Annotated in this window: 46 protein-coding genes (1 of these 46 running past the window's edge); 9 read left to right on the forward strand and 37 right to left on the reverse strand. The window is 41.7% G+C overall.

From position 1 onward, the window contains the following. Window positions 1-201 precede the first annotated feature (201 nt). Entirely contained in the window at window positions 202-849 is a 648-nt protein-coding gene (locus AC1DQW_RS17055) for a LamG domain-containing protein (RefSeq protein WP_477455189.1), read from the reverse strand. Window positions 850-881: 32 nt separating this feature from the next. Continuing rightward, complete coding sequence (locus tag AC1DQW_RS17060; RefSeq protein WP_477455190.1) at window positions 882-1,523, reverse strand: hypothetical protein; 642 nt, start codon at window positions 1,521-1,523, stop codon at window positions 882-884. Between the two features lie 135 nt (window positions 1,524-1,658). Between AC1DQW_RS17060 and AC1DQW_RS17065 the strand changes: the two genes are divergently transcribed. Beyond that, on the forward strand, window positions 1,659-2,939 hold the full coding sequence (locus tag AC1DQW_RS17065) for a hypothetical protein (protein ID WP_477455191.1): 1,281 nt from the start codon (window positions 1,659-1,661) through the stop codon (window positions 2,937-2,939). A 6-nt stretch (window positions 2,940-2,945) separates the two neighbouring features. Here the strand turns inward: AC1DQW_RS17065 and AC1DQW_RS17070 are convergent, their stop codons facing one another. From AC1DQW_RS17070 to AC1DQW_RS17080, 3 genes are all read right to left on the reverse strand, one after another. Further along, entirely contained in the window at window positions 2,946-3,194 is a 249-nt protein-coding gene (locus AC1DQW_RS17070) for a hypothetical protein (RefSeq protein ID WP_477455192.1), read from the reverse strand. Between the two features lie 466 nt (window positions 3,195-3,660). Further along, on the reverse strand, window positions 3,661-5,619 hold the full coding sequence (locus tag AC1DQW_RS17075; RefSeq protein WP_477455193.1) for a M1 family metallopeptidase: 1,959 nt from the start codon (window positions 5,617-5,619) through the stop codon (window positions 3,661-3,663). Between the two features lie 165 nt (window positions 5,620-5,784). Further along, a complete protein-coding gene (locus AC1DQW_RS17080) occupies window positions 5,785-6,837 on the reverse strand; it encodes a hypothetical protein (RefSeq protein WP_477455194.1) in 1,053 nt (350 codons plus the stop codon). Between the two features lie 428 nt (window positions 6,838-7,265). Between AC1DQW_RS17080 and AC1DQW_RS17085 the strand changes: the two genes are divergently transcribed. The 5 genes from AC1DQW_RS17085 (at window position 7,266) to AC1DQW_RS17105 (ending at window position 17,184) form a co-directional block, all read left to right on the forward strand. Further along, window positions 7,266-9,665: a TonB-dependent receptor domain-containing protein gene (locus AC1DQW_RS17085; protein WP_477455195.1), complete on the forward strand. Its 2,400-nt coding sequence runs from the start codon at window positions 7,266-7,268 to the stop codon at window positions 9,663-9,665. Window positions 9,666-10,098: 433 nt separating this feature from the next. Next, window positions 10,099-10,701: an RNA polymerase sigma-70 factor gene (locus AC1DQW_RS17090; RefSeq protein ID WP_477455196.1), complete on the forward strand. Its 603-nt coding sequence runs from the start codon at window positions 10,099-10,101 to the stop codon at window positions 10,699-10,701. An 89-nt stretch (window positions 10,702-10,790) separates the two neighbouring features. Beyond that, a complete protein-coding gene (locus AC1DQW_RS17095; protein WP_477455197.1) occupies window positions 10,791-11,978 on the forward strand; it encodes a FecR family protein in 1,188 nt (395 codons plus the stop codon). 279 nt (window positions 11,979-12,257) lie between these two features. Further along, on the forward strand, window positions 12,258-15,689 hold the full coding sequence (locus AC1DQW_RS17100; protein WP_477455198.1) for a SusC/RagA family TonB-linked outer membrane protein: 3,432 nt from the start codon (window positions 12,258-12,260) through the stop codon (window positions 15,687-15,689). A gap of 22 nt (window positions 15,690-15,711) precedes the next feature. After that, the gene (locus tag AC1DQW_RS17105; protein WP_477455199.1) at window positions 15,712-17,184 is read left to right on the forward strand and encodes a SusD/RagB family nutrient-binding outer membrane lipoprotein; all 1,473 of its coding nucleotides are present in this window, start codon (window positions 15,712-15,714) and stop codon (window positions 17,182-17,184) included. Between the two features lie 126 nt (window positions 17,185-17,310). Here the strand turns inward: AC1DQW_RS17105 and AC1DQW_RS17110 are convergent, their stop codons facing one another. From AC1DQW_RS17110 to AC1DQW_RS17255, 30 genes are all read right to left on the reverse strand, one after another. Continuing rightward, complete coding sequence (locus AC1DQW_RS17110; protein ID WP_477455200.1) at window positions 17,311-19,518, reverse strand: outer membrane protein assembly factor BamB family protein; 2,208 nt, start codon at window positions 19,516-19,518, stop codon at window positions 17,311-17,313. 90 nt (window positions 19,519-19,608) lie between these two features. Then, the gene (locus tag AC1DQW_RS17115) at window positions 19,609-20,538 is read right to left on the reverse strand and encodes a nucleoside hydrolase (RefSeq protein WP_477455201.1); all 930 of its coding nucleotides are present in this window, start codon (window positions 20,536-20,538) and stop codon (window positions 19,609-19,611) included. Window positions 20,539-20,544: 6 nt separating this feature from the next. Then, window positions 20,545-21,855 carry a hypothetical protein gene (locus AC1DQW_RS17120; protein WP_477455202.1) on the reverse strand — a complete coding sequence of 437 codons (1,311 nt, stop codon included), beginning with the start codon at window positions 21,853-21,855 and terminating at the stop codon, window positions 20,545-20,547. Window positions 21,856-22,018: 163 nt separating this feature from the next. Continuing rightward, complete coding sequence (locus AC1DQW_RS17125) at window positions 22,019-23,689, reverse strand: alpha-amylase family protein (RefSeq protein ID WP_477455203.1); 1,671 nt, start codon at window positions 23,687-23,689, stop codon at window positions 22,019-22,021. Window positions 23,690-23,817: 128 nt separating this feature from the next. Next, entirely contained in the window at window positions 23,818-25,152 is a 1,335-nt protein-coding gene (locus AC1DQW_RS17130; protein ID WP_477455204.1) for a sensor histidine kinase, read from the reverse strand. Further along, window positions 25,136-26,512 (reverse strand): sigma-54-dependent transcriptional regulator, encoded by a 1,377-nt coding sequence (locus AC1DQW_RS17135; RefSeq protein WP_477455205.1) that lies wholly within the window; start codon window positions 26,510-26,512, stop codon window positions 25,136-25,138. Before AC1DQW_RS17135 ends, AC1DQW_RS17130 begins: the two co-directional genes overlap by 17 nt. A 21-nt stretch (window positions 26,513-26,533) precedes the next feature. After that, entirely contained in the window at window positions 26,534-27,721 is a 1,188-nt protein-coding gene (locus AC1DQW_RS17140) for an ABC transporter permease (protein ID WP_477455206.1), read from the reverse strand. A gap of 27 nt (window positions 27,722-27,748) precedes the next feature. Beyond that, window positions 27,749-28,978, reverse strand: a complete 1,230-nt coding sequence (locus AC1DQW_RS17145; RefSeq protein ID WP_477455207.1) for an ABC transporter permease — start codon at window positions 28,976-28,978, stop codon at window positions 27,749-27,751. A 23-nt stretch (window positions 28,979-29,001) separates the two neighbouring features. After that, complete coding sequence (locus tag AC1DQW_RS17150) at window positions 29,002-29,667, reverse strand: ABC transporter ATP-binding protein (protein WP_477416519.1); 666 nt, start codon at window positions 29,665-29,667, stop codon at window positions 29,002-29,004. 61 nt (window positions 29,668-29,728) lie between these two features. Beyond that, entirely contained in the window at window positions 29,729-31,186 is a 1,458-nt protein-coding gene (locus tag AC1DQW_RS17155; protein WP_477455208.1) for a TolC family protein, read from the reverse strand. 119 nt (window positions 31,187-31,305) lie between these two features. After that, complete coding sequence (locus AC1DQW_RS17160) at window positions 31,306-32,553, reverse strand: efflux RND transporter periplasmic adaptor subunit (RefSeq protein WP_477455209.1); 1,248 nt, start codon at window positions 32,551-32,553, stop codon at window positions 31,306-31,308. Window positions 32,554-32,850: 297 nt separating this feature from the next. Then, window positions 32,851-33,633 carry an NIPSNAP family protein gene (locus tag AC1DQW_RS17165; RefSeq protein ID WP_477455210.1) on the reverse strand — a complete coding sequence of 261 codons (783 nt, stop codon included), beginning with the start codon at window positions 33,631-33,633 and terminating at the stop codon, window positions 32,851-32,853. A 204-nt stretch (window positions 33,634-33,837) separates the two neighbouring features. After that, the gene (locus AC1DQW_RS17170; protein ID WP_477455211.1) at window positions 33,838-34,608 is read right to left on the reverse strand and encodes a 3-keto-disaccharide hydrolase; all 771 of its coding nucleotides are present in this window, start codon (window positions 34,606-34,608) and stop codon (window positions 33,838-33,840) included. Window positions 34,609-34,625: 17 nt separating this feature from the next. After that, a complete protein-coding gene (locus tag AC1DQW_RS17175; RefSeq protein WP_477455212.1) occupies window positions 34,626-35,501 on the reverse strand; it encodes a sugar phosphate isomerase/epimerase family protein in 876 nt (291 codons plus the stop codon). Between the two features lie 50 nt (window positions 35,502-35,551). Continuing rightward, window positions 35,552-36,442 carry a hydroxypyruvate isomerase family protein gene (locus AC1DQW_RS17180; protein ID WP_477405158.1) on the reverse strand — a complete coding sequence of 297 codons (891 nt, stop codon included), beginning with the start codon at window positions 36,440-36,442 and terminating at the stop codon, window positions 35,552-35,554. A gap of 15 nt (window positions 36,443-36,457) precedes the next feature. Continuing rightward, complete coding sequence (locus AC1DQW_RS17185) at window positions 36,458-37,708, reverse strand: nucleoside permease (protein WP_477455213.1); 1,251 nt, start codon at window positions 37,706-37,708, stop codon at window positions 36,458-36,460. Between the two features lie 30 nt (window positions 37,709-37,738). Next, complete coding sequence (locus AC1DQW_RS17190) at window positions 37,739-38,179, reverse strand: c-type cytochrome (protein WP_477455214.1); 441 nt, start codon at window positions 38,177-38,179, stop codon at window positions 37,739-37,741. 176 nt (window positions 38,180-38,355) lie between these two features. Continuing rightward, entirely contained in the window at window positions 38,356-39,663 is a 1,308-nt protein-coding gene (locus AC1DQW_RS17195) for an MFS transporter (RefSeq protein WP_477455215.1), read from the reverse strand. Between the two features lie 105 nt (window positions 39,664-39,768). Next, complete coding sequence (locus AC1DQW_RS17200) at window positions 39,769-40,821, reverse strand: sugar phosphate isomerase/epimerase family protein (protein WP_477455216.1); 1,053 nt, start codon at window positions 40,819-40,821, stop codon at window positions 39,769-39,771. Between the two features lie 9 nt (window positions 40,822-40,830). Further along, window positions 40,831-41,982, reverse strand: a complete 1,152-nt coding sequence (locus AC1DQW_RS17205) for a Gfo/Idh/MocA family protein (RefSeq protein ID WP_477455217.1) — start codon at window positions 41,980-41,982, stop codon at window positions 40,831-40,833. 227 nt (window positions 41,983-42,209) lie between these two features. Further along, window positions 42,210-42,776 carry a gluconate 2-dehydrogenase subunit 3 family protein gene (locus AC1DQW_RS17210; RefSeq protein WP_477455218.1) on the reverse strand — a complete coding sequence of 189 codons (567 nt, stop codon included), beginning with the start codon at window positions 42,774-42,776 and terminating at the stop codon, window positions 42,210-42,212. Between the two features lie 147 nt (window positions 42,777-42,923). After that, window positions 42,924-44,351, reverse strand: a complete 1,428-nt coding sequence (locus AC1DQW_RS17215) for a Gfo/Idh/MocA family protein (RefSeq protein ID WP_477455219.1) — start codon at window positions 44,349-44,351, stop codon at window positions 42,924-42,926. A gap of 23 nt (window positions 44,352-44,374) precedes the next feature. After that, the gene (locus AC1DQW_RS17220) at window positions 44,375-46,054 is read right to left on the reverse strand and encodes a GMC oxidoreductase (RefSeq protein ID WP_477405577.1); all 1,680 of its coding nucleotides are present in this window, start codon (window positions 46,052-46,054) and stop codon (window positions 44,375-44,377) included. 211 nt (window positions 46,055-46,265) lie between these two features. Beyond that, on the reverse strand, window positions 46,266-47,981 hold the full coding sequence (locus AC1DQW_RS17225; protein WP_477455220.1) for a GMC oxidoreductase: 1,716 nt from the start codon (window positions 47,979-47,981) through the stop codon (window positions 46,266-46,268). A 3-nt stretch (window positions 47,982-47,984) separates the two neighbouring features. Continuing rightward, window positions 47,985-48,539 (reverse strand): gluconate 2-dehydrogenase subunit 3 family protein, encoded by a 555-nt coding sequence (locus tag AC1DQW_RS17230; RefSeq protein WP_477455221.1) that lies wholly within the window; start codon window positions 48,537-48,539, stop codon window positions 47,985-47,987. A 166-nt stretch (window positions 48,540-48,705) separates the two neighbouring features. Beyond that, window positions 48,706-49,617: a sugar phosphate isomerase/epimerase family protein gene (locus AC1DQW_RS17235; RefSeq protein WP_477455222.1), complete on the reverse strand. Its 912-nt coding sequence runs from the start codon at window positions 49,615-49,617 to the stop codon at window positions 48,706-48,708. A 133-nt stretch (window positions 49,618-49,750) separates the two neighbouring features. Then, on the reverse strand, window positions 49,751-51,235 hold the full coding sequence (locus AC1DQW_RS17240) for a hypothetical protein (protein ID WP_477455223.1): 1,485 nt from the start codon (window positions 51,233-51,235) through the stop codon (window positions 49,751-49,753). Between the two features lie 284 nt (window positions 51,236-51,519). Continuing rightward, complete coding sequence (locus tag AC1DQW_RS17245; RefSeq protein WP_477455224.1) at window positions 51,520-52,599, reverse strand: fatty acid desaturase; 1,080 nt, start codon at window positions 52,597-52,599, stop codon at window positions 51,520-51,522. Window positions 52,600-52,845: 246 nt separating this feature from the next. After that, window positions 52,846-54,753 (reverse strand): tetratricopeptide repeat-containing sensor histidine kinase, encoded by a 1,908-nt coding sequence (locus tag AC1DQW_RS17250; protein WP_477455225.1) that lies wholly within the window; start codon window positions 54,751-54,753, stop codon window positions 52,846-52,848. Window positions 54,754-54,902: 149 nt separating this feature from the next. Continuing rightward, window positions 54,903-55,469: an acyl-CoA thioesterase gene (locus tag AC1DQW_RS17255; RefSeq protein WP_477408082.1), complete on the reverse strand. Its 567-nt coding sequence runs from the start codon at window positions 55,467-55,469 to the stop codon at window positions 54,903-54,905. 136 nt (window positions 55,470-55,605) lie between these two features. Here AC1DQW_RS17255 and AC1DQW_RS17260 point away from each other — a divergent pair, with 136 nt between their 5' ends. Together AC1DQW_RS17260 and AC1DQW_RS17265 are read left to right on the forward strand one after the other, a co-directional pair. Further along, window positions 55,606-55,776, forward strand: a complete 171-nt coding sequence (locus AC1DQW_RS17260) for a hypothetical protein (protein WP_477455226.1) — start codon at window positions 55,606-55,608, stop codon at window positions 55,774-55,776. A 5-nt stretch (window positions 55,777-55,781) separates the two neighbouring features. Then, on the forward strand, window positions 55,782-56,465 hold the full coding sequence (locus AC1DQW_RS17265; protein ID WP_477455227.1) for a hypothetical protein: 684 nt from the start codon (window positions 55,782-55,784) through the stop codon (window positions 56,463-56,465). Window positions 56,466-56,468: 3 nt separating this feature from the next. Here the strand turns inward: AC1DQW_RS17265 and AC1DQW_RS17270 are convergent, their stop codons facing one another. Both AC1DQW_RS17270 and AC1DQW_RS17275 read right to left on the reverse strand, forming a co-directional pair. Next, entirely contained in the window at window positions 56,469-56,645 is a 177-nt protein-coding gene (locus tag AC1DQW_RS17270; protein WP_477455228.1) for a hypothetical protein, read from the reverse strand. 25 nt (window positions 56,646-56,670) lie between these two features. Further along, window positions 56,671-57,036 carry a SpoIIAA family protein gene (locus AC1DQW_RS17275; protein ID WP_477455229.1) on the reverse strand — a complete coding sequence of 122 codons (366 nt, stop codon included), beginning with the start codon at window positions 57,034-57,036 and terminating at the stop codon, window positions 56,671-56,673. 156 nt (window positions 57,037-57,192) lie between these two features. On the opposite strand from AC1DQW_RS17275, the gene queG reads away from it, so the two are divergent. Continuing rightward, a protein-coding gene (gene queG / locus AC1DQW_RS17280; protein WP_477455230.1) for a tRNA epoxyqueuosine(34) reductase QueG crosses the window boundary here: on the forward strand, window positions 57,193-57,671 show its 5' portion. 451 nt of this gene lie beyond the right edge of the window; only the first 479 of its 930 coding nucleotides appear in the window; its start codon is at window positions 57,193-57,195; its stop codon lies off the right edge, out of view.

Raw genomic sequence — 57,671 nt, forward strand, 5'->3', positions numbered from 1 at the left:
ATACAGTACATAACAATACTGGCAGGATTTTGAATTTCATCAGATGTAAATTTGGCTGGCGCTAAAGTTGCAAATTTTGTTGAGATTTTTAGCACATAATTTAACACCAGCCTAAGAACAAGGTTTACTTTAATTCCCGCTACAATATTTTAGTGCTTCAGAAAACCGGATAATACACGTGGAAACACCATATTTAACGCGCTATTTGAGCGCCTTTACTACCAAATTTTTGTAAGCACCCAAAGATGAGTTACCATGCCAGTAACCTACAGAACCACGTTTTAAAGATGGATCGAGCGAGGCATATGTCATTGATGGTTTAGCTGCATTGTTTACATACACCTCCATTTTGCTGTCCTTAACCACAACTTTTACATGAAACCAGTCATTGTGCGGCAGTATTGCATTGGCCTGGTATTTATTTGCTTCATAATCCCACCAGTTAAACTCGGCCTTCTTTTCGGGCATGTATTGTATAGCGTTGATAGTACCTGATGATAAAGGCCTGAAGTACACTGTTTCGTAATGATGGGCGTCTTTTATTCTGAAGGCAAGGCCAATATAACCATTTCCTTTGCCTGCGAATGCAAGGTCGAATTCGATGATGCCATCCTTGAAGTTTAAGTTTTTAGGATAAGCCAGGCTGGCCGATTTATAGTCACCAATCTTCCGTTTTATTAACAGCGCCTTTTGGCCCAGGTATGCGCCAAATTCATAATCAAGCGTATCATTTTTGGGAATGATCCACTCTTTAGGTTTGATGACAGAAAGATCATGCACCTGGTATTTTTGCTGGGCAGAGACCTTAATATCCACAAAGAGAATGGATATTAACAATAGCTTTTTCATAATGATAAATTTTAATGAGGTTTGTATTGATTTTATTTAATCACAAGATTGGCAAAGTCGCCTGTTAATCCATCTGCCCATAAGCCAATGAGGCCATCCTGCCTGTTATTTAGCTTTTTTACTTTAAGCGATGGGCTGGTAGAATGATCCACATACACAATAATTTCATCAGCCTTTACTACAATTCGCGCATGGAACCAGGCGGTTGCAAGCGGGAATGGGTTTACGGCATTTTCATATACCAGGGGATGCTCTTTTCTCAGCCTGTCCCAGGTATAATCGGGCATACTCATGTATTGAACAGTATGCTTTCGTCTCAATGTATCCGGCGACTGGAAATTAAATGGCCTGAAATAAATGGCATCGTAAGTAGTGGTATCAATACCATGAAAAGCAATACCCAGAAAACTTTGCTGGAAAACATCCTTGCCCCTCAGGTCAATATCAATTGTCCCGGTTTTAAAGCTGGTCCCCTTAAGCCATACAATGCCATTACAGGATAAGCCCTGCTTAGTGCCATCGGCGAGTTCGGTTACACTTTGGCGGGGAGTTATCACCAGTTTATTTTGCTTTAATAAGTTATTAAGATCATAGGTGCCATTTTGCTGTGCATAACCAACATTACAAAAGAGTGTAATGAGTAAAAAGAGCGTGAATAAAATATTGTTCTTCATGAGTTTAGATTTTAACTTTAGCAAAACTTGCAAATTGCGATCATAATAAAGCTTTATAAGCATTTCAAGTTTTGTTCAAGTTTGTTCAAACCTTTTTTGCATTTTTAGATACCGCATCATCCACCTGAAAAACCTATGGAAAAAGAAAAACAATTGCTTTTGTTATGCCGGCAGCTAATTGAACAAACATTGAACTGGGGAGATAGCAATATTTGGAGTAACAGCGATTTTGAACAGCTAAGCAAACAGATATTTGAAAAAACCAAAGTTCAATTAAGCATATCAACCCTTAAACGCATCTGGGGGAAAGTGCGCTACGAAAGCTTCCCTACGGCAGCTACACTCAACGCGCTGGCCCGTTTTCTTGATTATACCAGCTGGCGCGATTTCAGGCAACATCACCAGGTTAACGGTGTTATAGAACAACCTGCAGCCCCCATCGTAACCGGCCAGGAAATCATAATAACTTCTCCAAAAAAACCATATAAATATGTCTGGCTTATAGGGAGTTTCTTGCTTGTAATTGGCAGCCTTTATTTTATCAGCATGAAAAGGAAAAAACCTATCGACTTATCAGGCGTAAAATTCAGCAGTAAAAAGGTATCCGATGGGCTGCCAAACTCTGTAGTATTTCAGTACGATGCGTCTGCTTTTAATTCGGACAATGTTTTTATCCAGCAATCCTGGGATCCCAGCCGGCGCGAACGGGTACCTGGAAATGGTAAACAGTATACATCCATCTATTATCATCCCGGTTATTTTTTAGCAAAGCTGATAGTGGATAATCAGATTAAAAAAGAAAGCACCGTATTCATCAAAACCAAGGGCTGGATAGGCATTGTTGACCATTTTCCCGTACCGGTATACCTATCGCCAGGCGAAATAAAAGGACAAGGTTATATGGGTATTTCGGGTGAGGTTATGCAGCAAAAGCTTGGCGTACCTGTGTTTAATAATACCTGGGTAAAGTTTTCGAACGTGCGCGAATTCCCCGGCATCAGGGCAGATGATTTTGTGCTCGAATGTACTTTGCGCAACACCTCAACCACAGGGCAATCTGTTTGCGGTAAAGCCGACCTGACAATTTTAGGAGCCGGAGCAGCTATTATAATACCCATAGTAAACAAAGGCTGCATTGCCGATATAGGTATTTTAACCGGCTATAACTGGATAGACGGCAAAGATCATGACCTGAGCGCCTTCGGTTGTGATTTTACCCGGTTCCAAAACTTAAAATGCAGTGTAAAAAACCATCGCTTAAAAATTTTCCTCAATAATAAACAGATCATGGATGTAGAGCAAAAACACAGCATTGGCCGTGTTGTAGGCATCAGGTTTGAGTTTGAAGGCCCCGGCCAGGTAAAACATTATAAGCTGGAAACACCCGGGGCACAAGCTTATGAGGAGAAATTTTGAGAGGGTTCAGCATATTAATTCTACCTTTTGGATAAAATCATCATAGCTTAATTTGCCTTTTCTTAATTGGCTGATATATTTAAATACACTCAGCTTATCCAATTCTTTTTGGTAGTGTTCGCGGTCGTTATCATTTTTAGGATTATTCTGTAATTTTAACCGGATAGATGTCCGGGATATACCCTCCTCCAATTTATCAATAGGACAAATGCGAAGGTCATCAAAATTACTTCGGGGAAACGCGATACGGGTCATCAGTTTTTTGCTTCCTTAAATTTAACAGGCAAGCATAAACATTCATTTAACTGTATATTATTTTATTGTTATTGATTTGAGCCAGGCGTTTAAGAAATACCCGTTTCAACCCCAATTATTACCAAAAAACCTGGTTTAAAAACATCAACTTTCCACATACCGTTCATATACCTTTGCAACACCTTTTGACGCCTCTTTTCAAATACCTGCCGATTACCTCTCGTACACCTGCCATCTCCTCGGAAATAGCAACCAAGTAATTTACAATCAAATAGTTAAATAGTACTTAAATTTAATAACCACCTCTTTTTATTAAATCAGGCAGGTTTATTATCCCGAAGAATAACCAACCTGCCCGCAGCTAAACAAATATACAAAAAAAGTAAAAAACATCCAAGATAAACCAGGGAGCTGTGCAGATTAAAGATGTGCAAATATGTAGATGAATAATTGGTTCATTGTTCCGCTACTTTTTTAACTCATAAACATTGTTGGTCCTATCTACATCAGGATAAAGTTTTGAAGGGTCGATAACTATTTTGACTATGGCTGCTTTTTTGTTGCCCGTAAAAATATACGTATCGCTATACTCCCATATTTCTACCGGGAACTCACGATGTTCCGTTGAGCCATCCGTATAGGTTAGTTCAACTCCCAGCGGCATGGCAGCTTTTTCCAGGTTTTCAATGGTGATTTGCGGTTGGGTATTTGCCGCCCCCGCCACCTTAGTTATCTTTTGATCGAGCCTGTAATTCTCTAAAAACATCGACTTCCAAAACCAGGTAAGGTCTTCTCCGGCAGAACTATCCATACTCCTGAAAAAATCCCAGGGTGTTGGATGCTTATAGGCCCAATCGCGGATGTATTTTCTGAAAGCCCGGTCAAACCTATCCGGTCCCAATACCTGGTTACGTAATAATGTTAACAGGTAGGCCACTTTTTGATATTGAAGCGGATAAACCTGGTTACCGGGTATAGCATCCGGGCGGCTTACAATGGGCAATAATTTCTCTGAAAATAGCGAATCAAGCGGACTATCAATTTCGGCATAGCCTATAAACTCCCCTTTATTAAATGCTTTGGTAGCCATGTTATCAATAAACAGGTTAAAGCCCTCGTCCATCCAGGCGTATTTACGTTCGTTGCTGCCTACCACCATCGGGAACCAGGTATGGCCCAATTCGTGGTTCACCACCGCCCAGTACATATTACCGGTATCTTTTGCCGAACAAAATACCATGCCGGGATATTCCATGCCATCTAAATTAGATGCTACGTTAACTGCTTTGTTATAGGGATAGGAATACCACTTATCTGAGAAATACTGTAGTGTAAATTTGATATACTCCGATGACCGCTTCCAGCTGTTTTGCTTTTCCGATTCAACAGGGTATAATGAGCTGCCCATAACGTGCTTACCATCGGCTAACCGAAAACTTAAGGCTTCCCAAACAAATGATTTGGATGCTGTCCAGGCGAAATCCCTTGTATTATCCATCTTAAACTTCCAGGTGCAGGTTGGCTTTGCAGGCCTCGAAGATGATTCTGTAACCTCTTTGGCCGACCTGATCTGCACGGGTTGCGAACTTTCTTTGGCCAATTGCCAACGTTTTAACTGTACGGGAGTTAAAACTTCTTCAGGATTTATCAGGTCGCCCGAGCCTTCTACTATGTACGATGAGGGCACTGTAATGTTCACCTCAAAATTGCCATACTCCAGGTAAAACTCCCCATTGCCAAGATATGGCAGCGTGTTCCAGCCCTCTACCTCATCTACCACACACATCCTGGGGTACCACTGCGCCATAGCATAAATATTACCGTTTTTTGTGGGCAGGATATCCGTTCTGTTAACCAGGAAATCGGCATTTTTATAATTAACCGGGAAATTATAACGATACCGGATACTGAAGGTTAGTTTTTCACCGGTTTTTAATGGTTGCGGCAACTCCAGCTGCATCCGGGTATCATACACATGATATTTAATATCACCGGCATTATTGCCCGTAAGTTTTATCCCCTCAATTTCGTAACCACCATCGGCCACCTGCTCAGCAGGATTTTTGTAAAGGAATAGTTTGGACTGGATTCCTTTTGAATCTTTCTTAAATACGTTCTGCTCCAACTGCATCCATAAATACGAAAGTGCTTTAGGGCTATTATTGGTGTAGGTAATGGTAGCTGTTCCGCTTATTACATTTGTTTGGTCGTTTAACGCCACATCCAGTATATAATCTGCCTGGTTTTGCCAGTACGCAGGTCCAGGCTCGCCGGTGGCGGTGCGATATCCGGTTCCAGGAGGTAAAAGCGGCAAAGAGGGAAATAATTCAGCAGGATGATATTTGGACTGGGCAAAGGATAAATGACCGATAAGAAACAATATACAAGTGACTATAAACTTTAGGTTGTGTAATGGTTTTTGCATGCCGTTAATTGACTAAGATTAGTTTTGTTGCTGTTATCGCTAAGATAAAAGGAAACAGGACAATTTAACATAGGTAAAAAGGATTTTATATACTTTATGCTCTTAACAGCGAAATGTCTTTGTAAATTTGAAAAAACTGCTTTAATATAATTATGAGGAGTAAACTCAGATCTTTTTAAACTTTATTATATTCTCCTGCTCCCAAACGCATAGTATTTTATTGCCCGGCAGAATAACAGATTTCAGGAACCCGCCTTTACCCACAGTTATTTGATTTTTGTTTTTTATCGACATTAACTTAAGCGTATCGCTGTTTTGAAAGGTGATAACCGTATTAGCACCGGCTTCTGAAATAGCGCAGGTTCTTCCCTTCCCGATATACGTTTCGGGCTCACCCACCTTTGCATAATATATATTTCCTTTACGCTGCCATATGGTGTGAATGCTGTTTGAGCCATCAATAACGATGCCGCCGCCATCCATCGGGCAGCCATTGAGTATCCATGTATCCATTCCCATTTTTTGAGCCGCCTGAAACACCTTACCCCCATCCAAAGATTTAACTACATACAGATCTCTTGAGCCGTTAAGCCAGTTTCTGAACATGATAGCCACTTCCGTGCCCTTTACGGCGATACTTGGTTTACAGCACTCGCATACATGGCCATCAGGTGAGCGGTATGCCAAAATATTTTTCGACCAGGCGCCCTTTTTTCCAGGCAGGGAGGCTAAATAAACCTGGTTATTGCCTACCGTACGCGTATCAAGCCAAACCGCGTAAAAATTATCTTTTTTATCGGCTGCCAAACCCATTAACCCTTCGGGTGCCGAACCTTTAATATCATTTATAACGCCCATATTTTTCCATTTTTGGGATAAATGATTTAGTTGAAACCAATGAATATTGCCGGATTTATCAATTGCAGTTATCACACTATAATTAGCCGAACTGGCTAACTGAGGTCCTCTCGACATTCCTAAGTGCATAGCTGGTACATGACCTACCAGCACCGGTTTTGAGAATGTTACACCCTGGTTATCTGAGGTAGCGCAAAATATATTATCCTTATCCCCATATACCACCCTGATAATACCCTTGTTATCTGCACTAATTTGCGGCTGAGTCCCTGCTGATATGGTATCCTTATCAGGAAATGCCCAGGATAGGATAGTCAGAAATATAATGGCAGAAAAGATAGATAACAGGACCTTCTTCATTGTTTTATAATTTGATAAATGGCAAACAGGAGTCAATTTGACAGCGTCGTGATTTTACTGGCTGCATGTCAAATATACCCAGATATTGTTGATTAGCCCGTATGTGAGCAATATTATGGAAATAACAGGCTGCCGGGAATTCAAATTCAACATAAAGTAATCGGATAGGTATCTGCGATAAATTGCTTTTACGCGATCCCTACGGTACTTGAAATTCATTCACGGTTGGCCTCATAACATCCAACAGGAGTTGAATTTGATGTAACATATGGGCCAATAAAGCATTGAAAACAAGCAACTTTTGAAGTACACATTTGAATGTGTATTTGTTTATTGAACATAGTATGTCATTATTTAGAATCATTTTAAATAAAATTGTTTAGAATAATTCTAAATAATACATTTGCGGTTATTAAATCACATATACTATGACGAAAAAAATAGCTTATTTCTCCATTCTGTTTTTATTTTTTGCAAGTTTATCATTCGCCCAAAACGGCAATATTACGGGTACGTTAAAAACATCCGACGGGAGCCCGGCCGAGTCTGTGAGCTTAGCCATTAAAGGCACGGGCAAAGGATCTTTGTCGGGTAAGGACGGAAAATACCAGATCAAAAGCGTAAAGCCCGGTTCCTTTGTTTTGACGGCCTCCCTTATAGGGCTTGAAAAGCAAGAGCAAACTGTGGAAGTAAGATCGGGCGAAACGGCGACAGTGAATTTCGTCCTGAAAGAAAGTTCGGCACAGCTTCAGGAAGTTACCATATCCGCCAGAAATGCCAACAAGGTAAACACAATAGTTGCCAAAATGCCACTTAAGAAACTCGAAAACCCACAGGTTTACAGCACCGTATCTTCAGAAATAATCAAGCAGCAAGGCATTACTAATTTTGACGACGCTCTTCGTAACGTTCCCGGAATTTCAAGGACATGGGAATCAACAGGCAGAGCCGGCGATGGTGCTTCTTATTTCGCTTTACGGGGCTTTGAGGCGCAGCCTTCACTTTATAACGGCTTACCAGGCTTTACAAGCGGAGATCTTGACCCGGCTGATATAGAAGAAATACAGGTTATTAAAGGTCCATCCGGTACGCTTTTTGGCGCCTCCTTTTATGGTTATGGCGGCATTATCAATACCATTACAAAAAAACCTTATTTTACTACCGGTGGCGAAGTAACCTACAACACCGGCAGCTTTGGGCTAAACCGAATCTCGGCAGATATCAATACACCATTAAGCAAAACAGAAAAAATAGCTTTAAGGTTAAATACAGCTTATCATTCAGAGAATAGTTTCCAGGATGCGGGCTTCAAAAAATCTTTTTTTGTTGCGCCATCACTGGTGTATGAGGTAAACGACAGGCTTACATTCAATGTTTTGGTAGAAATACTGGAAGAAGAAAGGGCGCTTGCCCCCGTTTTTTTCAACACAGACCGGGCAACCCCGCTTACTTTTAAAACCATAAAAGAACTAAACCTTAATAACAATCTGTCATTTACCAGCAATGAGCTTTCTATCAAAAACCCAAGGTATAATATGCAGGCGCAAATGCTATATAAGTTATCCGATCAATGGACCTCGCAAACGGTGCTTTCGCGCGGAACCGTAAAATCCAACGGTTATTATGGCTATATATACGGCAACGCCCCGGGAAATAATAATGAATTTGCCCAGTACATCCATAAAGAAAACCAGGTAAGCACCACTATTGATATCCAGCAAAATTTTAATGGCGATTTTAAGATAGGTAAACTAAGGAATCGTTTACTGATAGGTTTGGATTGCTATAACCGCAATGTTGTTGATAATGGCACCGGCTATGGATTAATGAGGTATGTTACCCCACAGGGAGCTGTTAGCTACGCCGATCCGGCCCATCCTGTTTACACCACACAAGCTTCGGTTGATAGCCTGCTGGCTGGCACCGGTGCAAATAATGCTAAACTAAGCAATAGCTCATATAGTGGCTATGCTTCTGATGTAATCAATTTCACCCCAGCCCTATCGGCTATGGTGAGCCTAAGGGCCGATTATTTTGTATCAAAAGGCGACGTAAATGATCCTACAGATAATTACAATCAGTTCGCGTTATCGCCCAAGTTTGGTTTAGTTTATCAGCCTGTTTTAAACAAGGTTTCGGTATTTGCCAACTATATGAATGCTTTTTTCAATATAGCACCTACAAAAAATGTTGATGGCAATGTAAAATCATTTAAACCCGAGCATGCCAACCAGGTTGAATTTGGCATAAAAACCAATTTATTTAATGATAAGCTTAACGCCACGGTATCCTACTATGATATAAAAGTTGCTGATAGGGTGTACCCCGATCCTGCCGACATCAACAATTCGCTCCAGGGAGGAAAAGTAGGAAGCAAGGGTTTTGAAATAGATATCAACGCCAATCCGTTCCAGGGCTTTAATCTTATTGCCGGATATAGCCATAATCACTCGCAGGTATTAGTTGGAAACCCAACCGGAACCGACTTTTACAATGAACCCGGCAGGGCCCAGGGCGGACAGGGACCGCAGGACCTGGCAAACCTGTGGGCAACCTATAAATTTACCAAAGGCAGTCTTAAAGATTTTGGATTTGGTGTTGGCGGCAACTATGCTGGCGTATACAAAGTAATCGATAACAGCATAACGGGCGTATTTGATTTGCCCAGTTATACTTTACTTAATGCAAGCCTGTTTTATAACGCCGATCGTTACCGCTTTACATTTAATGCCAATAACATAACCAACCAAAAGTACTATATCGGCTACTGGTCTGTTAACCCACAACGCCCGGTGAATTTCGCATTCAGTGTGGCTTTCAAATTTTAACAGCAATGATAAGTGCAAGGGTATAATTAGGGTAATGTTCCCTTTGGCATTTACTTTTATTCAATCATTAAAAATGGAACAGGCCGGTAAAATCCGGCATTGTTCCATTTAGCTTGTGGCCAGCGTTATCAGCCTGAATTTATTCACAGGTTCGGCCACCATCACTCCCCCAGTCCAAAACAAACATACTCATCACCCGACTTACTGCCAATCGTTAGCTTGCTGCCGGTGTTATCGGGCTGAATATTAATCACATGATTACCTTTTCCGTCAGCTCATTATATAATTTCCAATACTGCGGTGATAAACCAATCATTTGCAGGAATAATGAGCTAATTGCATTGTAACAATTTACCTGTAAGGTGTTGGCATTCATCATTGATAATTGGAATTTAATGTTAAAATATATTTATATTCGTTACCTAATTAGGACATGGACAATCCAAACGCGTTATCGGACTATGAATTATTTAACTTGCTAAGGGGTAAAGACATAGTAGCTTTCGACCAGATTTTTGAAGAATTTTATCGCCCGCTTTGTTTTTTTGCTTCCCGCATCATCCAGGACCGTTTTGATGCCCAGGACATTGTACAGGATATTTTTGTAAAATTTTGGCAAAAAGAAAACATACCCGGTACTATGGATGCCGTAAGGGCTTATTTATATGTAAGTGTAAAAAACGCCTGCTTTAATCACCTCGAAAAAAGCAGCGTTAAAATTAAACACCAGCAGTCCCTGGTAAATACCGACTTTGAAGAAGCAACTATTTTAAATACTATTATCCAGGCCGAAGTACTAAGACAAGTTTTTGCCGCTGTTGATACCCTGCCAGAACAATGCCGCAAAATAATCCGCATGACTTTTGAGGAAGGGAAAAAAGCCAAAGAAATAGCCTGTGAACTGGGCATTACCATAAGCACGGTTAATAATCAGAAAATGAGAGGCCTTAATTTACTCAAAAATCGATTATCTGATGAGGGACTTGCTTTAGGCATGTTCTTGTTTTTGCCTGGCATAATTAATCATATTAAGTAGGCGTTAACTAATTTTTAAATTTATTTAAAAATTCTTTAGATAAAACCTACCCCTTCCCTGTTCTATCACCAAATATCGGTAATAGAAACATGGAAAATTCAAAAATTGACCCTCTTTTAAAGATCTCTGATCTTATCAGCAGCTATTTGAAGGGCAATTTAAGTGAAGCTGATTCCACTGAATTATTTTTATGGATAGAAACTGATGAAGCAAACAGTGCCCTATTCCAAAAAATAATAAACGAAAAAGAGCTTGAAAATTTACACGCCGAATTTAAAGCATTTGATACGGAGGCGGCTTTAATAAATGTTAAATCCAGGTTAAACTCCGCAGAAGTTCATCTGCTTAAACCAAACAGAAAATGGCTGTTAGCTGCAGCGGCCGCTGTTATATTATGTTTAGCAATTGGTATACCTACATACCTGCATTATGCCCCTCAACAACAGGTTACCTCTACTAAAAAGAATCCCGACATTGTTCCAGGCGGCAATAAAGCTATCCTGACACTTGCCAACGGTAAACAGGTAATTTTAAATGGAGCAGCTAATGGTAGCATTGCCAATCAAGGTAATATTGCTGTTAAAAAATTAGCAGATGGTTTGGTAGCTTATAATTCATCATCCAGAACAAAAACCTCAACATTGGTAACAACCTATAATACCATGACCACTCCACGCGGAGGGCAATATCATCTCATATTGGCCGATGGTACCAATGTTTGGCTTAATGCGGCCTCGTCTATTAAATTCCCGGTTTTATTTTCGGGCGAAGACAGGAAAGTAGAAATTACCGGGGAAGCTTATTTTGAAGTAGCACATGATAAAACAAAACCTTTCAGGGTTGTAAGTAACGGGCAAACGGTTGAAGTTTTAGGTACGCATTTTAACATTAATGCTTATACCGATGAAAATCAGGTTAAAACAACCTTGTTGGAAGGCATTGTAAAAATAAAAGTGGGAAACAAAAGTTACCTGCTTAAACCAGGCCAACAGTCACAGTTAAAGGATGGACTAATGAATATTGCCGATGGGGATACCGAAGAAGCTGTAGATTGGAAAAATGGTGTTTTTCATTTTAATGACGCCAGCATTGAATCTGTTATGAGACAGCTTAGCCGCTGGTATAATGTTGATGTGAAATATGATGGCAAAATAGAAGACAGAAAATTTTCAGGAGAGATATCCATGAATGTTAATGCCTCGCAGTTATTGGATGCCTTGAGTTTTAAGAAAATCCATTATACTATTGAGGGTAAAACAATTACTGTAAGGCAGTAAAAAATTAAATTAAATAATTATTCAACTTAAAATTAAATTAATGAAGAAAAACATACAAAAACCGCTTTAGGCGCTCCCCCAGCAAGGTTAATGAAAATAACCGCACCCCGACTGGAATCAGGGTACGGTAAATATTTGAGTTAACCCTTCCGGCTAACCGGAAAAACAAGTTTAGTGTCCCTAACCATGTATTAACCCAAACTTTCCAAAAGTATGAAATTAAATGCTTTTTTAACAGCCATTTATAAGCCATGGCTTTCCCAAAAAATTCTATTGGTTATGAAATTGACTACCTTTTTTATAGTCATAGCCTTTATGCAATGCAGCGCGAGTGCGTTTAGTCAGAAAATTAATCTCGACGCAACAAACGTGCCTTTAAAAAAAGTGCTGCAAGCAATCAATAAACAAAACGGGTATCTTTTTTTTTATGATACCAAAGACGTAAAGAATAAAAACATTACCGTAAAGGTTAAAAATGCTTCAATGGATGAAGCTTTAAATGCATGTTTAAAAAACCTGCCGCTAACTTATAAAATTGTTAACAATACGGTTTTTTTGCAAGAGAAAGATAATACAACTACAGCTATTATACTCCTTAATGTTAAAGGAAAAGTAGTTGACGAAAACGGACAGCCGTTATCCGGTGCAAGTATTAAACTTAAAGGAACAACTTTGGGTGTAAGCGCTGATGAAAATGGCACTTTTAGCATCAATGTTCCGGATGCTAAAAGCACATTAATTGTAAGTTTTGTTGGTTTTCAAACCAAAGAGGTTATTGTAGGCGATAATTCGTTTTTAACAGTTAACCTATCCCCATCGGGCAAACTTAGCGAAGTTGTTGTAACTGCGTTGGGTATTAAAAAGGAAGAAAAGCAATTGGGCTATTCTATAAGCCAGGTAGGTGGCGAAGAGGTTTCACTTACCCGTGAGCCAACATTTATCAACGCTTTAGAAGGTAAAGTAGCTGGTTTAGTAGTGCAAAGCCCACCAAACGGACCAGGTGGCTCATCAAGAGTTATCCTACGGGGCAACTCTTCGTTTTCTGGTTCAAACCAGCCTTTATATGTGGTTGATGGTGTACCTATTAATAGCACTACCAGGGAAAATAGTGATGACGGCGGCAAGGTTTACGGAGGTTCGGATCCGGGCGACGGCCTGTCGTCCATTAACCCCGATGACATTGAATCAATAAGTGTTTTAAAAGGTGCTTCTGCAGCAGCCCTTTATGGCGGTGGCGCGCAGGCAGGTGTTATTTTAATTACCACAAAAAAAGGTAAAAAAAATCAGGGCCTTGGTATCAGCTTTAACAGCAATACCGTGCTGGAAAAAATGGTTCCTTATGATCATTTACAAACCGAATACGGTCGTGGTTATTTAGGCAGACCTTATACAGCTGCAGATTACAGCGATCCTATTTTTTACGGGCAGCTGGCAGATAACTCTGGCGATGCCCCCGGATGGTCATGGGGTGGTAAACTGGATGGCAGGCCCTTTTTGGATATGGATGGAAAAACAAAACCTTATGTTTCGCAATCCGCAGCTAAAAACTTCGATCGTTTCTTTAACACAGGTGTAACTACAACCAATAGTTTAGCCTTTACCAAAGGAACAGAAAACGGCTCGTACCGTGTTTCGTTATCGCAAACAAAAGATAACCTGCCTACGCCCGGCGAAGGATATGACAAGTATAACGCGGTATTACGTTCAACACAGGATTATGGTAAAAAATTACATACCGATTTCAAGATAGATCTGTCGAGAACAAACCGCATAAACGCACCACTTTTACGTGGCGATGGCCGTGGCTCATTTGGCCTGGCTTATCCACGTATTGCCAGTTCAACTGATATTACCTTGCTGGATGCTAAAAGCGCCGATGGCAAATACCTTTCAACCTATAATGCTAACCCTTATGTACAGATAGAGAAGGTAACCAACAATCAAACCCAAAACCGCGTAATGTCATCTGGTAATTTAACTTATGACATTACAGATCATTTGCATGCTAATTTAATTGCCGGTTATGATTATATTAATACCTCGGCTTTATTTGTAGTACATCCTAATAACGTAATTAATACCAGCGGTGTTTACAGAACAACAACAATAGAACAGCAAAAATCTGATGTGAGGGGCATGTTATCATATGATCATAAATTCAGTGATCTTACGATGAACGCGTTTGCCGGTGCCGAATTGCAAAACTCACAGCAATATTCATTAGATCTGTATGCAGAAGGCCTGACGGATCCGAATTTGCTGAATTTTAGTAACGCAAGCAATGTGCACGCGCCAACAGAATCGCATACACCACGATATAAAACCAATTCGGTTTTTGGTTCGATGCAATTTGGTTATAAAGATTATTTATTTTTAGAGATTACCGGCCGCAACGATTGGTATTCGGCCCTCGCATCAACAAGGCCAAATTTTAAAACAACATTGTTCTACCCGTCAGCCAATTTAAGTTACGTGTTTACAGATGCCTTAAAGATTGATCCATCTGTATTATCATTTGGTAAAATAAGGGCTTCTATCGGGCAAACAGGCAGCAACCCAACACCTCAGTTAACAGATTTAACCTTTACACTTAAGCCACCGGTAAATGGTATCACCAATGCCGAAATTACAGGTTCTACAGTGCCCCCTCCAAGTTTAAAACCAGAAACCACAACAGAAACCGAGATTGGTACCGAACTGAAGTTTTTCCAAAACAGGATTTCTTTTGATTTTGCTTATTACTACAAAAAGTCTGAAAACTTTTTATTGCAATCAACCATAAGTAATGCTACGACTTATAATTCTTTATACTTTAATGCCGGATCGATGTACAACCGGGGTGTTGAATTAGCAATTAGCGGCAGCCCGGTGAAAACAAAAGACTTCACCTGGAATGTGGGCTTTAACGCTGCCAAAAATAAAAATATGGTAACCGCACTCGACCCTACAATAGGCGCCAACGGTATCTCGCATTATTATAACATCAAATCAAAAGTAGGCTATCCGCTGGGCTCTATATTCGGAACATCGTTTGTGAAAGATGCCAATGGACAAAATGTATACATCGCTGTAAACTCAAGGTACGGTACTTCCGATTCGTCTCAACCTAATGATGCTGTTATAAAAGAGGTTAACAACAACGAAACTTATTTAGGTTCGGCTAATCCTAATTGGTCAGGAGGTATTACCAATACATTTAATTACAAAAACTTCTCGTTCAGTTTCCTTATCGACGGTCAGTTTGGCGGCCAGATTTATGAAGCCGGAGCCCGTTGGACTAATTACTTTGGAAATTCTGAGGCCTCGCTTGTTGGGCGTGACGGTACTTATGTACCCAACGGCGTTATTAATACCGGTACTACAGCAGCGCCTGTTTATGTAAAAAACACACTGCCGTATAGCCCTTATATCCAGTATAATGATGGAGGCAACGCCGATAAAAGCGCTGATGAAGCCCACGTTTTCAGCAGAACTTTTATCAAATTAAGGCAAATTTCATTGGGATATTCCCTGCCAAAAACTGTGTTGGGCAACAGCCACATACATTCGGCAACATTATCATTAATTGCCCGTAACCTATTCTTTTTCAGAAAAGACCTGCCAACATTTGATCCGGAAGCATCAGATAGCATTGCTCAGGGTTATGGCTATGATAGCGGTGCGCTGCCAACCAGCAGAACTTTTGGCTTTAATTTAAATGTTACCTTTTAATCACGTAGAAAGGAGAAAAATCATGAAAAATTTATTTAACAGCATATTATTATTCCTTTTTATAGCACTTGTGCTTACAAGCTGTACCAAGGACTTTGCCAAGTACAACTTAAATCCGGATGCTATAACATCTGTTGATCCTGGAGCATTATTATCAGATGCGCTGGTTAATACATCAAGTGTGGACATGTTTCCACGTACCGCCTACTGCCATGCATTTATGCAGTTTGGTTATGCTAATGACTGGGCGGGTAATGCCTATGTTGCAACCGATGATGTATCACAAAGATATTGGAACAACTTTTACAGACCTGCTTTAAATGACCTGGAATACGTTGTTCCCGTATTAAAAACCCGTACCGATATGCAGTCAACGTACGCAGCTGCCAGGATATGGCGGGTATTTATTTATCAGAAATTAACCGATTACTACGGCGATATTCCGTACAGCCAGGCGGGTAAGGCGTTAAGTGATAAAATTTTCACTCCCGTTTATGATCCGCAGCAAAAAATTTACGCTGATTTTGTAAATGAATTAAGAGAATCAATAACCCTCTTAACAAATAATTCCAGCCAAAAAGTAAGTGGCGACCAGTTTTATTCAGGCAATGCTGCTCAATGGAAAAAGTTGGCGGCATCTATGTTATTAAAAATAGGGATGCGGTTAATAAAAATTGACCCTACACAAGCGGCCACCCTTGCAAAAGAGGCCATTGCTGATGGTGTTATGACCAGCAATGCGGATATGCCTGTTTTATTACATAATTCTGCCACGGCTAATGGGTTTAATTTTACCTTAAATGATGGTCAAAACCATTTTTTCCTTCATAAAACCCTGGTAACCGAAATGAAAGTAGCAGGTGATCCACGTTTAGCAATATATGGTGCAGTATATGATACTTTTGTTGCCAACGGAGGTACCCCACAATCATCGGATACTACTAAATTTATTGGTTACAGCTTTAAAGCAAGTGATCCGGCACCAAATACAAGGGTCAGCTACGATGTTTTTGGCCAAAAGGATACCCCTTTCTTTGATTTTGCTTATGCCGAGGTTGAGTTTTTAACAGCCGAAGCCATCGTACGCGGATATATAACCGGTAGTGCAGCCGACCACTACGCCGCAGGTATAACCGGGCACATGCAGTCGCTGTCCAAATTATCTGGTAATCCTGTAATTACCAACGCGCAAATTAATGCTTACCTGGCCAAAAACCCACTACCTGCAACATCAGAAGCACAGATAGCAAAAATCAACACAGAATTTTGGGTTGCCGGTTTTGTATTTGATGCCGATGAAGTATGGGCCAACTGGAGGCGTACAGGATATCCTGTATTAACGCCTAATCCAGGTACATCGGGCGTTATTCCGCGTAAAATACCTTATCCTCAATCTGAATTTACTTTAAATAATGCCAACGTAACCGCTGCATTGGCTAATTATGGTGGCACTAATGATTTTAACTCCAAAGCCAGGGTTTGGTGGGATAAATAATTTATTAATACTTAGTTTAAGTAGAGGCCGCTTTCGGAGTTTCCGGAGCGGTCTTTTTTATAGGAAACTTGTTTGGTACACTTTTGGGTTTAAAAAACTGAGAATATTCGTTCAGTATGCTTACTCTTATTCCCCTAACCCAAAACAAACATACTTATCACCCGATTTACTGCCAATCTTCCCGCCTCCACAGGCTATTACTACGTACTGCTTACCATCTATAACATAAGTAGCCGGGGTAGCGTAACCTGCCGCGGGTAACTGCGCCTCCCAAACCACCTTCCCGGTTTTTTTATCAAAAGCGCGAATCTTTTCGTCCTTAGTGGCAGCTAAAAATACCAGCCCCCCTTTGGTTACCAGCGGACCGCCATACAGCTCCGTACCTGTAACCGGGATACCTTTTTTGGTGAGCTCGGGATATTCGCCTACCGGCACTTTCCAAAGCAGCTTGCCTGTGGTAAGGTCGATAGCATTGAGGGTACCCCACGGTGGCTTAATTCCAGGGTAGCCGTCCTTATCCAAAAACCGGTTATAGCCGGTCATGGTGTATGGAATCTCGTCAACCACCTTCTTTTCGGTTTTGGTGCTGGCAGTCCGGTCGGTAGTTGGTTCTTTAGCTAACGTTTTTTTCGCTTTGGCGTCCGGCAGTTTCAGCAGGAAAGCCAGCAGCGCTTTTTTATCCTGTGATGTTATCTGTTTAAAGGATGGCATCATGTTGCGGCCATTCGCAATTACCTGGCTTAGTTGTTCTTCCTTGTACTTTTTTCCAATGTTTACCAGCGATGGATATGATGTGCCATTACCTTTTAGCTGCGGCCCATGGCAGGCAATGCAGTTTTTATTGTAGATCACCTGTCCCATTCCTTTTAATGAGTTATTATTAGCCACCTTTGGCACGTTGATCATTACCTGTGCCCAGGGCATTTCGGAGCAGCTGATGTACATGATGTTTGTTTCCTTATCAACCGCTGCGCCGCCCCACTCGCCTCCACCATCAAAGCCGGGGAAGATCCAGCCACCTTTTTTACTGGGTGGAGTAAACATCAGGCGGTTTTTAACCTGGTTGTATTTTTCCAGCATCTCTTTGTGCGCTTCGGGTGTACGGTTGGTTATATCCTCGGGATTAAATATTTGCCTTGCAAAAGGTTGCGGTAAGGTTGGTATTGGCTGTGTTGGCCATGGCCTTTCGCCCGGCAGGGCTTTGGTGGGTACCGGTGTTTCTACTATCGGGAATATAGGCTTACCATTGGCCCTATCGAACATAAAAATATAACCATGCTTGGTGATCTGGACTACAGCATCAATTTTTTTACCATCGTGAGTTATAGTTACCAAATTGGGATTAGCGGGCAGGTCACGGTCCCACAGGTCATGGTGAACCACCTGGAAATGCCATTTCAACGTTCCGTTAGCCGCATCCAGCGCAAGCAACGAATTGCCAAACAGATTTTTCCCCTTACGGAAACCACCATAAAAATCACCGCCTATAGATCCGGTTGGAATATAAACTATGCCCCGCTTTTCATCCAGCGCCATACCTGCCCAACTGTTGGCTCCGCCAAACTTTTTGTAAGCGGCAGTATCCTGCCATGTTTCGTAACCTTTTTCGCCGGGATGCGGAATGGTATGGAAAATCCACTTTAGTTTTCCCGTACGTACATCATAAGCCCTGATATGCCCCGGCGCTGCATCGGCAGATTCGGCTACGCGGGTTCCAACAATCAGCAGATTATGATAAACCACGCCCGGCGTGGTACCTGCCACAAATGATTTAGTATCCCTGCCAAGGTTTTTGGTAAGATCAATATAGCCGTTTTTGCCAAAGGTCATAATTGGTGTACCGGTCTCCGCATCTATAGCGAAAGTCTTAATGCCGACACTATAAAAAATCCGCTTCTGGCCGCCATCCTTATTTTGCCAGTAGATAACTCCCCTGCTCACTTTGTAGTAAGCCATCGGGTCGCCACTGTTCGTGGTATCAGCCTTTGCCGGGTCAAAAAGCCATTTTTGCCGGCCTGTGGCGGCATCCAGTGCAAATAATTTCAATTTAGGGCTTGTGCCATACAGTATGCCATCAACCATAATGGGGTTACACTGGTTCTGGCTCCTGTTGGCAGTATCTTTATCGTTGGTGCTATACTTCCACGCTATTTTTAGCTTGCTTATATTACTTAGGTTGATCTCCTGGTTTGATGAATAACGGTTGCCTTCCTTTGAACCGGCATAAGTACCCCAGCCGGTGTAAGCTGCGTCGGCCTGGTTAGGTTTTGGATTTTTACATGATGCATAAACACCCGCAGTAAAAAAAAGGGCGGTTAAAAACCTGTTCTTCATTATCATTGGTTCTGTTTAGTATTAAATTGTCCAATCTTTTCTATTTCTCGGAAGATAAAAGAAAGAGTCATGCTGAACTTGTTTTTTAATCTACAGCTCTTTTATCCGGTTCCAAAAATCCTGCTCCATGACTTTAGCATCGATAGTTTTATATACTGATATCTCACGGGGTCCGTTTTCGGGTGGTACATCGGCTTTAATTTTTTCGGCTTTTGCCGGATCAAGATAGGCCATCACAAGGGCAAGATCCCACATTACCCAGGTTTCTTTAGCTTCCACAAAATCCCAGCGGTTATATAACAGCTCACCTAATTTACCTTTATCCTTTAAATTGTTACGGCAAACAGCACGGTTAAACCTCAAGGCGATGGCGGTGTTAATGGGCATAACGGTAAGGTCAAGTCCTTTGCAATTGAGCAACAGATCAAATGCATTCAAATCGTTGCGAACGTTAAATTCGCTTTTATCCCACACCTTCCGGTCGCTGAAATAGCGTCCTGCCAGCACATAAACCCTTATTTTAGGAATGATAGTAGTATCAAGCTGAATGGCCGACGCTATGTTTGACGCGGTTCCAATACACAGCAAATCCAGTTTTTCGCCGTCCTTAAGCTGATGTACTGCGGCTATTATTCCTTTTTCGGCATCAGAAATAACAGGCTCCTTTCCACCCCAGGAATGCCCGATAGTTCCCCTGCTACCCAGCGGATGGGGAATGTCGGTTCTGGAAGTAAGCTGCAGCAACTGCTCATTCAAGTCCTGGCTTAGTTGCACTGTGTTGATGTTTTTTGTGGGGTAATAATGCCATTTATCACCAACCAGCATATCGGCATTATTGAAATGGGCCGAACTTAGCCCAACAATATTTACCTGTTTATCTTTTAAAAGATAAACAATGGCATATAAATCGTCCATTTCATTACCCGTATCCGAATCAAGCCATACTATTCTTTTTTGAGCATAGCCGGTACAGGCTATTAGTATAGCGATCAAACAGACCGGGATAACTTTTTTGAACATGGCGGTTTATTTTTTAAGCAACTCGTCGGTAGTTACCTCATTGCTCAGCAATCTACCAAAAAGTTCCCATCGTTTCACAGGATCCTTAGCGGTACCTCCATTTTTTTCGATATAGTTTTTTACCATATCCATCCCGTAATTATAGTTAATTACATAGCTACGGTATTTTTTAATAAAGCTAACGGATTTAGAAGCTGTTTCATCATTCATCAAACAATATTTGGTAAGGTAATTGGTAGCCTTATCGCGCGACATGGTGTTGTTAATAAGCCCTCTTGCCGCCTCGTTACGGGCATAATTTAAATTACCTTTTATTGCAAGTGCTTTAAAATACAGGTCGATACCCGCGGTATCCAAACCGGCCAGCGGCAGCAATACATTTTTGGCAAACTTCACCTTCTCATCCCCCGGAAAAGCTACCTCGATACCGTAATTGGCGCTCCCCTCGGCAACTAAACTTTGCGGACTAAACAACGGATACATAGAGATCTCTACCCAGCCTTTATCATGGTACAGGTTTTTCTCCAACAACATATTGTACACATGATGACCAGGGTAGCTTTCATGGCTGCCCACATCAATAGCACGGTCTATAAAAATCTTCAGGTCGGTATTGATCTGAACGGTGCTTTTATAGTTCCCCTTGTACCAGTTATAACCGCTCCATGGTTTATTGGTTACATACTCCAGCGTAAAAGCTTCGCCTGCGGGCAAGGTGTAATGGGCCATGGTGCGCTTGCGGGCTTCGGCAATGGCGGCTTTTATCACCGGGTCGAGCTTATCTTTAGGGATAATGAATTTATTGGCCAGTTTTTGAAAACGTTCACTTACCCGGCCCTTTCCCGGCAGGATACTATCCAATAAGGCTATCTGCGCTTTAAAATGGTCTTCATCATACACCGGGGCGGCTACACCAAAAAGCTCCTTTGATTCCTCGTCAAAGGGTCTTTCCTCGCCCGAAAAAATCCGGATTCGCCTGCTGAATGCCACCAATTGATCCATCATCCAGTTGGCCCGTATTTTATTAGTGTCGATTTGTGAGTTAGTCGAAATAATTTTCAACTCATTCATCAAAATATTGGTATTTGCAAGTAAACTATCCTTTGGGAACTCTTTTTTAGGTGATTGCTTCGGTTTTAACGAATCAGGACCATAATAGGCATCCACAAAGTCGGTGTCATATTGACCAATAGTAAGGCCAAGCCTCACATACTCAACAGCAAGACTGTTAAGCTTCTTGTTTTCCAGCTGCTGTGCCGGGTCATGTCCACAGGCCAATATAAAAAGTATGGGTATAAATAGCAGTAGTTTCTTCATGTTAAATTATCCTATTCAAAGTAAATGTGGAACAAGATAATGATTACATTGTTTACTGAGGAAAATGTGGAAAATGTTAGCTTGTAATTTTATCAGCACTATGCCTTCCCAACCGGCCATTACTTCCTACTCAATGACGGAAAAACAGAATGTTGTAAGGCTATTACACCCAGTTAAACTCAACTATTTTCCCATTAAGCTTCCATTTTTCGGGCAGCATGGTATCCATCCAATCCAATGGTTCACCTAAGGGCAGTACTTTGGCTGCCCGGGCAAATGCTGTTTTTACGGCTGCTTTCTGTTCTTCGCCCATAGCTTCGGGTTGGGCCGAGATAAATAGCGGCGCACCACTTTCGGCCAATAGCTCCAGCCATTGTTTGTTCCTGCTCCATTCAATTTTGGTGGTAAGCCCAACGCAATCACCATCAACAGCATAAAATTTATTGTGCTGCGGCAGGCGGAAGGCCAGCGTATTTATACCCATTTTTCGGGTTCGGGCCCATTCATTGCCGCTGGTATCGTCACCTATGCGGCACATCTCGAAGATCCCGGCACTCAGGTGACTCATGGTATTACAGCCAATCACATAAATGCCATCTCCGGCTGCCTCACGGATGGAACGGTACAGGTGAAGAATAATTTCGGCAGTGGTTTTGCTCCTGTCATTAAAGTTCCAGCCGGGTATGGTGATACTGTTCTTCATTTCAAAACCCCAGCGGCCGGTTATATCATAGGTACTGAAATCATGCTTTACCATTTCGTAGCCCCATTGCTTATAAAAATCGAAGTTGCGTTTAACCCGTTCAATATTTTCCGGGATGGTAGGATCGAGTGTTGGGTTTTTAGGATCGTCCCTGCCGGAGATCTTTGGCGCCAGTAAACTTGCCTTTTCATCATGACGGGCACAAAGCGGGCGCATCCACAAACCTGGGCGCATACCCAGTTTTTTTATCTCATCACCAAGCAGGTGCATGTCTTTAAATTTATCATTGGGTTTACTGAAATCATCATTCCAGCCACCATCGCCGGGCAGCAAAGGCGAATAGGTAGCCCAACCGGCATCAATCACCGAAAATGGCTTATTGCCGGTATCAGTAACCAACTCACCCATCATAGCCGTGGTTTGTTTTATGAGGTCGAAATTGTTGTTGCCGTAGGCAAAGTACCAGTCGTTTATACCATAAATTGGCTGTTTGGGCAGGCGGGGCTTTTCGCACATCATCCCGCAAAAGCGATGATCGGTACGGAAGGGCGTTTCACCCGGCAAACCATGGCCGATAATGATATCTGCAGCATGTAAGGTACGATTGCCAAGCAATACACCATTGCCGCCCGAATGGGTATCTAAAGTAAGCTCCAGGCTATCAGTATCTAAACCCCACCAACAAATACTATTTGCCCCTGTTTTTACGCCGAAGCAGGCAGTTTGCTTTGCATCGTGTATTATTACGTACCATGGGTTTTTAACACCATCAAAGCCGGTTTTCCATTGCAGGTCGCCGTAAGAACGCTCCCAATGGTCACCAAGGTATTTTGCTGATGAAGCTGTGTTATGCTTCCATTTTAAACGTACCGAATTGAGTTGCTGTGTTGGCGATTGGATATATACTCCTTTTGCATTTCCGCTGGTTTTTACCGTAACCTCTATATCCTTATAAGTAAATTTGTTACCATTGGTAACCTTCAGCTTGAACCATTCATTGCCAGATTGTGCCCAGACTTCATCCGGGGCACTAATCGCCGATGTTTGGGTTGATGTTGCATAAGTAAGCCGGCTGAACAACACGGCCACGCCGGTAGTTGCAGTAAGTTTTAAAAAATGTCGGCTTTGCATGGTAATGTTCTGAATTGGATTTACAACATTACTAAAAGGTTTCAGGGAATTAAAATGAAATAATATTAAACGAGCAAATAAGAGTCTCGATTTCAGGCTGCTATTCCCCGTGGTGCTGTAGGCTCAAATTAAAAGCCCTCTCCTTTGGAGGGTGCTGGGTGCGGCTTATACCACACTACAAACTCCGTTTGCCTTTCCGCAACCGTCTTTAGGCTGAATTCGAAACCGTGATTAAGCAGAATCTCCCTTACAAGGGTAAGCCCTATGCCCTGCCCGTCTTTTTTAGTGCTGAAGAATGGCGAAAAAAGGTTAATGCTTTGCTCAGTAGTGATGCCTTTACCGGTATCGCTGATAATGAGTTTTTTCTCTTTAGGGATGAGTGTGAATTTTACCGAGCCTTTATCGTCAATGGACTCAATGGCATTTTTTACAATGTTGATGAGCGCCTGCTCCAGTTGCTGTTCATCGGCCATGATATTTACAGCATCATCGGGCAAATTAAACTCAAAGTTTACTCCTTTTTCTTCGGCTTTGATGGACATCAACGTGGTTACTGAGTTGATAAGCGTTTGAAGTATTATGGGATGTTTATTGGCGGGTGGCAGCTTCACAAGGTCGGCAAAGTTGCGCATAAACAGGTTTAGGTTTTGATTGCGGTCCATGGCCACCTGCAGGGCATCTTTTAAAATATCAAAGTTGTGCCCCTCCCAAAGCTGGTCGGTTTTCATGGCCGATTGCATGATGGAATTAACCGGACCAATGGTGTTATTCACTTCATGCGCCATCATACGGATAACCTTGCCATATACCTTTTTTTCGGCGGCCAGTATTTCGGCGGTCAGGTCTTCGATCATAATAAAATGGCGCGAAAACCCCCTATCCACAAAATGCGATTTCTGGAGTTTAAATGAGCTTACTCCGTCCAGCTTTACTACCGTTGTTTCGCCGGATTTAAGCAGCCTCATCTGTTCAAATAAGGGGTGTTCCAGTTCCTGAATGGAATATCCATGAAGTTTGTCTTCGGTAACTGACAAAAGCTGCTGAGCCTTTGGGTTCACCTGTTGTATATGATCGTCAAAATCCAATATAATGATGCCTGTTGGCGAAGTATAGATCAGTTTTTCTAAAAAGAAATGCTGTTGCTCCTGCCTTGTGCGTTCTGTTCTCAACTCATCCATCATCTGGTTATAAACATCAATCAGCGCGTCAATCTCGTGTTTGCCGGTTGATAAAAATTTAACATTAAAATCCTTGTCCTTTATGGCATCAACTCCCTGCATCAATAGCTTTAAAGGATTTATCAGCTGGCGGTAAAGCTGTACAGCTACCACAACCGAAATGAGCACAAATACCTCTGATATAATAAAGAAGACCTTGTTTTGGTTAAAAATAAAGTAAGTGAGCACCAGGGTTACCAGGTGCAGTATTACAACAAATAAAACGTATTTAGTCCTCAGCTTCATCGTATGGTATCTGGTATTTGTCGAGCCGTCGGTACAGGGCGCTGCGCGTGAGCCCCAAAGCCGCTGCGGCCCTGCTTATCTTGTTTTTATGATGATCCATGGCACGTTTTATCATCTCTACCTCTACTTCTTCCAAAGTTAAAGTACCAACACCAGGCAGCTGCATATTGCCTTTTTTTACCGGTGATAGCTCCAGCTGCGAACGAAAATCGTCAATACCCAGTTCATCTTTTTTACTCACCAGTATGGATCGTTCCACCAGGTTTTTCAATTGCCTGATATTACCGGGTAAAGGTAGGGTTTGCAGCCACTTCATGGCCGATGCCGCTACAGATAATTTAGGCCGGTTATAAATCTCTTTTAAATTATTGATAAAAAAATCAACCAACAAAGGAATGTCCTTCGGACGCTCGCGCAGGGCGGGCAGATAAACGGTAATCAGGTTAATACGATACAGCAGATCTTCCCTAAAAGTACCGCGCGATACCATTTCGTTAAGGTTTTTATTAGTGGCGCAAACTACCCTGGTATCCAGCGTTTTGGTGCGGCTGCTGCCCAACATTTCGTAAGTACGGTCCTGCAAAACGCGCAGTAGTTTTACCTGGCTGCTGGCATCCAGATCGCCTATCTCATCTAAAAATATGGTGCCTTTATGGGCCATTTCAAAACGGCCAATTCTGTCAAACCTCGCATCGGTAAAGGCCCCGCGGATGTGTCCAAACATCTCGCTCTCAAACAATGAAGTGGAGATTCCACCCAGGTTCACCTTAATAAATGGCTTATTACGGCGCAGGCTATTTTGGTGAATAGCCTCGGCTATCAGCTCCTTGCCAGTTCCACTTTCGCCCATGATGAGGATGGATGCATCAGTGGTAGCTACCCTACCGATGGTTTCCAGTATATCCAGCATTTTAGGGTCTTCGCCTATAATGTGTTGAAAGTTGTAGGTTTTATCCAGTTGCTTGCGGGTACGGTGTTCGGTCTTTTTATCCCGCAGATCGATCAGGGTTTTCACCGACTGTAAAAGGTGTTCGTTATTCCAGGGCTTATTGATAAAATCATTGGCACCAAGCTTCATCCCTTTTACAGCCAGTTCGATGCTGCCCCAGCCGGTAATCAGGATCACCGGGATGGCTCCGTTATGCTGCTGTTTTATCTTCTCGAGCAGTTCCATACCTTCCTGTCCCGATGTATCTATAGAGAAATTCAGGTCGAGAATAATTAGTTCGGGTTTGCTTTTCTTTATGATCTTTAAAGCATCGGCTGGTTCTTCGGTACTCAAAACCTCGTACCCTTCGCTTTTTAGCAGCAGCAAAAGCGATGTGCGTACAGCAATATCATCATCAATAACCAATATCATAATTGCAGGTTAATATCGTAATTATTCTTCGTGTAAAGCAACTGCCGGATAAATTGCAGCCGCCTGCCTGCCCGGATATAATGAGCATAAGAACACCAGCAGGTATATAAATAGCACAGCAAATAAAATTGCCGCTAAATAAATACCCGCCGAAAGATCAAACACATTTAACAATGGGAACTGCACGGCAAAAAATGAACCGATGATGAGCGAAAATGTAGCCAGGATCATTGATTCGGTGATTAATTGTTTGGAAACCGAACCACCCGTAGCACCAACTGCCCTGCGCAAACCAATTTCGCCCCGCCTTTTGTTAATGTTATACCATAGTACACCAAACAGCCCAAGCGCCACATTAATTATTAAAAAACCTCCAACAATACCCAATACTATCATGGGTACCAATGTAAAATAATTAATATCCTTACGTTTGTTTACAAGGTGTTCTATTTCCACATTTGAATCTTTCATATAGTTGGCCAGGGTTTTATATAAACGGGCCTCAAATGCTGCATTAGCACCAGGAGCAACCTTTACCATTATTTTACCCAGCCACCTGAATGTGCCGGTATCAATGCGGTGATAAATGGCGTCGCCGGGCTTTGCATAGTCACCCTTCATCTTGATAGCCTGTATCACTCCTATTACTCTTCTCTTATTTTTACCATCATCACCTTCGTCAAATATTTTACCTATTACTTCGCCTTTTCCAAATAACTTTTCGCGTAACTCATTATTTATCACTACTGCAGGCACTTTTGAAACAATATCTGTTTTGTTAAACCATCTGCCTTCAAGTAAGGTTCCGGTCATGGTTGTAAGGTAACTATCCTCGGCATTGTACATATTAATATGGTCAAAGGTTTTATGATTAATGGTTGCCGCACCGGTCCAGGTGTTTTGCGAAAAAGGAATATTATCACTGCAGAAACTAATTTCTTTAATCTCCGGCAACGCCTTTACGGTTTGTCGCAAGGTTTCATAATACCTATTCAGCGAATCGGTGCTTTTTGTTTGCAGGGCGTTGTTATAGCTAACAACCCATACATTTTCATATTCCATGCCCATTGTTTTTTTATAGTTGCTGTAGTAATACACCATCAGGGTAAATACCGCGAACAGCACCAGGAATGAAAAAAACATTTCGGACATCAATAAAAAGTTTTGTTTCTTTTTATTCCAGATGAGTTTTAATAAATGCTTAAACATAATATCTTAAATTTAATGGTAAATGATCTATTGCGCTTTTAACGCAGTTACAACGTTTAGTTTTGACATGCGCCAGGCCGGGTATACGCCCGATAGAAGGCCAAAAAAGAAACAAATAAGCAAACCGATGCCCAACACAGTAAAGTTGAGGGATAGTATAAGATTAGGAATCAGGTTCATACTATTTAAAACCTGTATTGCTATAAATGACAGTACTATTCCTATAAGCCCCCCCAACAGGGTGAGTATAATATTTTCGACAATAAATTGATAAACCAGGGTTCCGGACGACGCGCCAAAAGCCTTACGTACTCCTATTTCTGAAGAGCGTTCCATAATACGGGTAATATTAATGTTCACCAGGTTGAGCGTTGGCAAAAGGGTAACCAGTAGTGTAAATATGCCTATAGCAGTAAGTACAATGGTTACGCCCGAAAGGTCGTCATTACCAGTATCAACATAACTTACAATATATGGATCGGCATGACTGGATATTTTGTAAAACTCTTTACTTTCCATAGGCAGCCTTTTTACCAATCCTTCATATTCATCGTGCATACGCTGTACATCTTTTTTTGAATCTGCAAGTAGTATCCCATAGAAATCACCCTGATACCCCTTACCTTTGGTTACATCTGATTTTGACGCCGTATAGGGAAGGTAAATATCGCTATAGGTCATGTAACTGGTAACAGGTACATTTTTAACTACACCTGTCACCCTGTATTTCACGTTATCGGCTTCAATATATTTACCCACAACCGATGGCACATCACCAAAATACTGTTTCTTCATGTCCTCAGATATTACCGCAACCTTATCGGCATTAGCTAATTGCTGCCTGCTAAAAGTTTTACCCTCAATAAAATCATAATCCATAATATCCCAATAATCGTTGTTTGTGTATTTGTAGCTCACGGCTATCTTTTTATTATTTACATAGGTATTGGTACCGCGAAACATAGATGATATCCCCAGCTTAACCGGAGTTTTAAGGGTACGTACATAGTGGTCAAGGTAGTAAAACGACATTGTGCCGGAGCTTTGACCGTTTTTTGATTTTTGCTGGATGCGTGATATATATAACGAGCGATCGCGTTTCCTGTCGGGGTAACTGTCGCCTGCTATTTTATCCAGAAAAGCAGTAAGCACCAGTAATATGGTAAGTGTCAAACTAATACCAAACAGGCTGATAAAGGTGAAGAACTTCCTCCTGCGCAGTACCGCTATGGCTATTTTAAAATAATTTCTAAGCATAACTTTTAATTTTAGGCGGTTAATTATTGAACTTGCGAACCATCAAATAAGCGTACTAAACGGTGGGTTTTGTGAGCCATATTCTCATCATGTGTTACCATAACTATCGTGGTGCCTTCGTTGCGGTTCAGGTTGATAAGGATCTCCATAATCTCGTTACCCATGGCGCTATCCAGGTTACCGGTTGGCTCATCAGCCAAAATAATGTCGGGCTTGCCCACTATTGCCCGTGCTATGGCCACACGCTGCCTCTGCCCGCCCGATAACTGGGTTGGGAAATGTTTAACGCGGTTTGCCAAACCCACTTTTTCCAGCGCTTCGGTAGCCAGCATTTTACGTTCTTTGGCTGTAGTATCGCGATATAGCAGGGGCAGTTCCACATTATCCAACACCTGCAAGTCGTTTATCAGGTGATAGCTTTGGAAAATAAAGCCCAGGGTTTTGTTACGAAACTGCGCCAGTTGCTTGTCGTTCAGTTTTTCTGTTGATTTATCAGCAATTTTTATATTCCCTTTTGATGGAGCATCCAACAGGCCCATGATATTCAGCAGCGTACTTTTACCACAGCCCGAGGGGCCCATAATGGATAAAAATTCGCCTTTGGCAATATCAAGACTTATGCTGTTTAGGGCCAGGGTTTCTATAGTGTCTGTGCGGTACACTTTTTCGATGTTTTGTAAACGGATCATATTTAAGTGAGTTGTGAATGGTGAATAGTGAGTTGTTTGATTAATTATAGAACTATTTAATTTATTGATAAGTGATCTTTTTGTTGGTTTCAAAGTCGTATAACGACAGATAGCGTAACTGGTAATAGGCCCCCCAAAAATCCCGGAGCGATGCTACGTAATCGCGCTTGGCCTGGTCATTCTCGCGGAAGGCGATACCGAGGTCGGTGATGCTCAGATCTCCTAAAACATAGCGTTCGCGGGCTATCTGGTATTTTTCGGATGCTATGCTGTCGGCCTCGGCGGTATATACCAGTTGCTCTTTCATCACGTTAAAAAGCGACACCTGGGTTACAATCTGCTGCTTAAAGGTTTGTTTATCCTGCTCTACCGCATATTCGGTAAATTGCTGGTTAGCCAAAGCCGTTTTGATGCGCGATTTTGACCGCCCCCAGTCCAATATAGGCACGGCCAACTGCACCTGCAACACCTGCTGGTTTTGCGGATTTTTATAAACACCCGGAATAGTGGTTGCTGTGTTTGAGTAACCAAGATTGGCGTTTAATGTCGCGGTTAATCCATTTTGACCTTTAGCTTTTGCAACATCCCGCTTAGCCTCGGCAACACGGCGTAAAAACGCAATGGCATCAGACCTGTTTGCAAAAGCCTCGGCCAGTACTTTATCTGATGATACCTGCATCTGGCTGATGTGTTCCGGTGCTACCAATACCATCTTTTCTTCCCCCTCCTGCCCCGTATAGCTGCGCAGGTTTAAGGTAGCTATTTCCATATCGCGCTTAGCGGTACCAACCGCTTTTTTGGCGTTGATCTGCTCCAGCTGCAATTGCAATATCTCGTTTTTTGAAACCTTGCCCAACTCAAATTTGGTGTTGGCAATATTCATGATCTTTTGTGTGTTGGTATAGTTGGTTTCGGCAATTTTTAAATTCACCTGGGCCAATAGCAAATCGAAGAAGAAACCTTCCACATCAATAGCGATCTTTTCCTGGGCCTCAATGTAAGTCTGCTTGCTCTCGTTATATTTTAAGGGCTCAATCCTTTTGTCCCACTTTAGGCTATTGAACTGAAAGAGCGGCTGGGTATAGCCAATGCCGTAAGGGATACCATTGTATAAAACATTATGCCTGTCGAAATCGTCAAACCGCTGTAATTGGGTTGTACCATAAACAGTACCGCCTGTAGCTGTAATACTTTGGCTAAAGTTTAATGCCAGCGATGAGTTATCATTATGTATAGGCTGAAACTGAATGGTACCATCGGGCTGCTGTACCTGTGTAAATGTTTTGGTATAGCCAGGCAATATCCCGCTTAACGCCAGCTGCGGCTGGTAATTTGATTTGTAGGTACGGTACTCCCAATACTTGGTTTCGCGCACGGTTGCTGCCTGCTTGGCGGCTATTGAATTGGCCTTGGCCATCTCCACCACCTGCTGCAGGGTTAACCGCAGCGTATCGCTGCTACTGCCTGCAAATACCTTTGTGCCAATGGTTAATAACAATATGGAGTATAAAAATTTCATTCTGTTTTCCTTTATATTTCAATCGTCATTGCGAGGCACGAAGCAATCCCCTACCTACAGAGTAGCTGTGCAAATCCACTCTGTGATTGCTTCGTACCTCCTATGAGGTTTATTTTAACTTAATTTGTAATCGTTACTTCTTTCGAGTTTTTAAATTCCGTCATATCCGATGTTATAATTACATCACCGGGTTTTACACCGTCCTGTATTTCTACATAATCAAAATTGGTGAGCCCGATGTGCACAGTACGCTTCTCCGCTTTTCCATTATTTACCACGAAAACATCCTGAACAGCCGGCCCTTTAAACGCCGGACCATTAGCCACCCTCATGATCTTGCTATGTGTTGCCGTCACCAAAAACACATCCACCTTCATGTTTGGCCGAAGCTGTTTGTTTGCGCGATCATCTAACTGAATATCGAATGAAATAATGCTGTTTTGTACCGATGGGGATACATTGGTAACGTGTCCGCGCAGTTGAGTATCATTGATGCGGATAATAACCGGGATCCCGCTGTGCAGCTGTTCCATTGAATTATCGGAAATACTGCCGGATACTTTAAAGCTGCCCAGGTTGGCAATACGGGCCAGGGTCTCTCCTTCATGCACATTGGCGCCTATATTTTTGTTTACATAGGTAATAACACCCGCCCGGGTAGCAATTACATTAGCCAGGTTTAATTTACGCCGTAAAGCATTCAGATCGTTAACCTGGATATCAGCGGCTATCTGGGCTTCCCTGATCTCAATCTGCATTGTTTTCTGCTTGTTTTTGATCTCGTTTTCCAGTTGCTTCTTCTCTAACTGTGCAACTTTCAAATTAAGCTCGGCCTGTTCTATCCCTTCACGGGTACCACCACCTGCTTTAAACAGGCGTTTGGCATTTTCAACAGCATCGGCAAGGTTGCTGATGCGCAGTTGTTTGATATCGTTGTTAGACTGGATATCATAAAAACTTTTACCAAGATCAAGCTTTAGTTTGCTGATCTCGTTGCGTTTTGATTCAAGCGTAAAATTGAGTTTATCAAATTCTGTTTGGGTGGCCGATTTATCTAATGTGAGTATAGATTGGCCTGGTTGAACTTTATTACCGGCATCCATAAGTGCACTTTTTATCGATGCATTTATCGGGCTGGTAATGATCTCTTCAAATTCGGGTAAAACCTCACCTGTAGCATTAAGGGTATTCTCTATATCTCCCATCACTACAACTGCGGTAGTGATCTCTGATTTTTTTACTGATGACTTGATGAATCCCCGAAGTGCAACTATCAGCAGTACCAAAACCGCAATACTTATAATAGCTACCAATGCCCCTTTCTTCCTTTTTTGATATGATACCTCGAGCGTAATTTCCTTATCCATTGTGATATAATTTGCATAAGGTTTTGCAAGTGCTATACCAACTATAATAATTTGATTATTAGATATTTATAATTTAATAATTTCAAAAAAGTGATCGATACCGGACAGATTTTGTAATAATGGACAGTTTTTTTTGGAGTAAGGACTTTTGGACAAAGGAGCAAGGACTTTTAGACAAAGGACTAAAAGAGAGAAGCACAGCTTTTCTTGCGTTTCGGGCAAATATATGAGTCAAATATCTCGATGCCAGACAAAATCAGAAAACGCTGTTTTCTGATCTAAGACAGCATATCACTACTAATAATCCGAATAATCGGCCGGAAAAAGGAAGGTGATATCAATATGTGATACGTTGTTCTGAAATTCGGCCTTAGCTGATAAGGTTTTCCAGTAAGCGTCTTTTCCAAATGCATCCCAGTGCTTATCCCTGTCATCCTTATTATTAAACGTGGTCATATACATCAGGTTTGGCATGTGTGAGCCCGATACCACTTCGGAGTAAAAAACGGCGTTAAAGCCAAGTCTTTTAAAAAGCCCTATTTCATCACCCTCGTTAAACATTCGTACTTTGTTGTAGTTATATTTTTCGGTAGCGCTTTCATAACTACGCAGCTCATACACCCTATCGGCTTTGTTGCCTGTAAGCTGGGGTACTGCCGGAGCTGGCATACCCGGGAAGGCATGCAGTATCAATATTTCAATACGGGCATAGGGTGCATCCTTGTAGCCTGCATTCATATAGTCTTCACCATCGGTAAAGTATTTCGTATCTGCCTGCAATTTTTTGTCGATACCGGTAAGTTTATCCAACGAAGTAAATGGTGTATAAACGTAAATACGCATATCGGCAGTATCCTGTTTTACTGGTTTAAATACGCCAACATTGGGTATACCAGCTCTGTGCAAAGCCGGCAAATAAGCGTCTTTCAAATAACGGTCTATCCTGGTTTCCTGTTCAGGGGTTTTATAATGGTAAATTTTAAGCTCGTAATAATATCTTTTGGGAGAAGCCGAAAGGCCGGAAGCAAAGAGTAAAAACCCTAAAATAAAAGTAATTATACGGATAGGTGATGTTTTCATAATTGGCTTAAAGTTTTGTAAATATAATGGAAAATAGAGTCGAAAGTAAAAGACAAAGGATGAAGCACAAAAGGCCTTCAAACCCTTTCGAAAATAAAAAATAAAGTGATGCCTATTCCAATATACAACGTAACAATTTGCTTGATAAAACAAAAAGCCTGCCGGCATTAGTCGGCAGGCTTTCTAAATAATAAAGAATTTATATTAAAGTTCTCTTACCCAAATATTACGAAAACTAAGCGGCTCGCTTTTATCTCCATGGGCTTGTAGTTTTATTGGTGCAGCACCATGTTTTTTGCCTTCGTAAGAAGCTTTGCCTATGTATTGAGTTGGGCCAAGCAGTTCAAAGTTGTTTTCAACAAGCACACCATTGAAAAACACGGTTGCTCTTGCCGCCGATTTTAGTGTGCCGTCCTCATTAAATACAGGAGCAGTCCATACTACGTCGTAAACATTCCATTCGCCGGGTTTACGACCTGGGTTTGCTAACGGAATAACCTGTTTGTACAAACTGCCGGCCATGCCATTAACATAGGTTTTGTTATTGTATGAATCTAAAACCTGTAGCTCATAACCTGCATCTCCTTTACCTATTGATGCTAAAAAGATACCGCTGTTACCGCGGGCCTGGCCTGTACCGGTTATATTTGCGGGCACTTTCCATTCAATGTGTAACTGGTAATTGGTAAATGCTTTTTTGGTTTCAATATTGCCAACACTTTTGTTAACGGTAAGTACATCACCTTTAACCAACCATTTGGCAGGCGTTTTATCTTCGGTAGAAACCCATTCGTCAAGGTTTTTGCCATCAAACAAAACAATGGCATCTGACGGGGCATCACCCAACACTTTACCCGGAACAATGACTTTTGGTATAGGCTCCCAGGTTTCGGTATCCTCTGGTTTCGCTGTTTGTGCGTTAGCCATAAAAAAACTCCCGGCTAAAATAGTGGTTAATATTATTGAGTATCTCATTTTTATAATTGGGTTTATTAAATGTGAAGTGTGTTTTTTAAGTATGCAGCACTTTGAGTGATGCTTACATAAGGATCAATATTGGTATAATTTTCCTGCTCAACAATAAAGTGTTTCACCCCTCCAAGTTTGGCTTTACCTAAAATTGTCTTAAAATCGATATCTCCTGTCCCTATTTCGGTGTTAAGGTTAGGATTAGTTTTATCTCTATCTTTAATATGCACAAAAGTGAAGCGGCCCGGATGCTTTTCAAAAATAGCCAGCGGATCCTGACCTGCACGTACTACCCAGTAAAGATCCATTTCCATATTGACCAATTTAGGATCGGTGTTGTTAAGTACCACATCATAAAAAGTAGTATCACCTACCGGTGCCCACTCAAAATTATGGTTATGGTAGCCTAATTTTAAACCAGCCGCTTTACAAATTTCGCCGGCTTTATTCATTTTTTCGGCAACACCTTTGCAGTCGTCAACCGTTTTAATAAAGTTATGGTTTAATGATGGCACAATAATATAGGTTTGCCCAATGGCATTGGCAACATCCATGTACATTTTCAGGTAGTCGGTTTTTCCTTCGCCAAAATACGAATCCAAACCATAGTGGCCACTTGGACTACTCAATCCGTTATCTTTCAACAGCTGACCAAAATCCTTACTTTTTAGGCCCCAATAGCCGGTATCTTTATTATAACCAAAAGTTTCTACTTCCTGGTAACCTGCCTTTGCAACTTTACCTATCACACCTTTTACGTCAGCAGGTAATTGATCACGCAAGCTATATAATTGCAGGCCTGCCCCGTTTTTTTCTTTTGCCGATAATAAAGATGGTGCTAACATAGCACCTGCCGAAAGTAGACCGGCCTGCGCTAAAAATGTTCTTCTGGTTGTCATGTATTTCTGTTTGGTTTATGCTTTGTTTGAGTATATTTTGAAGATAAGGTTTAAACGTCGCATAAATGAACCGCCTTACGTAGTGAGGCAACCTTATCTTTTTGCTTGGGAATAAACTCCTGCGCCACAAAACCTTTATGTCCTGTTTCTACAATGGCTTTCATAATAGCCGGATAATAAAGCTCTTGTGTTTCGTCTATCTCGTTCCTTCCGGGTACACCACCGGTATGATAATGGTTAATGTAGGGATGATACTGCCTAATATTGCGGATCACATCACCCTCATCTATCTGCATATGGTATATATCAAACAATAGTTTGAAGTGTTCCGAACCTATCCTTTTAGCAAGTTCGGCTCCCCATTCCACCCTATCGCATTGGTAATCTTTATGATCAATCTTGCTGTTCAACAATTCCATTACCAAAACAATGTTATGTTTTTCGGCAAGGGCAACCAATGGTTTTAGTCCTTCCACACAATTGTTCCAGCCGGTTTCATTATCCTTACCCCGACGACTACCGCTAAAGCAGATCAGGTTTTTATACCCGGCCGCTGCAACTTTAGGTATCATCTCTGAATAATTTTTTTGCAGCTGTGCATGAAATTGGGTATCACCAAAACCATCCGTCAGGTTAATTTCGGCGCCATTGCACATTGACGAATACAGGCCATGCTTTTTAAGTGTAGGCCAGTCGGCAGGTCCAACCAGGTCAATCCCTTTTATGCCAATATCTTTTGCAGCTATACAAAGCTGCTCTACAGACATATCGCCATAGCACCAGCGGCATACGGCATGATTAATATTACCTTTTAAAGCAGTATCAACATTCATTTCTTTTTCTTCGGATTTAAATGACGATAACATACCTGCCGTTGTAATAGCAGCAGTGCCTGTAACTATATTTTTTATAGCCGATCGTCTGTTTTGATTTGATGCCATGTTTTTTAATTGGGTTTATATCTCGGTTTGTGCAGATGGTTCCTGTATATCCAAACCTGGTTTAGTTGCTATATCGTTTGTATCTTTAAATAACAACAGGAAAAATATTAACACCACAGCGGCAATTCCGGCCGGAATAAGCCATATGGTTTGCCAGTTGTGTGAAGTAGTTGAAGTTTGCCAATGATCTACTATCGGCCCCGAGATATACGAGCCGATAAGCATCCCAACGCCATAAGTAGCCAAAGTGATAAACCCCTGCGCGGCACTTTTAAACCGTTCGCCCGCTAAATTATCGGTATAGATCTGGCCGGTTACAAAGAAGAAATCGTAACAGATACCATGCATTACAATACCGGCAATCAGCATCCAATAATTGGAGCCTACATCGCCATAAGCAAAAAGTATATAACGCAGTACCCAGGCTAACATACCTACAGCAAGCATTTTTTTAACGCCCAGCCTTACAAAAAATAGTGGCATCAAGGCCATAAACAACAGCTCGGACATTTGCCCCATAGATTGTTTACCCGCGGCGGCTGTTACCCCTACTTCATTTAAGAAAGGATTGGTAAAATTATAATAAAACGCCAACGGAACGCAGATAGCTACTGATGCCAGGAAAAATGTAAGGTATGATCTGTTTTTAAGTAACCCTATAGAATCTAACCCGATAATATCGCCAAAAGATGTTTTCTGACCTTTTTTTACAGGAGGGGTATCAGGTAAAGTAAAACTTAACAAACCTAATATTAACGAAGCTCCCGCTGCCATTTTAAACGTAAGTACCAGCGAGCCTGATTTTTCCCATCCAAGATAACCAATAAGCAAACCGGCAATTATCCATCCGGCAGTACCAAATACCCGTATTGGCGGGAACTCCTTACTTGGGTTTTGCATCTGCTTAAATGAAACCGAGTTTACCAATGCCAGGGTTGGCATGTATATGATCATGTAGAATAATATGTTTGGGTAAAACTTATCAAAACCGGTAATGGCAGTTGCATAAAAAAGCGAAGCAGCACCAAGTAAGTGTAAAACGCCTAATATTTTTTGCGCCGAAAAGTATTTATCAGCAATAAGCCCGATAACAAAGGGGGCAATAATGGCTCCTAATGATTGCGTTGCATAAGCTCCGGCATTTTGTGTACCTGTTGCCTTTAACGTTACCGTTAAATAGGTCCCCATTGTAACAAACCATGCCCCCCAGATAAAAAACTCCAGGAACATCATTGCAGAAAGCTTTACCCTTATTCCAACGGTCATACTTATTGGGTTAGAAAAAATTAATCCCGGTTATTTTTTTAACGACAGGATGTACTGTACCATTTCTTTTGCATCAGTTTCCGAAAGTGCGGTGTGCGCGGTCATTGCCATAGTGCCCCAGTTACCACTGCCGCCTGATATTACTTTTTTGGCCAGCATATCTATATTAGCCTGTGAGGCATCATATTTTTTTGCAATATCCTGAAAAGCGGGTCCGATAACCTTGGTATCAACCTTGTGGCAAGTACCGCAATCATTATTTGCCAATAGTTTTTCGCCTGCTGCAGAGCCTGCTGAACCGCCTGCCGCTTCGGTGCCGGTTTTAGTTGCGTTGGTATCTGCATCAGAGTTACTTGCTTTTGCAGTTTGATTTGCTGCTGCGGTGCTATCACTGCCCCCCTTGTTTGATGAATTACCTCCGCAAGCAGATACTACTGCACAAATACCAAGAATAAAAAAAGCCTTTTTCATTTAATAGTTTTTTAATGTTATGAAGCTTGCGCCTCACGTAAATAGTTTGTTGGTTAATGTGTATAACCCATCAAAATTTTATCTGTTTTATTTATTATTTTGATGGGTGATACTGTTTTTTAATTGTGTTGATAATTATCGTGAAAAATACAATTTTATTCTAAAAAAATCGACTATTATACCACTACTGTAGCCAAAGGTGCAGTTTTTTTCCTGGCACGCATATAAAATACCAATCCGGTAAAGGCTACTATTAAAGCAAGGGGAATCAATAGCGTAGTATTAAGAACTTCCGGACCAGCCGCAGATCTGGCGGCATCAAAAGCCTTAGCCATATCTGTTCCTGCTCCCGCCGAGCGATAAGCATCTATATTTGCGCCCGCAGGAAGTTTTTGAGCCATTATTCCATCATAGTATCCTCCCATAAATATCATGTAAATTGACACACCAAACATACCTGCTCCGCCCATAAGGTTTAATCCTACTGCACCGGTGCGAGGAAGGTTTTCTGCTACAAATCCAATCATACAAGGCCAAAAGAAGGCAACACCCAATCCAAAAACAACGGCTGCAAGATAAATGGCATCGCCATGTAAGTGAATCATAAGGTAGATTCCAAGAGCTGATAAAATTGCAGAAATAAGTAAAACTCCCTGCGGCGCAAGGCGATGTACTATAGGACTGGCAAAAGCCCTACCCAAAACCTGGACGGACGCGACAAAAGTGAGGATTAAAATGGCGTTATGCGTAACTGTTTTAAACAATACATCTGTCCATTGATTTGTAAATAATTCTGTAATAGCAGTACCAAACATGCATATAATCATAAAAAGAAACAGCGGATTGAGAAGCGCTTTATACATATCTTTTGTACTTACACCAGCCGACACCCGTTCTGTAACCGGAAAATCCAGTTTAGAGAAAAGGAAACCGTAGATTAACGTCGGTATCAACATAAATCCGATCTCTATCTGCGAGACCCAGTAAGGTTTTTCAGATGCACCATTTGCGAGTGTATTATCTAACCCAAATACAACCAGGGTTCCTATTACAATCCCCGCCGGAAACCAAAGGTGAAAATGGTTCAGTTTTGTGGTTTTATTATCGGTGTACATGGAGGCTACTAACGGATTGCAAGATGCTTCAACCGTACCATTGGCAATCCCGATCATCAGCGTTGAAAGGAATAATGTCCAATATCCGTTGGCAAAAATTGTTAACAAGATACCAATCAAATGAAAAATAAAAGCCGATACAAGCAGCTTTTTCATACCGATGATATCCACTATAAAACCACCTACAATTATTGCCAATGGGAATCCCCAGAAAGCAGTAGCTGCAATTGTGCCCAATTCTGATCCATTTAAATGAAATCTTACCCCCTGATCGTTTAGTATACCGGCACGGATGCCGAATGACAATGATGTTACCAGCAAGGATAGGCAACTGGCTCTGAAAAGCTGTGTACGGTTAATAGTTTGCATTTAAATTATTTTAGGTTATGATAATTGGTTAATTGGCATTTTTCTCAACTTGTATTTATAGACTCAAGAAGTTTTTAAACTTCTTGAGTCATTGTACTATATGTCTTATATCCCCAGCGTTCTCCTGTTCAGTGCGTTGTCGGCACCTGATGCTGCAAAATCGTCAAAAGCACGTTCGGTAACCCTGATGATGTGATTTTTGATAAACTCAGCACCTTCGCGGGCTCCGTCTTCAGGGTGTTTAAGCGCACATTCCCATTCCAACACGGCCCATCCCGGGAAATCATATTGGGTTAACTTGCTGAATATCGCTTTAAAATCAACCTGCCCGTCGCCCAGCGAACGGAAACGGCCTGCACGGTCAACCCAATTCTGGTAGCCGCCATAAACTCCTTGTCTTCCGGTAGGGTTAAATTCTGCATCCTTCACGTGCATCATTTTTATCCGCTCGTGATACAGGTCAATATACTCTAAATAATCCAGGCATTGCAGTATAAAGTGCGATGGATCATACAGCAGGTTTGCCCGTTTATGGCCTTTTACCTTATCCAAAAACATCTCGAAGGTAATACCGTCATGCAGGTCTTCGCCGGCATGAACTTCATAGCAAAGGTCGATACCGTTATCCTCATAAACATCAAGAATAGGTACCCAGCGTTTGGCCAGCTCATCAAAAGCGGTATCAACTATACCGGCAGGGCGTTGCGGCCATGGGTACAGCATTGGCCAAAGCAGCGCACCACTAAAAGTAACTGATGCAGCCAGACCTAAATTTTTTGATGCCTGTGCAGCATACTTTAATTGTTGAACGGCCCATTTTTGCCTTTCGGCGGGGCTATTACGCAATTGCTCTGGCGCAAAACCGTCAAACAGGGTATCATAAACCGGGTTTACCGCGACTAACTGTCCCTGTAAATGGGTAGAAAGTTCGGTGATCTCCAATCCGTGGCTGTTTACAATGCCTTTTACCTCATCGGCATAGGTTTTGCTTTCGGCAGCCTTTTGCAGGTCGATAAAACGGGCGTCCAGTGTTGGCAGCTGAACACCTTTGTAACCCAGGCCGGCAGCCCATTTACAAATAGAATCAAGGCTGTTAAATGGTGCGGTATCACCTATAAATTGTGCTATAAATATTGCAGGTCCTTTAATGGTAGTCATAGTTTTTATTTAGATAGAAAATTCAGTCCACTTTTTATCTGATTTACCCGATGCAATCACATTTTCAATAAATGCCATTCCACGAACGCCTTCTTCAATACCGGGGTAATCCTTTTCTTCGGGTGTAGCGTCCCTGCCTTCTAACCCAGCCTTCACAGTTAAAGCAAAGTTACGGTACAGGTTGGCAAACGCCTCCAGGTATCCCTCCGGGTGACCGGCAGGTGTACGTGTATTATGCTGCGCAAAAGTGCTGGTGTAACCACCGCCTGTGCGCCATACTTCCATAGGTTTATCGGTGTACATCAGGGTTAATGAGTTTGCGTCACTCTGGTGCCATTCCAGGCCACCCTGCTCGCCATAAACCCTTATTTTCACATTATTTTCTTCACCGGCAGCAATCTGGGTTGCCGTAAGCACGCCGCTCGCGCCGTTATTGAATTTTAGCAAAGCAGCACCATCGTCGTCCAGTTTGCGCCCCGGTACCACAACATTGATATCGGCACAGATCTGTGTTACCTCTAAACCGGTAATATATTCGGCCAAATTAAAGGCATGGGTACCTATATCCCCCATAGCACCAGCTATCCCGCTTTTACCGGGATCGGTGCGCCACGAGGCTTGTTTATTATCGTCGCCTTCCAAAAAGCTGCTGAGCCATCCCTGCGGATACTCTACATAAACTTTACGGATGTTACCCAGCTTACCGGCTTTTATCAGTTGCTTGGCTTCTTTCACCATTGGATAACCGGTGTAAGTGTGGGTTAGGCAAAATAGCTTGCCGCTTGCTTTCACCACTTTATCCAGCTCTTTAGCCTCGGCTAAAGAAAAGGTCATCGGTTTATCTAAAACTACATGGAAACCATTTTCTAACGCGGCTTTAGCAGGATCAAAATGTACATGGTTTGGAGTAACAATACTAATTACCTGTACACGTTCATCTTCGGGCAATTGTTTTTCTTTTTCTATAAGTTCGGTGTATGAACTGTAAACGCGGTCGGCCGGTAAACCCAGCAGAACGCCGCTTGCCTTTGATTTTTCGGCATTGCTGCTAAAAGCGCCGCAAACCAGTTCATATTCACCATCGATGCGGGCAGCAATCCTATGCACAGCGCCAATAAACGCACCTTGCCCACCGCCGATCATTCCTAATCTTAATTTCATTTGCAGGTAGTTATTTTTCAAGTAAGTGGTTAATTGAGTTGATTAGATGAGTGGTTAATTATCGAAAACTGAAACAGTTTACATAATGCAACTACCCGCCTGCTCAACTTAAAACCAATTTATAAAGTGAATGGTTGATTGGGTTAATTAGGTGAATAGTTAACAGGGATATAAATCCTTAATTCAACCACTCATCTAATCAACCCAATCAACCACAAATCAATTCTTTAGGTTGCCCAGGCTTTATCGCCTTTTTTGTATGGAAAATTACCATCATATTTTCCGGGTACAGCAATGTAGCGCAGGGCTTGTGTTGCACCAGGTTTCGAGGTGAAGAAACCCAGCAGGGTTAATTCTTTCATCATCCTGAAATAATGGTTAGGGTCTTCCGGCTTTTTGGTTTTGGTATACGCTTTTTGCTCGGCATCAAGCGCGGTAAGTAATTCGGTGCGCTGTGTTGCATCAGCCTCCATAAACTTCTTATCAAACTTTTTCTTGCTGGCATCATCCAGATCGGCTATACCTTTTACAAATATCTTCTGATCTGCCGGTTTATAACAATCCTGTACCATTAAGGCCATAAAGCTGCCTACATCGGCCGCTTTTGCACCCGGAGAGGAAGTAGCCGGTAAAATGGTTTCGCCAACCTCGTTCAGGAAAGCAACATTGTCTTCATCAAACAGTTCGTTTACCTTTTTAGAAGTTGATTTACATCCTGAAACGAAAAACTCGGCGCCTATCACCGTGCCGCCCAGTATTAAACCAACCCTGGTAATTGCATCTCTTCTATTCATTTTTCTAATTATTGATTTAGTGAATTAGCGGTTTTGTAATCTTTTATTTGTTGATTTTGTGAGTTATTGAGTTTTATGATTTTTGATTATCTGAATTTTTAAGTTCTTTTAATCACCATTCACTAACCCGCTAATTCACCAATTAAATTATGCTTTTAGTTCAAATCCCTGACGGTATTCGCGTTTAATGTACTGGTTAACATCATCAAAATTGGTAACCTTCATTGCCGAATTATCCCACACTAATTTTATGTGACCTCCTTTAAGTTCATGGCCGCGCACAGCCAGGTTGGCCATTAACAAAGCCTCGGTAAGCGGGCCGGCTTTCTCAAATGATGAACTCAGTTCAGTTTTACCGTAACCAGCTAAACAACCTTCAACCCATTGTGCATAATGACCGTTGGAACCGCCAGGCACACGCTGCCATTTTTGAGGCGCTTTGGCTGTTTTAGTACGTTCAGTTGGCAACAGCAATGGTTCTTCAGAATAGGTGCTGGCTATCATTTTGCCTTTTGTACCTATAAATAATGATCCGTTACCATCGTCGCCAAATTTTTCATTTGGTAATAATTCTGCCGGTCTTTCGGGTTGTATACCACCATCCATCCAATGCAGGGTAACCTCACCTTTTGTTTTATCTGTTTTAGGGAAAGTTAGGGTAATATGACTTGACGGAGGGCAGCTTTCAGGGAAATGCCCTTCTTTAAACTCATCAACATAAACACTGCCAACACTTGCCTGTACATCCTTGGCATATTGTAAGCCCAATACCCTAAAAGGTGCTTCTACCAGGTGGCAGCCCATATCGCCAAGGGCGCCGGTACCATAATCCCACCATCCGCGCCAGTTAAACGGTACAAGTTTATCTACATAGTCTTTTTTTGGTGCAGTGCCCAACCACAGATCCCAATCTAATTCTTTAGGGATATTTGGCTGCGGTGCAGGCCACTGAATGCCCTGCGGCCATACCGGGCGATTTGTCCAGCAGTAAACAGTATGTACATCACCAATCAGGTCGGCATCGTACCATTCAGAAAGTAAACGGGTACCATCGTTTGACGATCCCTGGTTACCCATTTGCGTAACTACTTTATATTTTTTAGCTGCTTCGGTTAATAAACGGGCTTCCCAAATATCGTGCGTCAATGGCTTTTGCACGTAAACATGCTTGCCCAACTGCATGGCGCGATAAGTAATGATAGCGTGGTTATGATCGGGGGTTGAGACAGATACGGCATCAAAGTGTTTATGTTCCTTATCAAACATCTCGCGCCAGTCTTTATAATATTTTGCTTTCGGAAAATCGGCACGTGATTTTGCTGCACGCCTGTCGTCAACATCGCACAGAAAAGCTATCTCTGCCTTTCCGCTTTTGTAAAAATTAGCAATGTCGCTTTGGCCTTTACCGCCCGCGCCAACACCGGCAATCAGCAATTTATCACTTGGTGCAACAAAACCCTTTCCGCCCAACACAAACCGCGGAACGATCATAAAACTTGCGGCAGCTATCGAACTGGTTTTAATGAAATCCCGCCTCGATGGGTTGGGGGCAACGTTATCTTTTTCTTCAGACATAGGTAGTATATTTGATGTTTTTGTTAGATCTCGTTTTTCTTTAAAGCATCAACAGCATAGTTGGCAGCACGCGCTGTTAACGCCATATAAGTAAGCGATGGGTTTTGGCATGCAGCCGATGTCATACATGAACCATCGGTAACAAATACGTTTTTGGCATCCCAAACCTGGTTCCATTGGTTAAGTACCGATGTTTTTGGATCGCGACCCATACGTGCCGTACCCATTTCATGAATACCGCGACCTAAATACGGATTAGAGCTGTGAGTTTGCACATCCTTAGCTCCGGCTGCTTCCAGTAGTTCTTTAGCATCCTTTTCTATCTCAATGCGCATCTTTAATTCGTTTGCCTTCAATTCGGCATCAATAGCTACAACAGACAGGCCCCACTTATCTTTTTTAGTTTTATCAATGGTAACCTTATTATCATGGTATGGCAATGTTTCACCAAAACCTCCCATGCCTATTTGCCATGAACCTGGTTCGCTGATGGCATCTTTATATGCGCCGCCAATGTTCAGTTCGGCAATATCCCTGCTCCAGCCTTCGCGGCTTGCAGCGCCCTGATAACCAAAGCCACGGATGTAATCACGCTTTTCGCCATTAAGGTTACGGAAACGCGGAATATAAAAACCATTTGCACGCCTGCCGAAATAGTACTTATCCTCGTACCCTTCTATTCTGCCCGACGCACCAACTCCCAGGTGATGATCCATCAGGTTATGGCCAAGCTCGCCACTGCTGCTCCCTAAACCGCCATCCCAAACATCAGTCGCCGAGTTCATTAATATCCAGGCCGAATTTATGGTTGAAGCGTTAAGGAATACAACCTTAGCAAAATACTCATAGGTTTGGTTAGTTTCGGCATCCAATACCTCAACTCCTTTTGCCTTTTTGGTATCCTTATCATACAATATTTTGGTAACAATAGACCATGGGCGAACTGTTAAGTTCCCGGTAGCCATAGCTGCAGGTAATGTGGCCGACTGTGTACTAAAATATGCCCCGAAAGGACAGCCCAACCAACATTTATTACGATACTGGCAGTTTGTACGATCGTTATGCGGCAGGGTGATATTGGCTGTACGGCCAATAATCAGCGGGCGCAGATCCTTATAATATTCTTTTAAACGCTTTGCAACGTCTTTTTCAACAACGTTTAAATCCATTGGCGGCATAAAATCGCCATCGGGTAATATGGAAAGACCATCTTTATTACCAGAGATGCCTGCAAATTTCTCTGCATAGCTATACCATGGCGCAATGTCTTTATAACGAATAGGCCAATCAACAGCGATACCATCTTTTAAGTTAGCTTCAAAATCAACATCGGCCCAGCGGTATGATTGCCTGCCCCACATTAATGAGCGGCCACCTACGTGATAACCACGGAACCAATCGAACCTTTTTGTTTCGGTATATGGGCTATCTTTATCACTTGCCCAATAATCAAGGTTGACTTCGTTCAAGGGATAATCGCGTTTTAACACCGGATAATCCTCAATCATTTTTTGTGTACGACCACCCCTGTGCGGAAATTCCCAGGGATCTTTATTAGCGTTCACATAGTCTTTTATATGCTTGATGTCACGGCCGCGCTCCAGCATGATGGTTTTCAAACCTTTTTGTGTTAGTTCTTTGGCAGCCCACCCGCCTGAAATTCCTGAGCCAATGACTATAGCGTCATAAGTGTTTGCAGACATACGATATATGATTAGTTGTTTTGTTTATTAATTGGTTACTGCGTTAAATGTATGAATAAAAATTATTTTACAAATATTTTCAGTGTGTTTTTTTTACACGAAGGAGTGATTGATAAGCGGTGAATAGTGAGCTGTGAGTGGTGAATAGTGAGTTTGCGCAAATAAATACCAGAAAACCCTCCATTCACCATTCACCACTCACCATTCACCATTATATATTCCCCTTTTTCATTTCACTCACAGCATAATCGGCGGCCCTGGCGGTAAAGGCCATATACGTGAGGGATGGATTTTGACATGAGGTTGAGGTCATACAAGCGCCATCCGTTACAAACACATTTTTAACCGCATGCATTTGGTTCCATTTATTAAGCACCGATGTTTTAGGATCATTACCCATGCGCGCACCCCCCATTTCGTGAATATCCAATCCTGGCGCCCTGTTATCTGTACTGGCTTTTATATTGGTAAAACCCGCGCTGGTGAACATTTCGGTTAATTGCTCAACATAATCTTTTTTCATCTTCTCGTCGTTATCATCATACGCAACAGAGATCTTTAACTGCGGAATGCCCCACTGGTCTTTCAGTGTTTTATCAAGAGCTACATAATTGCTCTCTTTGGGGATAGTTTCGCCCATCATGTGCGATCCTACTTTCCAGCCGCTCAGGTTATCTTTAACTAAATTTTCCTTTAAGCTGCTGCCAACCCCATCCCATGGGCGTTGCTGATAACGGTATGCACTAAAACCGGATGCATACCCACGTAAAAAGTTTGTTTCCTGTTTATATACATTACGGAATCGTGGAATGTAACCGCCACCCGCAGGATTGCGGCCATCGGTTGTCCACTCTTTAAAGCCATCATACTCGGCTCCAATATGTGCCGAATAATTATGAAAGGCAACATATTTACCTAATACTCCGCTATCGTTACCCAATCCGTTGGGGAAGCGGTTTGATGTGGAGTTAAGGAGTACCAAATTTGTATTTAAGGCAGCGGCGTTTACAAATATGATTTTAGCGTAGTATTCAATAGTTTCTTTTGTATTTGTATCAACAATGCGCACACCGGTAGCCTTGCCTTGTTTTTCGTCGTAAATAATAGATTCCACAACCGAAAACGGGCGCAAGGTACAATGGCCGGATTTAAGCGCCCAGGGTATTGTTGACGCGTTGGCACTAAAGTATCCGCCAAAGGGGCAACCGCGCTGGCAAAGGATGCGTTCCTGGCATTGCACACGGCCCTGGTCTAAATGGATCTGGTTGGGTTTTGACAGGTGTGCACAACGGGCGCTGATCACATGGCGGTTACTGTATTTACTTTTAACGTGCTGACTAAAATAAGTTTCGACACTATTTAGCGGGAAAGCCGGTAAAAATTCGCCATCGGGTAATTCGGCAATGCCATCTTTATTGCCAGAGATGCCGGCAAATTTTTCAACGTAACTGTACCAGGGTGCAATATCCTTATAACGGATAGGCCAATCTACCGCGAACCCATCACGGGCCGGGCCTTCAAAATCAAACTCGCTCCAGCGCTGCGTTTGGCGGGCCCAAAGCAGCGATTTCCCCCCTACCTGGTATCCGCGAATCCAATCAAATGGTTTTTCCTGAACATAAGGGTGCTCTTTATCTTTTACAAAAAAATGGGCAGCATCCTCACCAAAGGCATAGCAGCGGTTAACTATAGGGTTGGCCTCCTGTACTGCCATGGGCAGTTCGCCGCGGTGCTCAAACTCCCAGGGGTACATATTGGTTGTGGGGTAATCCTTATTATGCTTTACATCGCGGCCCCGTTCCAATACCAGGGTTTTCAGGCCTTTATCAGTAAATTCCTTTGCAGCCCAGCCGCCACTCATCCCCGAACCTATAACAATGGCATCAAATGTTCTATCCTTAACGCTATCTATATTTAAATTGGCCATTATTTATACTGCTTGCTTTTGTTTGTATGGAAAATGTGCATTGTAACGGCCAGGTATCAGTTCATAAATTACCTGCTTCGTCATGAAGTATTGCGAATGCGTATAGCCGTTTACTGTTTGTTCTTTTACTATACCATAAAACGTTTTTAATTCTGCCGGAATAGAAATACTTTTAGGGTCCCTGTCCTTTTCAATGCTCAACAGCATTTCTTCGCGCTGCTTAACGCTTAGTTCGGCAAATGATCTATCGTATTTCTTTTTAACCGCATCATTAAACTGCTCCATGCCGTTTATAAACGCTTGCTGATCTGCCTTTTTATAACAATCATCAAGCATTTTCAGCACAAATAAATGCAGGCTTAAATCTTTTGCGCCGGGCGTATTGGTTTTGGGGATAATGGTATCGGTAATAGCGTCCAACAGTTTTTCCTGGTCGGCACTGATATTAACATTTTTAAGGGCAACGGATGCTTTACCTTTTTCCCGCACACAGGCAGGTAGTAAAGCGGCACCACCAATAATTAAAGCCAGATTTTTTATGACCGTACGCCTGTGCATATAGGTAAATTGTTTTAGCAGCACTGATTAATTACCTGCGGGGTTTACAGGTTAATTTAACTTATCGGTTTGCTTTGGTTTAAAAACGATTTTCAAACTTAATAATTCCGTTTTAAAAGTAACGGCATTGAACATTAAATTAGTGCGGCAAGTTACCCGATTAGTATTAATAACCCCACTTTTTCATGATTTGTAAATCAATTTTTACACAATCTATCGGATCCTTGCCCTGGTATGCTTCCTGTTCGATGATAAAAAGTGAAGTCCCGCCCTTTTTACTGGCTGCTTTTAATATTTCTTTAACAGGTAATATACCGGAGCCCAAAATGGTGCTCTCGGTATCATCGCCATCGTGCACAGGAACTTTTATTTCATCCTTCACATGCATTGACTCAAAACGACCAGGATATTTATTAATAAAATCAAGCGCATGCCCACCGGTGGTCAGCATGTTACCAATATCTATTTGTTGCGCCACCAAAGCTGGGTCGGTATTTTGGATAATATAATCGTAAAGGGTTATATCACCAACCTTAGTACTGATCTCGAAGTTATGGTTATGGTAACCAAACTTCATTGATGATTTTTGACACAGCTCGCCGCATTTATTAAACTGCTCCATGGTACGTTTCAGGGCGTCGGCATCCGTCCTTACCTTTTCATCCAGCCATGGACTTATTACAAATTTCTGGCCCATTGTAGCGGCATCTTCCACTGTATATTTCCACGCATCTGTAAAATCCTTTTTTGAATCATCCCAGTGCTGGGCCGTCATTACCGTGTGGCCGCTGGGCATTTTAAGCGTCAAATCGTCCAGTATCTTTTTAAATTCCTTTGCAGTATAGCCGTAAAACTTACGATCGATATAGTTGGCATGCTCTACGTGATGATAGCCGGCATCAGCAATTTTTTTAAGCGTTCCCTGCGGATCAACTTTCATGGCATCGCGTACGCTATACAGCTGTACTCCTACCCTTTGAAGTTTCTTTTCTGTGGCAAACAGGCTATCGGGTAACAAGGCCGCGCCTGCAACTGCTAATGCACCGGTTTTTAAAAATGATCTGCGTGTGGTTTGCATATTGATTTATTTTGGTTCGTGATTCGTGTTGCGCGATTCGAGTTGCGTGTTATGAGGCTGGTAATTTGGTTTCAATTGCGCGAACCTCGTAACCCGCAACCCGAACCCAATATTACTACTTTATTTTGTACAATTACTTTCCTATCGGGAATACAGGAAATAAAAGATCTGAGTTACTTACAAAAGCTATATGCTTACTATCAGGCGCCCATGAGGGTGTATTGATAGTACCTTGGCCGCCATATAAATAGGCCACCACTTTTGACTGGCCGCCACCTATCGGCATCATCCTGATAAATACGTGTTTATAAAAAGGGTGATCATCCGGTGCTACTTCGTTTTTATAGAAGGTAATATAAACTATCCATTTACCATCGGGCGATATATGCGGAAACCAATTGTTATAATCGTCATTGGTTATCTGTGTTTGCTCGCTGCCATCGGCTTTCATACGCCATATCTGCATCAAACCGCTACGTACAGAATTAAAATAGATGTATTTACCATCGGGAGTATACTCGGGCCCATCATCCAAACCAGGGGTTGTGGTCAACCTTTCTTCGGGTCCGCCGCCAGAAGGTACGCGGTAAACATCAAATTCTTTATTGCGTTGTCCACAAAATACCAGGTACTTACCATCGGGCGACCAGCCATGCATGTAGCTTGCGCCAACCCCCAAAGCAGTCACCCTTTTAGCAGTTCCTCCTGATGAAGGTACGGTATACCCTATCGATGGCCCGCCATCGCCACTGCTGATGACCAACATTTTACCGTCAAAGGAAAGAATATGATCGTTATTATTATTTTTTGCCGGATTTGTATTTAAAACGACAGGCTTATTGGTTTTAAGATCAAATTTATATAATGAACCATCGCTGTTGTAAATAAGCGATTTACCATCTTTCATCCAATTTGGAGCCTGTAACGAGCGCGGCGATTGGTAAACGATGGTACTATTTTGTGTTTCCAGGTCCAGCAGTTCGATGCTGCTGCCAAGGTATTGTTTGTAAGGCACCAATGACGCTGGCGCAGGCGTAATTATACGTACGTTACTAAAGGTGGCTTTTTCGCTCACATCATTATTATGCGAGCAGATGAAAATACCTACATACACTTCATCGCCAAGATCAAGATCACTCACTTCTTCGGTAACAAAAAGGTCGCCTTTGCGGGCTACCGACATGGTGTAAGTATTGCCTTTACGTTCCAACTGGATAACATCGGCAGCAGTGATACTTGCTTTTTTCTCTTCGGTAATACCACTAATGGTTTTACGGTATTGCAACGAGGTTAATCCGTCGCCATGAACAACAGCGTTAATATGTTTTGAATTTGAATCGAGTGTTGCGCGGACCATCAGACCTACTTTGCGGTGTAACTCTACCCCTTTACCGATGAAGGCGGCATTGGTGCGTAGTATAAAATCGCCTTTCATGCGTTTCCACACAAAATGAAAATCGTCATGCGTAGCCCAGATGTTTTCTCCCGAACCTGTAAGTTCATATTGCTGCAATCTGGCATCGTATTGGGCGCTGCCTTTATGCTTAACTGTACCTACATCGGTTTGGTTTTCAAATATACCCAGGCCCTGCGCCTTTACTTCTTGATTAAAAAGCATCAGGCACGACAAACAAACTGACAAACAGAATATTTTAATATGCATAAGTTATTAGGTGAGATTAAGTTACGCTATAGTTAGCCTTACTAAGGTATAAATTCCGTTTGTAATTAAAAAAGTGCTACATGTAACATTTTTAGGCCTTTTCAAAAAAAATGAGTGACATTTTGGTGTCACTCATTTTTAAATTCAGCTAAATGTTATGAATACAGTGAAGCGGCCCACATTTAGGGTTATCACTATATACTTGCCTACCACTATAATACGGCACGGCTTTTTTTAAATTACTTCGCTCTTACCATCAGGGGCTTAACCTCGGCATACTTAACCGCTGTTAGCTGTACAACCGGCGCTTTAGAACAATAGGTTAATAAAAATTCCTTTTTTGAATCCCGATATGAACTTACGGCACCCAACGTGCTCATCAATTTTATATAACACCAGGCCAGATCAAATTGGTGAGGCTTAAAACCCGAGCGGGCGCTTTTAGGATACAGGTGATGGTTATTATGCCATTCGCCGGCTACATAACCCGGCCATAGTTGGTTTATCGACATATCTTCCCGGTTATGGTCAACACCATCGCGCCGTTTATCCTCCCCTTTACCATGGCCTTCGTAATTAAAGGTACGTACGCCCACAGCCCACACACCAGCCGAGCCAAATACAGCGCAAGCCAGCGGAAAGCTACCCAACCAGTAAAATGCCGCGAACCAGAAACCCCAGTTAAGAATAATACCCGCAATGGTACGGTATGGGTTGGCAATGGTGCCCCATTTTTGATATTGTTTATAAGTATTTGGTGTTACACCAACATGCTTCATTAAGTTAATACATTTTTTGTAGGTTGCCTCGCTCATATTGCGGGCTATGGGCTGATGATTAACATCGGCTAAAAAGCAATACAAAAAACCGCCCTGGGCGTTATATGGATCGCCGGGCTGATCGGATAAAGCATGATGCACGTGGTGCGATACGGCATAGATCTCCTCGGGGATAATTTTAAGTGTAAGATTCTGTGTAAAAAAGCGCCAGAATTTATTACGGAAAGTATAAGCATTGTGCGTACAATACCGGTGGTGCCATATGGTGCCGTGCGTACCCATGATGATCATGCTGTAAACAAAAGCTACTATGAGCCCGGTGATACTAAAATATTTAAAAATGAACAAAAACAGGATTGGCGCTAAGCAAAGTACCAGGAACCAGCTTAAAAACGAGAGCCAGTTCTTTTTATCTTTAAACACATTAAGCCTGGAAAAAAACTCTTTTACTATTGTTGAATTGGTAGGTTTTATAAGGTTACCATCCTTATCTGCCCAACCGTATGAAGGTGGTTCGAGCACTGTGTTTAAGAAAGCCATTAAATAATCAGGATTAATTTGAATTGATACGGCATGAAATTATTGTCACAAGATAGTAAAAAATTACTATTTCATCATTTTATAGAAATTAGATGAGTTTGCCAAATCCACCAACAACCTTAAAACGCTTTCCTAATAATTAAATTACTTATCAAAAAGTATATATTTTAGTATTTCTACGTAATACTTACTATTTAGGATACAATAACTTGTTAATTAGTTAAACAAAAAGTGGAATATTTTTTGTTAGCCGGCCAACGGAAGGCTAAAACTGAAGGTGCTGCCCCTGCCAACCTGGGATGTTACCCATAAGCGGCCATCATTAAATTCTACCAGTTCTTTACACAAAAACAGGCCTATGCCTGTGCCCACTTCGCCCATAGTACCGTTTTCTGTAAAACGCGAATTAAGGCTGAATAATTTGAGCTGCTGTTCCGTGGCAATACCTTTACCTGTATCGTTTATGCTGATAATAAGTTCCCTATCGTTAACGGTGCTGCTCAGGGTTATAGCGCCATTATTATCGGTAAACTTTATTGCATTGCTGATGAGATTACCCATAATCACCTTAATATGCTTTTCATCGGCCTTTACACAGTGGCCGGCAATAGCCGCATTTTGAAACCTGATGTTTTTTTGGAGCAACTGGTAACTATAGGTTTGTGCCATCTCTTCTCCTATGGAATGTATATCGATAACGGATGGACTAATATTTATACCCCTGATCTGGCTTCCCGCCCATTCCAGCAAATTGGATAATATAAGTTCGGCCCCTTTTATAACCGGCTCCATTTTCTTCATCAGGCCATGCATATCTTCAAGATCTAAATTATTATTATCAAATAAACCTATAATACTACGGAGGTTGGCAAAAGGTGTACGCAGATCATGCCCTATAATGGCCAATAGTTTATCTTTTAACTTGTTTACTGCCTCAAGGTTTGCGGATTGCTCGGCTATCAGGTCTTTTTGAACTACCAGGGCTTCATGCTGCCTGTGCAGTGTATTACTCAGCAATCTCTTTTGGTTATAATTGTAAAAAGTGATGTATAAAGCAATAAGCACCACAACCAATGATGATATAAGTGTAAGGATAGTAATACTTTGAAAATGAATCTTTTCTTTGTCTGCCTTGGCCTTATACTGAATCGTCTCAATCTCGTTAAGCCGGGTATTAAGGGCAAAGTAATTCTGAATTAGTTCGGTATTGCGAATTTTGCTGGTTGAGTTAAGATTATTCAACCCGGTGCTGTATTTTTTTTGATAGGCGAGGGCATTTGCCAGGTCTTTTTTTTGTTCAAAGCTGAACATTAAGGTTTTATATGCATCCGATAACCCATCCATCAAACCTATACTATCTGACAAGGCCGCACCCTTCTTCGCATACTCAATTGCTTTATCAAATTGCTTAAGCCCGTTGTAGTTATAAGCATATTCAATATATGTTTTGGCACGTAGCCGCTTGTTATTGGTTTTAAAGCTCATCCTGATAGCGGTATCATCATACGCTATTGACCGTTCAAATTGGTTTTGAAGGCGTTGAATTGAGCTGAGGCGGGTGTATATAATATTTATATTTCCAAAGTCATTAATCATGCTACAAAATTTTAAAGCCAGCATGCTGGCTGTTGTTGCTTTATCATAATTATGCATTCTGATGTAAAGCAAGGCTTTTTCACTATAAAATTCTGCCAGCATCTTTGTATTGGCGCCGGCATATTTTAAAGAAATATCTAAATTACGGATAGCTTCATTGTAGTTTTTAAGTTCGAGATATGTACGCCCAATAGAATTATAGCACTCGGCTAACAGAACATGCCTGTCTTTTGGAATAATAGTTAAAGCCCTGTTTAAATAGAACAAGCTTATTGGATAATATGACTGTGACCAATACACATGCCCCAGGTTTAAAAACCCATAGCCTATACCATAATCGTACTTTATTTTTTCGGAAAGCAGCAAAGCTTTTTCGGCCATACGCCTTGCAGAATCAGGATTACGTACATATATATCATCTGCCGTTATATTTAGCCTATCTACATATATTTTTGTAGCCGCGTTAGTTGCCGGTAATTCTTTAGAAATTTGTTTTTGTGCATAGGTTACCCTGCACATAAGCGCTAACAATAGTAACTGGCTAAAAATTCGCCTCATTTATTTAGGGAGTTGGGGTATATGCTTTGTTATGCCGGAGCTTGTTTCATCTCACGTGCAAGGCTGTACGGCTTGTAGCCGACCTGTTCTATGGAATTCAAATCCGTTAGCTGACTAACTGGATGATTTCTTTTTTTAATCTTTATTCTTTATCCGGCCACCAAACATCTTTCTCCCTCAAGCATCTGAATACAATGCTCATAATTATCGGGCATTTTTATTTGCTCCACTTCCTTCATATAACTTTGCTTAATTTCTTTACGACGGCGTGCCTCTATAAATCGCCTTACCTGCTCACGTTGTTCCAATATCAATCCGGGAACCTTAGCGGGCTTATTATTATCGTCTTTGGCTACCATGGTAAAATAGCTGGTGTTTGTGTGCTTCACAGAGCTATTTTTGATATTTTCTGATATAACCCTGATACCTACTACCAATGATGTATTGCCTACATAGTTAACCGAAGCCATTAATGATACCAGTTCGCCCACTTCAACAGGGTGCAAAAAATCGACTGTATCAATAGATGCAGTTACACAATAATTACCTGCATGTTTAGCGGCGCATACATAAGCCACCTTATCCATAAGCGACAGCAGAATCCCTCCATGAATCTTTCCACCAAAATTGGAATAAGAAGGGATCATAAGTTCGGTGATAGTAGTTTCAGAAAAACTTACCGTTTTATAATCAGATTGATCGAAGTGGGCTGTCATGTAATAAGAATTGTGGTTACAAGTTTAAGCATCCCGTACTATTAATGCAACAGGCGTATTACATTATTGCAACAATAGTATTACATGATAAAACTTCATTAAACCTTAATGGTCCATAGGGTAGCTTTCCTAAACTATGAAAAAACAGCTATCGGTCACTTTTACACTTTTGCTATCATTTACAACTATTTGCCCAGCAAAGCCGCCCGGTAATGGCCGCAATGGCGGGGCGGCGGTAGAAACCGATTTTAGCGCGATGGGTTTGATATTGATAACAACCTGTTATATATTTACCCAAAATCAATAATACACTTGAAAAATATTATCCTGCTAATTGTTTTCTTTTTTTTTATGAATGCCGCACATGCACAGGAAACTGTTGAACGCAGTCATAGAATTAATGATCATATTACAGAAAAACTACATGTGTTAAAAAGCGACAAAAGTACAAGGCAGGGTTTGTACCAGGCTGTGTATAACAGAAAAATAGCGATAGCAAGCGGTCAGTTTGATAAAGATCTTAAAATTGGCATATGGCATTTTTACGATCCTGCTGGCCGTTTACTGCAGAATTACGATTACACCAAAAAGGAGCTTTTGTATGAAGCTCCGGAGGATACCACCTCGAGTCTGCGTTATTTTGTAGATAAACAGCTGGCCGATACCGATCATACCACCAAGCCGGTTAAAGCAGGTGGAAGATACTATGGATACCTTCCCTATTTAAAATTATTTAAGTTACCGGCAAACCTGATGGATATCAATCGGGATGTTTCTATGGCAGTTATTGAATTACTGGTTAGCCCGGGTGGCAGACTGGCTTATTTTAAAGTGAGTATTTACAGCGGCAACTTCTCAAAAACCTTCAATATGAATATCAACGCTTTAAACGAAGAAGAAAAGGTATTTATACCTGCAACGCTGAATGGTGAACCCATAGGTTGCCGGCTATTAATAAAATGCTTTATTGATAACGACGGGACTTTGATGTTTTAATACCTACAAATCCTCCCCTGCCGGGCCTTTCCCTTTGTTTGATGATTCTACCTCGTATTCAACCTTTTCGCCGGGTTTTAGTTTGGCTTGCACGGCAAGCAGGGTATCTTCCCCGGTATTTTCTCCTATTTCATCATTGTGCAAATCCGAATCATCATTTTTATTATCGATGGGTTTCATGACTTTATATATTAATTATCTTTAATTATTTCTCCGTGATCCATTTGATAGCCTCATCCAGGTCTTCTAACTGGTAGCCTTTATACTTACCCGGTAATATGTATTTAAACAGGTGGCTAAACTCTCTTACCCCATTTTGATCAGTAACTATAGCCAGTTTGCCCCATTTGGTAAAGTATTTAAGGCCAATACCAATATCTCCACACCAGGCACCGGCTTCAAAGTTTTTTATTACTGTCTCCAATACCAGCAGAAAATTTATTTTTCCATTTTCCTTTATATGCTCGTCAAGCAACGGCTCAAGGGCTTCTTTATAGTCCTTATTAGTCATCACGCCAACGGCATGTATACCTAAAATGTTTTTCGGCAGATATTTTAAGTGTTCGAGCATTTATGTATACTATATATTAACAATAATTCACACAAAAATCACACCATTAATTACCAAAAACAGCCTTTTTTCATACATAAACAGGGTTTTAAGTGTAATTTACCTGGCAATAGGTTCATCTTTTGGCTTCCAATTTATAGTATCTTTGTAATTGTTATGCAAAACAGGACGCTTTATAGTCAATTGATTAAAAACGAAGCCCAAAAGCTTGGTTTTTTGTTTTGYGGAATATCAAAAGCCGGGTTCCTGGAAGAAGAAGCTCCCCGTTTAGAATCATGGTTAAAAAAGAACATGCATGGCGAAATGCAATACATGGAAAACCACTTTGATAAACGCCTTGACCCGCGCCTGTTAGTGGATGGTGCAAAATCTGTGATCTCATTAGGCATTAACTATTATACAGATCATAAACAGACTGATCCCTCGGCACCCAAAATATCAAAATATGCATATGGGATAGATTACCATACTGTTATAAAAGATAAACTAAGGCAGTTGTTACAGATTGTTAACGAGAAGATTGGTGAAGTGGGGGGCCGTGTATTTGTTGATTCGGCACCGGTACTGGATAAGGCCTGGGCCAAACGGGCCGGCCTGGGCTGGATAGGTAAAAACTCTAATCTTTTAAACAAAAA

It is taken from the genome of Mucilaginibacter sp. P5_A4 (assembly GCF_056400605.1).

Excerpts from the sequence above, each read along its gene's own strand:
- AC1DQW_RS17055 (WP_477455189.1), bottom strand. The coding sequence starts at position 849 with ATGAAAAAGCTATTGTTAATATCCATTCTCTTTGTGGATATTAAGGTC.
- AC1DQW_RS17060 (WP_477455190.1), bottom strand. The coding sequence starts at position 1,523 with ATGAAGAACAATATTTTATTCACGCTCTTTTTACTCATTACACTCTTT.
- AC1DQW_RS17065 (WP_477455191.1), top strand. The coding sequence starts at position 1,659 with ATGGAAAAAGAAAAACAATTGCTTTTGTTATGCCGGCAGCTAATTGAA.
- AC1DQW_RS17070 (WP_477455192.1), bottom strand. The coding sequence starts at position 3,194 with ATGACCCGTATCGCGTTTCCCCGAAGTAATTTTGATGACCTTCGCATT.
- AC1DQW_RS17075 (WP_477455193.1), bottom strand. The coding sequence starts at position 5,619 with ATGCAAAAACCATTACACAACCTAAAGTTTATAGTCACTTGTATATTG.
- AC1DQW_RS17080 (WP_477455194.1), bottom strand. The coding sequence starts at position 6,837 with ATGAAGAAGGTCCTGTTATCTATCTTTTCTGCCATTATATTTCTGACT.
- AC1DQW_RS17085 (WP_477455195.1), top strand. The coding sequence starts at position 7,266 with ATGACGAAAAAAATAGCTTATTTCTCCATTCTGTTTTTATTTTTTGCA.
- AC1DQW_RS17090 (WP_477455196.1), top strand. The coding sequence starts at position 10,099 with ATGGACAATCCAAACGCGTTATCGGACTATGAATTATTTAACTTGCTA.
- AC1DQW_RS17095 (WP_477455197.1), top strand. The coding sequence starts at position 10,791 with ATGGAAAATTCAAAAATTGACCCTCTTTTAAAGATCTCTGATCTTATC.
- AC1DQW_RS17100 (WP_477455198.1), top strand. The coding sequence starts at position 12,258 with ATGAAATTGACTACCTTTTTTATAGTCATAGCCTTTATGCAATGCAGC.
- AC1DQW_RS17105 (WP_477455199.1), top strand. The coding sequence starts at position 15,712 with ATGAAAAATTTATTTAACAGCATATTATTATTCCTTTTTATAGCACTT.
- AC1DQW_RS17110 (WP_477455200.1), bottom strand. The coding sequence starts at position 19,518 with ATGAAGAACAGGTTTTTAACCGCCCTTTTTTTTACTGCGGGTGTTTAT.
- AC1DQW_RS17115 (WP_477455201.1), bottom strand. The coding sequence starts at position 20,538 with ATGTTCAAAAAAGTTATCCCGGTCTGTTTGATCGCTATACTAATAGCC.
- AC1DQW_RS17120 (WP_477455202.1), bottom strand. The coding sequence starts at position 21,855 with ATGAAGAAACTACTGCTATTTATACCCATACTTTTTATATTGGCCTGT.
- AC1DQW_RS17125 (WP_477455203.1), bottom strand. The coding sequence starts at position 23,689 with ATGCAAAGCCGACATTTTTTAAAACTTACTGCAACTACCGGCGTGGCC.
- AC1DQW_RS17130 (WP_477455204.1), bottom strand. The coding sequence starts at position 25,152 with ATGAAGCTGAGGACTAAATACGTTTTATTTGTTGTAATACTGCACCTG.
- AC1DQW_RS17135 (WP_477455205.1), bottom strand. The coding sequence starts at position 26,512 with ATGATATTGGTTATTGATGATGATATTGCTGTACGCACATCGCTTTTG.
- AC1DQW_RS17140 (WP_477455206.1), bottom strand. The coding sequence starts at position 27,721 with ATGTTTAAGCATTTATTAAAACTCATCTGGAATAAAAAGAAACAAAAC.
- AC1DQW_RS17145 (WP_477455207.1), bottom strand. The coding sequence starts at position 28,978 with ATGCTTAGAAATTATTTTAAAATAGCCATAGCGGTACTGCGCAGGAGG.
- AC1DQW_RS17150 (WP_477416519.1), bottom strand. The coding sequence starts at position 29,667 with ATGATCCGTTTACAAAACATCGAAAAAGTGTACCGCACAGACACTATA.
- AC1DQW_RS17155 (WP_477455208.1), bottom strand. The coding sequence starts at position 31,186 with ATGAAATTTTTATACTCCATATTGTTATTAACCATTGGCACAAAGGTA.
- AC1DQW_RS17160 (WP_477455209.1), bottom strand. The coding sequence starts at position 32,553 with ATGGATAAGGAAATTACGCTCGAGGTATCATATCAAAAAAGGAAGAAA.
- AC1DQW_RS17165 (WP_477455210.1), bottom strand. The coding sequence starts at position 33,633 with ATGAAAACATCACCTATCCGTATAATTACTTTTATTTTAGGGTTTTTA.
- AC1DQW_RS17170 (WP_477455211.1), bottom strand. The coding sequence starts at position 34,608 with ATGAGATACTCAATAATATTAACCACTATTTTAGCCGGGAGTTTTTTT.
- AC1DQW_RS17175 (WP_477455212.1), bottom strand. The coding sequence starts at position 35,501 with ATGACAACCAGAAGAACATTTTTAGCGCAGGCCGGTCTACTTTCGGCA.
- AC1DQW_RS17180 (WP_477405158.1), bottom strand. The coding sequence starts at position 36,442 with ATGGCATCAAATCAAAACAGACGATCGGCTATAAAAAATATAGTTACA.
- AC1DQW_RS17185 (WP_477455213.1), bottom strand. The coding sequence starts at position 37,708 with ATGACCGTTGGAATAAGGGTAAAGCTTTCTGCAATGATGTTCCTGGAG.
- AC1DQW_RS17190 (WP_477455214.1), bottom strand. The coding sequence starts at position 38,179 with ATGAAAAAGGCTTTTTTTATTCTTGGTATTTGTGCAGTAGTATCTGCT.
- AC1DQW_RS17195 (WP_477455215.1), bottom strand. The coding sequence starts at position 39,663 with ATGCAAACTATTAACCGTACACAGCTTTTCAGAGCCAGTTGCCTATCC.
- AC1DQW_RS17200 (WP_477455216.1), bottom strand. The coding sequence starts at position 40,821 with ATGACTACCATTAAAGGACCTGCAATATTTATAGCACAATTTATAGGT.
- AC1DQW_RS17205 (WP_477455217.1), bottom strand. The coding sequence starts at position 41,982 with ATGAAATTAAGATTAGGAATGATCGGCGGTGGGCAAGGTGCGTTTATT.
- AC1DQW_RS17210 (WP_477455218.1), bottom strand. The coding sequence starts at position 42,776 with ATGAATAGAAGAGATGCAATTACCAGGGTTGGTTTAATACTGGGCGGC.
- AC1DQW_RS17215 (WP_477455219.1), bottom strand. The coding sequence starts at position 44,351 with ATGTCTGAAGAAAAAGATAACGTTGCCCCCAACCCATCGAGGCGGGAT.
- AC1DQW_RS17220 (WP_477405577.1), bottom strand. The coding sequence starts at position 46,054 with ATGTCTGCAAACACTTATGACGCTATAGTCATTGGCTCAGGAATTTCA.
- AC1DQW_RS17225 (WP_477455220.1), bottom strand. The coding sequence starts at position 47,981 with ATGGCCAATTTAAATATAGATAGCGTTAAGGATAGAACATTTGATGCC.
- AC1DQW_RS17230 (WP_477455221.1), bottom strand. The coding sequence starts at position 48,539 with ATGCACAGGCGTACGGTCATAAAAAATCTGGCTTTAATTATTGGTGGT.
- AC1DQW_RS17235 (WP_477455222.1), bottom strand. The coding sequence starts at position 49,617 with ATGCAAACCACACGCAGATCATTTTTAAAAACCGGTGCATTAGCAGTT.
- AC1DQW_RS17240 (WP_477455223.1), bottom strand. The coding sequence starts at position 51,235 with ATGCTTTTTAATCAAGAAGTAAAGGCGCAGGGCCTGGGTATATTTGAA.
- AC1DQW_RS17245 (WP_477455224.1), bottom strand. The coding sequence starts at position 52,599 with ATGGCTTTCTTAAACACAGTGCTCGAACCACCTTCATACGGTTGGGCA.
- AC1DQW_RS17250 (WP_477455225.1), bottom strand. The coding sequence starts at position 54,753 with ATGAGGCGAATTTTTAGCCAGTTACTATTGTTAGCGCTTATGTGCAGG.
- AC1DQW_RS17255 (WP_477408082.1), bottom strand. The coding sequence starts at position 55,469 with ATGACAGCCCACTTCGATCAATCTGATTATAAAACGGTAAGTTTTTCT.
- AC1DQW_RS17260 (WP_477455226.1), top strand. The coding sequence starts at position 55,606 with ATGAAAAAACAGCTATCGGTCACTTTTACACTTTTGCTATCATTTACA.
- AC1DQW_RS17270 (WP_477455228.1), bottom strand. The coding sequence starts at position 56,645 with ATGAAACCCATCGATAATAAAAATGATGATTCGGATTTGCACAATGAT.
- AC1DQW_RS17275 (WP_477455229.1), bottom strand. The coding sequence starts at position 57,036 with ATGCTCGAACACTTAAAATATCTGCCGAAAAACATTTTAGGTATACAT.